Source organism: Streptomyces sp. NPDC086023 (assembly GCF_044540325.1).
GTDB lineage: Bacteria > Actinomycetota > Actinomycetes > Streptomycetales > Streptomycetaceae > Streptomyces.
Window position 1 is genome coordinate 1 of record NZ_JBITRX010000026.1, and the last position, 54,528, is coordinate 54,528.

The 54,528-nt window shown below is 73.0% G+C and carries 56 protein-coding genes; 33 read left to right on the forward strand and 23 right to left on the reverse strand.

From position 1 onward, the window contains the following. Nucleotides 1–485 precede the first annotated feature (485 nt). The gene (locus ACIF6F_RS33195) at nt 486–1,637 is read left to right on the forward strand and encodes a Kelch repeat-containing protein (protein ID WP_399955738.1); all 1,152 of its coding nucleotides are present in this window, start codon (nt 486–488) and stop codon (nt 1,635–1,637) included. A gap of 79 nt (nt 1,638–1,716) precedes the next feature. On the opposite strand, the gene ACIF6F_RS33200 is transcribed toward ACIF6F_RS33195, so the two are convergent. The 3 genes from ACIF6F_RS33200 to ACIF6F_RS33210 form a co-directional block, all read right to left on the reverse strand. Further along, nucleotides 1,717–3,366, reverse strand: a complete 1,650-nt coding sequence (locus ACIF6F_RS33200; protein WP_399955740.1) for a transporter — start codon at nt 3,364–3,366, stop codon at nt 1,717–1,719. After that, entirely contained in the window at nt 3,363–4,181 is an 819-nt protein-coding gene (locus ACIF6F_RS33205; protein WP_399955743.1) for an ABC transporter ATP-binding protein, read from the reverse strand. The genes ACIF6F_RS33200 and ACIF6F_RS33205 overlap by 4 nt, the downstream gene beginning before the upstream one ends. Nucleotides 4,182–4,304: 123 nt before the next feature. Beyond that, nucleotides 4,305–4,970 (reverse strand): bifunctional DNA primase/polymerase, encoded by a 666-nt coding sequence (locus ACIF6F_RS33210; protein ID WP_399955746.1) that lies wholly within the window; start codon nt 4,968–4,970, stop codon nt 4,305–4,307. 283 nt (nt 4,971–5,253) lie between these two features. On the opposite strand from ACIF6F_RS33210, the gene ACIF6F_RS33215 reads away from it, so the two are divergent. Then, entirely contained in the window at nt 5,254–6,636 is a 1,383-nt protein-coding gene (locus tag ACIF6F_RS33215) for a transcriptional regulator (protein ID WP_399955750.1), read from the forward strand. Between the two features lie 126 nt (nt 6,637–6,762). Further along, nucleotides 6,763–8,493, forward strand: coding sequence for a hypothetical protein (locus ACIF6F_RS33220; RefSeq protein ID WP_399955753.1), 1,731 nt, complete (start codon nt 6,763–6,765; stop codon nt 8,491–8,493). Between the two features lie 98 nt (nt 8,494–8,591). Here ACIF6F_RS33220 and ACIF6F_RS33225 read toward each other — a convergent pair whose 3' ends face one another. Continuing rightward, complete coding sequence (locus ACIF6F_RS33225) at nt 8,592–9,923, reverse strand: ABC transporter substrate-binding protein (RefSeq protein ID WP_399955756.1); 1,332 nt, start codon at nt 9,921–9,923, stop codon at nt 8,592–8,594. A gap of 179 nt (nt 9,924–10,102) precedes the next feature. On the opposite strand from ACIF6F_RS33225, the gene ACIF6F_RS33230 reads away from it, so the two are divergent. Next, entirely contained in the window at nt 10,103–10,549 is a 447-nt protein-coding gene (locus ACIF6F_RS33230; protein ID WP_399955759.1) for a hypothetical protein, read from the forward strand. A gap of 72 nt (nt 10,550–10,621) precedes the next feature. Then, entirely contained in the window at nt 10,622–11,506 is an 885-nt protein-coding gene (purU, locus tag ACIF6F_RS33235) for a formyltetrahydrofolate deformylase (RefSeq protein WP_399955762.1), read from the forward strand. Between the two features lie 15 nt (nt 11,507–11,521). Here purU and ACIF6F_RS33240 read toward each other — a convergent pair whose 3' ends face one another. Further along, the gene (locus tag ACIF6F_RS33240; RefSeq protein WP_399955766.1) at nt 11,522–12,004 is read right to left on the reverse strand and encodes a carboxymuconolactone decarboxylase family protein; all 483 of its coding nucleotides are present in this window, start codon (nt 12,002–12,004) and stop codon (nt 11,522–11,524) included. Nucleotides 12,005–12,050: 46 nt separating this feature from the next. On the opposite strand from ACIF6F_RS33240, the gene ACIF6F_RS33245 reads away from it, so the two are divergent. Further along, nucleotides 12,051–13,466 carry a PLP-dependent aminotransferase family protein gene (locus tag ACIF6F_RS33245; RefSeq protein ID WP_399955769.1) on the forward strand — a complete coding sequence of 472 codons (1,416 nt, stop codon included), beginning with the start codon at nt 12,051–12,053 and terminating at the stop codon, nt 13,464–13,466. 338 nt (nt 13,467–13,804) lie between these two features. Here the strand turns inward: ACIF6F_RS33245 and ACIF6F_RS33250 are convergent, their stop codons facing one another. Together ACIF6F_RS33250 and ACIF6F_RS33255 are read right to left on the reverse strand one after the other, a co-directional pair. Then, nucleotides 13,805–15,169 carry a maleylpyruvate isomerase N-terminal domain-containing protein gene (locus ACIF6F_RS33250; RefSeq protein ID WP_399955773.1) on the reverse strand — a complete coding sequence of 455 codons (1,365 nt, stop codon included), beginning with the start codon at nt 15,167–15,169 and terminating at the stop codon, nt 13,805–13,807. Beyond that, nucleotides 15,166–15,750: a sigma-70 family RNA polymerase sigma factor gene (locus ACIF6F_RS33255; RefSeq protein WP_399955776.1), complete on the reverse strand. Its 585-nt coding sequence runs from the start codon at nt 15,748–15,750 to the stop codon at nt 15,166–15,168. The genes ACIF6F_RS33250 and ACIF6F_RS33255 overlap by 4 nt, the downstream gene beginning before the upstream one ends. A 255-nt stretch (nt 15,751–16,005) precedes the next feature. Between ACIF6F_RS33255 and ACIF6F_RS33260 the strand changes: the two genes are divergently transcribed. Continuing rightward, nucleotides 16,006–16,524, forward strand: coding sequence for an EF-hand domain-containing protein (locus ACIF6F_RS33260; protein WP_399955779.1), 519 nt, complete (start codon nt 16,006–16,008; stop codon nt 16,522–16,524). Between the two features lie 149 nt (nt 16,525–16,673). Here ACIF6F_RS33260 and ACIF6F_RS33265 read toward each other — a convergent pair whose 3' ends face one another. Continuing rightward, a complete protein-coding gene (locus tag ACIF6F_RS33265) occupies nt 16,674–18,218 on the reverse strand; it encodes a class I adenylate-forming enzyme family protein (protein WP_399955782.1) in 1,545 nt (514 codons plus the stop codon). A 139-nt stretch (nt 18,219–18,357) separates the two neighbouring features. Here ACIF6F_RS33265 and ACIF6F_RS33270 point away from each other — a divergent pair, with 139 nt between their 5' ends. The 4 genes from ACIF6F_RS33270 (at nt 18,358) to ACIF6F_RS33285 (ending at nt 22,391) form a co-directional block, all read left to right on the forward strand. Continuing rightward, a complete protein-coding gene (locus tag ACIF6F_RS33270) occupies nt 18,358–19,566 on the forward strand; it encodes an amidohydrolase family protein (protein WP_399955785.1) in 1,209 nt (402 codons plus the stop codon). Next, entirely contained in the window at nt 19,566–20,735 is a 1,170-nt protein-coding gene (locus tag ACIF6F_RS33275) for an acyl-CoA dehydrogenase family protein (protein WP_399955789.1), read from the forward strand. The genes ACIF6F_RS33270 and ACIF6F_RS33275 overlap by 1 nt, the downstream gene beginning before the upstream one ends. Nucleotides 20,736–20,741: 6 nt before the next feature. Beyond that, nucleotides 20,742–21,632 (forward strand): acyl-CoA dehydrogenase family protein, encoded by an 891-nt coding sequence (locus ACIF6F_RS33280; protein WP_399955792.1) that lies wholly within the window; start codon nt 20,742–20,744, stop codon nt 21,630–21,632. Nucleotides 21,633–21,962: 330 nt separating this feature from the next. Continuing rightward, the gene (locus ACIF6F_RS33285) at nt 21,963–22,391 is read left to right on the forward strand and encodes an ATP-binding protein (protein WP_399955796.1); all 429 of its coding nucleotides are present in this window, start codon (nt 21,963–21,965) and stop codon (nt 22,389–22,391) included. Between the two features lie 234 nt (nt 22,392–22,625). Here the strand turns inward: ACIF6F_RS33285 and ACIF6F_RS33290 are convergent, their stop codons facing one another. From ACIF6F_RS33290 to ACIF6F_RS33305, 4 genes are all read right to left on the reverse strand, one after another. Next, on the reverse strand, nt 22,626–23,129 hold the full coding sequence (locus ACIF6F_RS33290) for a YcxB family protein (protein ID WP_399955799.1): 504 nt from the start codon (nt 23,127–23,129) through the stop codon (nt 22,626–22,628). Between the two features lie 19 nt (nt 23,130–23,148). Beyond that, nucleotides 23,149–23,568 carry a hypothetical protein gene (locus ACIF6F_RS33295; protein WP_399955802.1) on the reverse strand — a complete coding sequence of 140 codons (420 nt, stop codon included), beginning with the start codon at nt 23,566–23,568 and terminating at the stop codon, nt 23,149–23,151. 187 nt (nt 23,569–23,755) lie between these two features. Then, nucleotides 23,756–24,328, reverse strand: a complete 573-nt coding sequence (locus ACIF6F_RS33300) for an HD family hydrolase (RefSeq protein ID WP_399955805.1) — start codon at nt 24,326–24,328, stop codon at nt 23,756–23,758. A gap of 18 nt (nt 24,329–24,346) precedes the next feature. Further along, on the reverse strand, nt 24,347–25,342 hold the full coding sequence (locus ACIF6F_RS33305) for an XRE family transcriptional regulator (protein ID WP_399955807.1): 996 nt from the start codon (nt 25,340–25,342) through the stop codon (nt 24,347–24,349). Nucleotides 25,343–25,651: 309 nt separating this feature from the next. On the opposite strand from ACIF6F_RS33305, the gene ACIF6F_RS33310 reads away from it, so the two are divergent. The 3 genes from ACIF6F_RS33310 to ACIF6F_RS33320 all read left to right on the forward strand — a co-directional run bounded on the left by ACIF6F_RS33310 (nt 25,652) and on the right by ACIF6F_RS33320 (nt 27,474). Further along, nucleotides 25,652–25,813 (forward strand): hypothetical protein, encoded by a 162-nt coding sequence (locus ACIF6F_RS33310; protein WP_399955810.1) that lies wholly within the window; start codon nt 25,652–25,654, stop codon nt 25,811–25,813. A 120-nt stretch (nt 25,814–25,933) separates the two neighbouring features. Further along, nucleotides 25,934–26,860, forward strand: a complete 927-nt coding sequence (locus ACIF6F_RS33315; RefSeq protein WP_399955813.1) for a hypothetical protein — start codon at nt 25,934–25,936, stop codon at nt 26,858–26,860. A gap of 41 nt (nt 26,861–26,901) precedes the next feature. Next, nucleotides 26,902–27,474, forward strand: a complete 573-nt coding sequence (locus tag ACIF6F_RS33320) for a tetratricopeptide repeat protein (protein WP_399955816.1) — start codon at nt 26,902–26,904, stop codon at nt 27,472–27,474. Between the two features lie 97 nt (nt 27,475–27,571). Here ACIF6F_RS33320 and ACIF6F_RS33325 read toward each other — a convergent pair whose 3' ends face one another. Beyond that, nucleotides 27,572–28,498: a cyclase family protein gene (locus ACIF6F_RS33325; protein ID WP_399955818.1), complete on the reverse strand. Its 927-nt coding sequence runs from the start codon at nt 28,496–28,498 to the stop codon at nt 27,572–27,574. A gap of 107 nt (nt 28,499–28,605) precedes the next feature. Here ACIF6F_RS33325 and ACIF6F_RS33330 point away from each other — a divergent pair, with 107 nt between their 5' ends. From ACIF6F_RS33330 to ACIF6F_RS33340, 3 genes are read left to right on the forward strand one after another with little or no spacing between them, the layout of a single operon-like run. Next, complete coding sequence (locus ACIF6F_RS33330) at nt 28,606–29,517, forward strand: SDR family oxidoreductase (RefSeq protein ID WP_399955821.1); 912 nt, start codon at nt 28,606–28,608, stop codon at nt 29,515–29,517. Nucleotides 29,518–29,529: 12 nt separating this feature from the next. Continuing rightward, nucleotides 29,530–30,780, forward strand: coding sequence for an acyl-CoA dehydrogenase family protein (locus ACIF6F_RS33335; protein ID WP_399955824.1), 1,251 nt, complete (start codon nt 29,530–29,532; stop codon nt 30,778–30,780). Next, nucleotides 30,777–31,844, forward strand: a complete 1,068-nt coding sequence (locus ACIF6F_RS33340; RefSeq protein WP_399955827.1) for a Zn-dependent alcohol dehydrogenase — start codon at nt 30,777–30,779, stop codon at nt 31,842–31,844. Before ACIF6F_RS33335 ends, ACIF6F_RS33340 begins: the two co-directional genes overlap by 4 nt. Nucleotides 31,845–31,896: 52 nt before the next feature. Here ACIF6F_RS33340 and ACIF6F_RS33345 read toward each other — a convergent pair whose 3' ends face one another. Continuing rightward, nucleotides 31,897–32,502: a flavin reductase family protein gene (locus ACIF6F_RS33345; protein WP_399955997.1), complete on the reverse strand. Its 606-nt coding sequence runs from the start codon at nt 32,500–32,502 to the stop codon at nt 31,897–31,899. A 208-nt stretch (nt 32,503–32,710) separates the two neighbouring features. Between ACIF6F_RS33345 and ACIF6F_RS33350 the strand changes: the two genes are divergently transcribed. Genes ACIF6F_RS33350 through ACIF6F_RS33360 form a run of 3 tightly spaced genes read left to right on the forward strand, consistent with a single transcriptional unit; the run spans nt 32,711 to nt 34,466 of the window. Next, a complete protein-coding gene (locus ACIF6F_RS33350) occupies nt 32,711–33,565 on the forward strand; it encodes a hypothetical protein (RefSeq protein ID WP_399955830.1) in 855 nt (284 codons plus the stop codon). Beyond that, nucleotides 33,562–34,017 (forward strand): hypothetical protein, encoded by a 456-nt coding sequence (locus ACIF6F_RS33355; protein WP_399955833.1) that lies wholly within the window; start codon nt 33,562–33,564, stop codon nt 34,015–34,017. Before ACIF6F_RS33350 ends, ACIF6F_RS33355 begins: the two co-directional genes overlap by 4 nt. Then, nucleotides 34,014–34,466: a hypothetical protein gene (locus ACIF6F_RS33360; protein ID WP_399955836.1), complete on the forward strand. Its 453-nt coding sequence runs from the start codon at nt 34,014–34,016 to the stop codon at nt 34,464–34,466. Before ACIF6F_RS33355 ends, ACIF6F_RS33360 begins: the two co-directional genes overlap by 4 nt. 143 nt (nt 34,467–34,609) lie before the next feature. Here the strand turns inward: ACIF6F_RS33360 and ACIF6F_RS33365 are convergent, their stop codons facing one another. From ACIF6F_RS33365 to ACIF6F_RS33380, 4 genes are all read right to left on the reverse strand, one after another. Continuing rightward, a complete protein-coding gene (locus tag ACIF6F_RS33365; protein ID WP_399955839.1) occupies nt 34,610–35,413 on the reverse strand; it encodes an enoyl-CoA hydratase/isomerase family protein in 804 nt (267 codons plus the stop codon). Nucleotides 35,414–35,463: 50 nt separating this feature from the next. Then, nucleotides 35,464–37,698 carry an acetate--CoA ligase family protein gene (locus tag ACIF6F_RS33370; protein WP_399955841.1) on the reverse strand — a complete coding sequence of 745 codons (2,235 nt, stop codon included), beginning with the start codon at nt 37,696–37,698 and terminating at the stop codon, nt 35,464–35,466. 209 nt (nt 37,699–37,907) lie between these two features. Then, a complete protein-coding gene (locus tag ACIF6F_RS33375) occupies nt 37,908–39,365 on the reverse strand; it encodes a hypothetical protein (RefSeq protein ID WP_399955844.1) in 1,458 nt (485 codons plus the stop codon). A 54-nt stretch (nt 39,366–39,419) separates the two neighbouring features. Further along, nucleotides 39,420–40,613, reverse strand: a complete 1,194-nt coding sequence (locus ACIF6F_RS33380) for a flavin-containing monooxygenase (RefSeq protein WP_399955847.1) — start codon at nt 40,611–40,613, stop codon at nt 39,420–39,422. A 186-nt stretch (nt 40,614–40,799) separates the two neighbouring features. Here ACIF6F_RS33380 and ACIF6F_RS33385 point away from each other — a divergent pair, with 186 nt between their 5' ends. Together ACIF6F_RS33385 and ACIF6F_RS33390 are read left to right on the forward strand one after the other, a co-directional pair. Next, nucleotides 40,800–41,252: a DoxX family protein gene (locus tag ACIF6F_RS33385; RefSeq protein ID WP_399955850.1), complete on the forward strand. Its 453-nt coding sequence runs from the start codon at nt 40,800–40,802 to the stop codon at nt 41,250–41,252. Further along, nucleotides 41,249–41,674, forward strand: a complete 426-nt coding sequence (locus ACIF6F_RS33390) for a Zn-ribbon domain-containing OB-fold protein (RefSeq protein ID WP_399955852.1) — start codon at nt 41,249–41,251, stop codon at nt 41,672–41,674. The genes ACIF6F_RS33385 and ACIF6F_RS33390 overlap by 4 nt, the downstream gene beginning before the upstream one ends. A gap of 23 nt (nt 41,675–41,697) precedes the next feature. Here ACIF6F_RS33390 and ACIF6F_RS33395 read toward each other — a convergent pair whose 3' ends face one another. Then, nucleotides 41,698–42,378: a pyridoxal 5'-phosphate synthase gene (locus ACIF6F_RS33395; protein WP_399955855.1), complete on the reverse strand. Its 681-nt coding sequence runs from the start codon at nt 42,376–42,378 to the stop codon at nt 41,698–41,700. 66 nt (nt 42,379–42,444) lie between these two features. Between ACIF6F_RS33395 and ACIF6F_RS33400 the strand changes: the two genes are divergently transcribed. The 7 genes from ACIF6F_RS33400 (at nt 42,445) to ACIF6F_RS33430 (ending at nt 47,953) form a co-directional block, all read left to right on the forward strand. Then, a complete protein-coding gene (locus ACIF6F_RS33400) occupies nt 42,445–42,891 on the forward strand; it encodes a GNAT family N-acetyltransferase (RefSeq protein ID WP_399955858.1) in 447 nt (148 codons plus the stop codon). Between the two features lie 254 nt (nt 42,892–43,145). Further along, nucleotides 43,146–44,816 carry a SulP family inorganic anion transporter gene (locus ACIF6F_RS33405; protein ID WP_399956000.1) on the forward strand — a complete coding sequence of 557 codons (1,671 nt, stop codon included), beginning with the start codon at nt 43,146–43,148 and terminating at the stop codon, nt 44,814–44,816. A 70-nt stretch (nt 44,817–44,886) separates the two neighbouring features. Next, complete coding sequence (locus tag ACIF6F_RS33410) at nt 44,887–45,315, forward strand: anti-sigma factor antagonist (RefSeq protein WP_399955861.1); 429 nt, start codon at nt 44,887–44,889, stop codon at nt 45,313–45,315. A 113-nt stretch (nt 45,316–45,428) separates the two neighbouring features. Continuing rightward, nucleotides 45,429–45,779, forward strand: a complete 351-nt coding sequence (locus tag ACIF6F_RS33415; RefSeq protein ID WP_399955865.1) for an ArsR/SmtB family transcription factor — start codon at nt 45,429–45,431, stop codon at nt 45,777–45,779. A gap of 362 nt (nt 45,780–46,141) precedes the next feature. After that, nucleotides 46,142–47,053: a MarR family transcriptional regulator gene (locus ACIF6F_RS33420; protein ID WP_399955868.1), complete on the forward strand. Its 912-nt coding sequence runs from the start codon at nt 46,142–46,144 to the stop codon at nt 47,051–47,053. Beyond that, nucleotides 47,050–47,445 (forward strand): roadblock/LC7 domain-containing protein, encoded by a 396-nt coding sequence (locus tag ACIF6F_RS33425; protein WP_399955871.1) that lies wholly within the window; start codon nt 47,050–47,052, stop codon nt 47,443–47,445. The genes ACIF6F_RS33420 and ACIF6F_RS33425 overlap by 4 nt, the downstream gene beginning before the upstream one ends. Nucleotides 47,446–47,515: 70 nt before the next feature. Next, nucleotides 47,516–47,953 carry a hypothetical protein gene (locus ACIF6F_RS33430; protein ID WP_399955874.1) on the forward strand — a complete coding sequence of 146 codons (438 nt, stop codon included), beginning with the start codon at nt 47,516–47,518 and terminating at the stop codon, nt 47,951–47,953. A 338-nt stretch (nt 47,954–48,291) separates the two neighbouring features. On the opposite strand, the gene ACIF6F_RS33435 is transcribed toward ACIF6F_RS33430, so the two are convergent. The 3 genes from ACIF6F_RS33435 to ACIF6F_RS33445 all read right to left on the reverse strand — a co-directional run bounded on the left by ACIF6F_RS33435 (nt 48,292) and on the right by ACIF6F_RS33445 (nt 49,375). Next, on the reverse strand, nt 48,292–48,717 hold the full coding sequence (locus tag ACIF6F_RS33435) for a DUF6879 family protein (RefSeq protein WP_399955878.1): 426 nt from the start codon (nt 48,715–48,717) through the stop codon (nt 48,292–48,294). After that, nucleotides 48,680–49,129: a hypothetical protein gene (locus ACIF6F_RS33440; RefSeq protein ID WP_399955881.1), complete on the reverse strand. Its 450-nt coding sequence runs from the start codon at nt 49,127–49,129 to the stop codon at nt 48,680–48,682. The genes ACIF6F_RS33435 and ACIF6F_RS33440 overlap by 38 nt, the downstream gene beginning before the upstream one ends. Nucleotides 49,130–49,201: 72 nt before the next feature. Further along, nucleotides 49,202–49,375 carry a hypothetical protein gene (locus tag ACIF6F_RS33445; RefSeq protein ID WP_399955884.1) on the reverse strand — a complete coding sequence of 58 codons (174 nt, stop codon included), beginning with the start codon at nt 49,373–49,375 and terminating at the stop codon, nt 49,202–49,204. A gap of 245 nt (nt 49,376–49,620) precedes the next feature. Here ACIF6F_RS33445 and ACIF6F_RS33450 point away from each other — a divergent pair, with 245 nt between their 5' ends. Together ACIF6F_RS33450 and ACIF6F_RS33455 are read left to right on the forward strand one after the other, a co-directional pair. Next, on the forward strand, nt 49,621–50,499 hold the full coding sequence (locus tag ACIF6F_RS33450; protein ID WP_399955887.1) for a helix-turn-helix domain-containing protein: 879 nt from the start codon (nt 49,621–49,623) through the stop codon (nt 50,497–50,499). Next, nucleotides 50,496–50,693: a DUF397 domain-containing protein gene (locus ACIF6F_RS33455; protein ID WP_399955890.1), complete on the forward strand. Its 198-nt coding sequence runs from the start codon at nt 50,496–50,498 to the stop codon at nt 50,691–50,693. Before ACIF6F_RS33450 ends, ACIF6F_RS33455 begins: the two co-directional genes overlap by 4 nt. A gap of 569 nt (nt 50,694–51,262) precedes the next feature. Here ACIF6F_RS33455 and ACIF6F_RS33460 read toward each other — a convergent pair. Next, the gene (locus tag ACIF6F_RS33460) at nt 51,263–52,498 is read right to left on the reverse strand and encodes a thiolase C-terminal domain-containing protein (RefSeq protein WP_399955895.1); all 1,236 of its coding nucleotides are present in this window, start codon (nt 52,496–52,498) and stop codon (nt 51,263–51,265) included. Nucleotides 52,499–52,619: 121 nt separating this feature from the next. Between ACIF6F_RS33460 and ACIF6F_RS33465 the strand changes: the two genes are divergently transcribed. Together ACIF6F_RS33465 and ACIF6F_RS33470 are read left to right on the forward strand one after the other, a co-directional pair. Continuing rightward, on the forward strand, nt 52,620–53,924 hold the full coding sequence (locus tag ACIF6F_RS33465) for an acyl-CoA dehydrogenase family protein (protein WP_399955898.1): 1,305 nt from the start codon (nt 52,620–52,622) through the stop codon (nt 53,922–53,924). Beyond that, nucleotides 53,924–54,397, forward strand: coding sequence for a nitroreductase family deazaflavin-dependent oxidoreductase (locus ACIF6F_RS33470; protein WP_399955901.1), 474 nt, complete (start codon nt 53,924–53,926; stop codon nt 54,395–54,397). The genes ACIF6F_RS33465 and ACIF6F_RS33470 overlap by 1 nt, the downstream gene beginning before the upstream one ends. The last annotated feature ends 131 nt before the right edge of the window (nt 54,398–54,528 follow it).

Consider the following 54,528-nt stretch of genomic DNA (forward strand, 5'->3'; position numbering starts at 1 on the left):
CCACCCCAGGCCCGGGCCTGCCTCCGGACCAGCCTGCCACGACGCGTCAAGCACCTTCCCCACACACCACACGACCCACCAGGGCAGCCAAGGGGCGGGGAACGGGAGTGGGGTGGAGGTGAGGCCGCCATGGGGTTTGCGGGGCGGCTGTGGTGCGCGGCTGTGGTGTGTGATCGTGGTGGCTTGCGGGCGTGGCTCACGGGGGTCTGCGAGCGTGGCTCGCGCAGCTTGCGGGCGTGGCTCACGGGGCCTGCGGGCTGTGGTGGCCTGCGGGGACGGCTCGTGCGGTCCGTGGGGCGCGGCCGTGGTGGTCGGCGGGGCCGCGCTCGTGCCGACGGCGCCGCCGGGGCGGACGGCTGCTCCGTCTGCCGCGGTGCGTCGGGGCCGACGGGAGGAGACCGGCGGGTAGGCGGGCGGTTCTGCGGTGCGGCGTGGGACATCCCCGGGTGTCCGACCCCGACCAAGGAGGAGCCCCCGTGCCACCCATGCGCACACCACCCCCTGCCCCGGCCCGGAAGAAGTGGCGGAAGCGGCTCGCGGTAGCCGCCGCCCTGGCCGCCGCCGCAGTCCTGGCCGGCATGCTGCCGGCTGCCGCCAGCAACGGGACGATCTGGACGACGCTGCCGAACATGCCGACGGCGCGGAATTCTCCGGCGTCGGCTGCCGCGCCCTGCCCGCCGGGCCAGACGGGCACCTGCGTCTACACCGTGGGTGGCTACGACGGCACCTCGGACGTCGGCATCGTGGAGTCGTACAACCGCCTCACCAACGCGTGGTCCACGCTTCCGCCGCTGCCCTCCCGCCGCTCGGGCGTGGCTGCGGCCGCAGCTCCCTGTCCATCGGGTCAGACGGGTACCTGCATCTATGCGGTCGGCGGAGCTGTCCGCATCGGCCCGGACTACCAGTACCTGCGGGTCGTGGAGTCCTACAACCCGGTGACCAACGCCTGGAGCACGGTCGCTCCGCTGACGACGAACCGAGGCAGCCCCGGGGTGGCGACGGCCCCGTGCCCGGTCGGCCAGACCGGCACCTGCGTGTACGCGATCGGCGGCTACGGCCCCGGCGGATTGGCCAGTGCGGAGTCGTACAACCCCGCCAACAACTCCTGGAGCACGATTCGTCCGATGAACGTGCCCAGGCATTCTCTCGGCGCCGCGGCCGCGGCCTGTCCGCCAGGGCAGACGGGCACGTGCATCTACGCGGTGGGCGGGATGGTCGGGTTCACCAATGCCATCACCGGTGCAGTGGAGTCGTACAACCCGGCCACGAACGCCTGGAGCCCGGTGGCATCGATTCCCACGGCCCGGGCCAGTTCGGGTGTGACGGCCACGGCCTGCCCGCCCGGCCAGAGCGGAACGTGTGTCTACGTCGTGGGAGGCGGTACCCCGGAGATCGTGGGCAACGTGGACTCGTACAACCCCGCCACCAATGCCTGGACGGCATTGCCCTCGCTGCCCCGGCCCCGGCACCGGCTCGCCGCTGCCGCCACGACGTGTCCGCCAGGCATGATCGGCAGCTGCGTCTACGCATCCGGCGGTTCTCTCACCTCCAGCGACGCCACCGCCACGTTCGAAGCCCTCGATCCCCCGGACGCCGTGCGGGCCGCCGAGCCCGCGGAGCAGCCCCAGGAGGACTGAAAGACCCGTCGCCGGAGCCACGCGCAGCGGCGCGGCTCCGGCGACGGGGCGGGTAACGGCAACGACGAGCGCACCGGCGTCAGCCCTTGCTGACCGCCGCGAGGATCTCCGGAAGGCGCTCGGCCGTCCACGGGGCCGCCGTGCGGATGCCGGCCCAGACGAGGAGGCCGCCGTACAGCGCGCCGGCGGGCAGCAGCAGCCACAGCAGCCCGTGCTGGCCGGTGACGTGCAGGACGACGGTCGCCACGATCAGCGGGGCGCACAGCAGCGCCGACACCAGCATCCCGAGGAACACGCTCATCCAGGCGAGGCCGCCCTGGCCCGGCGCCGCGTTCTTGAAGGCGCCGTCCTGCGGGATCGAGTACGGGAACCGGGACGAGGACACGGCACCCGTGGCCAGCATCGCGCCCAGCAGCGCGAAGGCCAGCCCGAGTGCTTCGGGCAGCGACTGCCAGTCACCCAGCAGCGCGGCCGTGACCACGGCCACCAGGGTGGTGAACGGCAGGGTCACCAGCAACAGCGCGAGCGCGCGGGCGCGCAGTTCCTCGTACGCCTGACGGGGCGTCGCGATGGTCTGCGCGACCATCCAGAAGGCCGAGGTGTCCTGGCCGAACTGGTTGTACATCTGCACGCCCAGCATCCAGGCGCCGAAGCAGGCGAAGTAGATCGATCCGGTGCCCTGGAGGGCGTTGAACACCGGCACGATCAGGCCGATCGCCAGCGCCGTCACCCAGGCCGCCTTGGTCTTCGGGTCGCGCATCACGTACCGCAGGGTGCGCTGCATGACGGCGCCCGTGCGGCCGCCGGGCAGCAGACCCCAGGCCCCGCCGCCGGACTCCTTGGCGCGGGTCGGCTCCGCCGCCGCGACCGTGGATCCGTCGGGCGTGACCATCAGCTTCGTCAGCGAGCGCTGCCAGGCCCACACCAGCGCACCCAGCGCCGCGAGGGCCAGCAGCAGCTGCACGGCCGCCGCCCCGTACGCGCCTTCGCTCGCGGACTCGACCGCGCCCAGCGCCGAACCGGGCGGCACCCAGCGCAGCACGGCCGCCGCGGGCTCCAGGGTGTCGAGGCCGCCCTGCTGGAACAGCCGCTGGCTGCCGAAGTTCACCACCTGCGCGCCCACCGCGATCAGCAGACCGCTCAGCAGCGCCAGGTCACGCCCCTTGCGGCTGGTCAGCAGCCGGACGTTCGCCGTGGCCACGGCGCGCGACAGCGCCACGCACCCCAGCAGCACCACCGGCACCGCCAGCACACCGGCCACGACCCCCGCCGCACCCCGCGCCAGCGCGATCACCGAACCCACGGCGAGGCAGAGGGTGAAGAACGGGCCGATCCCGACCAGCGAGGACACCAGCAGCGCCCCGACCAGCGGCCGCGGCCGCAGCGGCAGCATCACCAGGCGCGAGGGGTCCAGCGTCTCGTCGCCGGCCGAGAAGAACAGCGGCATGACCGCCCAGGCCAGCGCCAGCACGGCGCCCAGCAGCACGACCACTGTCCCGGCAGCGTCGGGGAACCCGCGCAGCAGCACCAGGAGCAGCACCGTCAGGGCGGCGAAGAACAGCGTGAACGCCAGCGAGACGACGTACGCGGCCCTCCGCTTGGAGCTCTGCCGCAGCCCGTTGCGCAGCAGCGACAGCTTCAGCCGTACGAAGACCGGGGCCAGCGCCCCGACGGAACCGGCCGGACCCGCAGTTGTGTGAGCCGCAGTCGCGGGATCCGCGGCGCTCACCGGCCCGCCCCGCCGCCGAGCCAGTCCAGGGACTCGCCCGCGTCGCGTCCGCCGGCCCCCACCAGCTCCAGGAAGGCGTTCTGCAGCGAGGACGCCTCGCCCCGCACCTCCGCCAGCGTGCCCGAGGCGCGGATCCGGCCGGCGGCCATCACGGCGACCCAGTCGCACAGCGACTCCACCAGCTCCATCACGTGGCTGGAGAACACCACGGTGGCCCCGGACGCGGTGTAACGTTCCAGCACCCCGCGGATGGTCTGTGCCGACACCGGGTCGACGCCCTCGAACGGCTCGTCCAGGAAGAGCACTTCGGGGTTGTGCAGCAGCGCCGCGGCCAGCCCGATCTTCTTCCGCATGCCGGTCGAGTAGTCCACCACCAGCTTGTGCTGGGAGCCGGCCAGGTCCAGCACGTCCAGCAGCTGGGTGGCCCGCTTGTCGACCTCGTCGCCCGGCAGCCCCCGCATCCGGCCCATGTAGCCCAGCAGTTCGCGTCCGGAGAGCCGCTCGAACAGCCGCAGCCCCTCCGGCAGGACCCCGATCCGGGACTTCACCTGGACCGGGTCGGCCCACACGTCGTACCCGGCCACCTCCACCGTGCCCTGGTCGGGCCGGAGGAGTCCGGTCACCATCGACAGGGTGGTGGTCTTCCCCGCACCGTTCGGCCCCACGAGGCCGATGAACTTCCCTGCCGGGAGCTCCAGATCGATCCCCGAGACGGCCACCTGCTCGCCGAACCGCTTCCACAGCCCCGTTATCCGCACGGCCGCGGGCGGCGCGGATCGCGCCCCCGCCCCGTCCGTGAACGTCTGGTCAGGCACTTGCGCCCTGCCTTTCGTACTGTTCCCCGTTGGTCGGAATCACCTTACGAGGCCAGCACACCGGCCCTGAAGATCTCGGAACCGGCGCCGGGGCCGCACCCGCGGCGGGGCTCCCGCCCGGGCTCAGCCCAGCCGCGCCCGGGCCGCCGCCGCCTCGCGACCGCACGCGTAGGCAAGGGGGTTGATCAGTTCCTCCGCGTCCGGCAGCCAGCGGTTCGCGGGAGTGGGCCGTCGCGCCCACTGCACCGCGCCCCGCCCGCCGAACCGGGTGGGCGGCGCCGCCACGTAGTCGCCCTCGCCCCGCGCGAGGAGGTCGATCGTGGACGGCGACCAGCCGAGCTTCCGCACCAGCTCGGGCACCTTGGCCGAGGCCCCCGGCAGCACGAAGAACAGCATCCGGCGGTCCGGCGTGAGCGCGACGGGACCCAGCGTCAGCTCCATCCGCTCCATCCGGGCCAGCGCCAGGAACCCGGCGGTCTCCGGCACGTCGATCGCGTCGAAGGTCCGGCCGGTGGGCAGCAGGATCGCCGCCTTGGGCTGCTTCTGCCACATCCGGCGCACCTGCACCGCACTGCCCGTGGCGGACGCCGCCCACCCCTGCATCACCGGGTGTGCCCCGGGGGCCACGCACTCCGAGTTCCCGCAGGAGCACAGCTCCCGGCCCTCCTCGGCCTCCAGCCAGGTGCCGGGGAACACGTCCCAGTGCCGCTCTTCCGCGTACCGCACGGCATGGTCCAGCAGCTGCTCGCCACGCTGCTTGGGGATGGGTGCGGTCTCCGTGACTCCCATGGTCTCTTCCACGCCCTTCACAACTACAGCCGTCACCTGGGGTTACGGGCGTAAACCAGCCAGGGGGCGGAGCATCGATCCTGCACGCGGGGCGCACCGGTGCACGGGCGGGGGCGCGCAGGGGACGAGGGAGCGGGTCCGGGGTAGCGAGTGACGTGAAAGCGCGACAATCCCAGGCGAGTGAGCGCAAGAGCACCACGTTCCGGGCAAGTTCCGCATTCTCCGCCGATCCGCCGGGCAGTGATCGTACGCACGACCACTCGCGGCCACAGGGGGTTTCTTCATGGCAGCCAGGCCTCTCGTCGCCCGCCAGCCGAACGAACGGCTCCAGGCGCTCATCCAGGAAGCCGGGTGCTCCAACGCCGGACTGGCCCGCCGGGTCAACATGACCGGTGCGGAACACGGACTGGATCTCCGGTACGACAAGACTTCCGTCGCCCGCTGGCTGCGCGGCCAGCAGCCCCGCGGCCGCGCCCCGGGCATCATCGCCGAAGCCCTCGGCCGCAAGCTCGGCCGGACCGTCACCATCGACGAGATCGGCATGGCCAACGGCAAGAACCTCGCCTCCGGCGTCGGCCTGCAGTTCTCCCCTACCGTCGTCGGCGCGATCGAGCAGGTCTGCGAGCTGTGGCGCAGCGACGTGGGCCGCCGCGACTTCCTCTCCGGTTCCACCGTCGCCGCCTCCGCCCTGGTCGAGCCCAGCCGCGACTGGCTGATCACCGGCGCCGACGCCCAGGTGGCGCGTACCGCGGGCGCCCGCGTCGGCGCCTCGGACGTCGAGGCCGTACGCGCCACCACCGAGGCCCTGACCGAGCTGGACCACCGGTTCGGCAGCGGGCACGTCCGCCCGGTCGTCGTGCACTACCTCAACAGCGTGGTCTCCGGGCTGCTCGGCGGCTCCTACCGCGAGCCGGTGGGCCGCTCCCTCTTCGCGGCCGTGGCCCGCCTCACCGAGCTCGCCGGGTACATGGCCGTCGACACCGGACAGCCCGGCCTGGCCCAGCGGTACTACATCCAGGCGCTCCGGCTGGCGCAGGCCGCGGGCGACCGCGCGTACGGCGGTTACGTGCTCGCCGCGTCCATGAGCCACCTGGCCGCCGAGCTGGGCAACCCCAGGGAGATCGCCCAGCTGGCGCGGGCCGCGCAGGAGGGCGCCCGCAGCCAGGTCACGCCGCGGGTGCAGGCGATGTTCTTCGCCGCCGAGGCGCGCGGGCACGCGCTGATGGGGGACGTCCGGGCCACCCAGCTGCTGGCCGGGCGGGCGGTGTCGGCGCTGGAGCGGGCCGAGCCCGAATCCGGGGACGACCCGGTGTGGATCAGGCACTTCGACCAGGCCTACCTCGCCGACGAGCTGGCCCACTGCCACCGCGACCTCGGGCAGGCCGAGGCCGCCGGCCGGCGGGCGGAGGAGGCACTGCGGGCCCTGCCCGAGAACAAGGCCCGCAGACGCGCCATCGGGCTGCTGCTGCTGGCCGCCTCGCAGGTGCAGGCGCGTGAGGTGGAGCAGGCCTGCCACACCGGCACGCAGGCCGTGGAACTGCTGGGCACCCTGCGCAGCAACCGCGGCGCCGAGTACCTCGACGACTTCCGGCAGCGTCTGGAGCCGTACCGGGAGGAGGCGGCCGTACGGGAGTTCACGGCCCGTCTGGAACTCCAGGCGGCATGACGCCTCCTCAGTTCACGGTGCGTTCCCCCGCGTGTCCGCTTGCTGTCGATCATGGGCGCGTGGCAGCGCGGGAGGGCGACCCGGTAGCGTAAACCGACGATTCCGTAGGCAGCAGAAGGAGTCCCGGTGACGCAGAGCGGACAGGGGGGCGAGCCGCAGTACCCCTCGGCGCGCCCCGCCCACGAGGGCATCGTGCTGCCCGCCGACGGCTCCGCCCCGATCATCCCCGGCGTCCCCGCAGGACCTCCCCAGGAGCCCTGGGCGGCCGAGACCGCGCCCGTGGGCGGCAGCCCGTGGGACGACCAGTGGGGTCCGGCGCAGGGCCCCGGCGTGCCGCCGCTGCCCGCCGCCCAGCCGGTGGGCGGCGTTCCGCAGCAGCCGCACCAGCCGGCCTGGGGGCACCGCCCAGCGGTAGCTGGGGGAGGGTACCCGCAGCCGTACCCGGAGCAGCCCGAGACGTACGGGCAGCAGCCGTCGTACGGCGCCGGCCACCCCGGGCAGGACGCGTACGGGCAGTACGCCGCGCCCCAGGACCCGCACGGGCAGCCGGGCTACGACGCGCAGCCGCAGGCCGCGCAGCCGGGCTACGACCACCACGTGGTGCAGCCGGGCTACGACCAGCAGGCCGCCCAGTCCGGCTACGACCGGCAGTACACCGCCCCCGGCGACCCCTTCGGCGCCCCGGCGCCCCGGCACGCGGCCGCGGACGCGGACGCCGAGGCCACGGCCCTGATCCCGCCCTACGACCCGGGCGCGGCGACCCAGTACATACCGCCCGTCCCCGGCGGCGCGGACGCGGCGGCGACCCAGTACATCCCGCCGGTCCCGACCGACCCGGACGCGGCGGCCACCCAGTACATCCCGCCGGTCCCGACCGACCCGGACGCGGCGGCCACCCAGTACATCCCGCCGGTCCCGGCCACCCCCACGGGACTGGACGAGGCGGCCACGCAGTACATCCCGCCCGTCCCCGGCGGCCCCGCCGGGCCCCCCTCCGAGTTCGACGGCCTCTTCCGCACCCAGGGCGGCGCCCCCGCGGGCGCCCCCGGCGGCTACGGCTACCCGGCCGACGCCCCCGGCTCCACCCAGCAGATGCCGCGCATCGAGGAGCCGGTCGCCCCGCCGCGCCCGCACCCCGGCCAGCAGCCCCCGCACCAGCAGCCCCCGCACCGCCAGGGGCCCCCGCCGGCCCCGTACCGGTACGAGGAGGAGCCCGAGCCGCGCCGCGCGCCGGTCGGGCTGATAGCGGCCGGTGTGCTCGGCCTCGCGGTGGTGGGCCTGGGCGTGGGCGCGCTGATGGCCGGCGACGGGACCAAGGGCAACAACAACCCGGCGACCGTCTCCTCCGACGCGACCAGGCCGGGCGCCACCAAGGACGCCGGCGAGAAGCCGGTCGATCCGGCGCGCGCCCAGGCCGTGCAGCTGGACAAGCTGCTCGCCGACAGCGGCGGCAGCCGGGACACCGTCATCGGCGCGGTCGACGACATCAAGGGCTGCGACAACCTGGAGCAGGCCGCCGACGACCTGCGGGACGCGGCTCGCGAGCGCGAGGAGCTGATCACGCGTCTGGAGGAGCTGAAGATCGACCAGCTCCCGGACCACGAGCGGCTCGCGTCGGCGCTGACCAAGGCCTGGAAGTACTCGGCCTCGGCCGACAAGCACTACGCGGAATGGGCCGAGCAGGTCGACGGCAGCAAGAAGTACTGCAAGAACGGCAAGGCCAGGAGCACCAGCCACACCAGCGCGGGCAACCGGGCCAGCGGCAACGCCAGCAAGTACAAGGAGCAGGCCGCCGGGCTCTGGAACACCATCGCGGTCAAGTACGAGCTCACCAAGCGGGACAAGACCCAGCTCTGAGGGCGGGCGCCGCGCACGGCGCCGGCGGCCCGCACGCGGCGGAAAGGGGGCGGGGCCGGGACACACGTCCCGGCCCCGCCCCCCTTCCACGCCGGTGGTCAGCCGGTGGCGCGCGACGCCTCCAGCGTGTGGGTCATGTCCATGGAGCCCTCGCCCTGGCCGACCAGCCGGCCCTCGCGGACCTCCTGGAAGGTCACCCGGCCGTTGACGAGCCGGGGGAAGCCCCCGACCGCGCGCAGGTCCTTGAAGCGCCAGCTCAGGTCGGGCGTCAGCCCGCCGGTCTTGACGCCCCCGCTGCGGTTGAGGGCCTTGGCGACCTTGCGTCCGGTGATCTCGGAGTCCCCGAGGCCCTTGATGATCTCGGTGAGGACGGTGTACGCGATCCAGGTGGTCTGCACCCCGGTGTCGGCCGGGTCGATCCGGTCGTCGCCGAAGGCGTGCCGGGCGATCACCCTGCGCATGGGGGCCCAGAGCGGGTCCGTCGCGACCGGGTACCAGCCGGTGACGTACGCGCCCTCGAACGGGCCCTCCTTGCCGCCGGTGCGGTCCACCAGGGACTGGCTGACGCTGCCCAGCACCGAGGAGATCCGCACCCGCTGGTCGTCGCTCTCCACGCGGCGGAACGAGTCGAAGAAGGTCTCGGTGCGCTCGCCGAGCACGGCCGTGACGCAGCCCTTGGCGGCCTTGTCCTTCGCGGCAGAGGTGCCGATGCGGCCCGGCAGCGAGGCGCCCGCCCCGGCCTTGTCCAGGGCCTCGCGGGCCTTGGCGCTGTAGTCGGTGGCGTCCTCGGCGGCCCGCACGTCGGCCGCCGCGTGCTGGTCGCCCGACTTCAGGCCGGCGTTGAGGAGGATGGGCATGGTGTCGCCGGGCAGGGTGTCGGGGCGGACCAGCGCGACCTTGTCGCAGGTGCGGGCGAGCTGGCGGCCGGCGCCCGCGAGCAGCACCGGCTGGCCGCCGTTGACGGGGTACGAGAGCACGCTCTGGAACTCCTCGGCGGAGACCCCGTAGCCGCCGATGAACGGGATGCCGGCCGTCTCCAGCGGTGCCATGAAGGCGAGGCCGTGCTGGCTGTAGGAGCCGACGACCGCGACGGCGCCGGCCTGGACCGCCCTGCGGGCGCACGCGGCGGCGCCCTGGGCGGTGTTGTGCTCGTTGCAGGTGAGGACCTTGAGGTCGCGGCCGTTGATGCCGCCGTTGGCGTTGACCCAGCGTTCGTACGCCTTGGCCATGGCGGGCATGCCGGGCATGTTGGTGGCCTTGGTGCCGTCGGGCGCCCACGTCATCACGGTGAGGGGCTCCCCGGATCCCCCCGCGTTCCCGGGGAGCGCCCCGCATGCCGTGATGAGGGACGCGCAGACCGCCGTACACAGTGCGGTGATCGCCGCTGATGTGGTGGAACGGAATGCAGTGGTGCGTCGCCGACCGGTCATGTCCATGCACGATTCCGCCTCATGGGTAACGACGGAGTGATGTCCACTCAACGTTCGGTGACGTCCGGGTGAACTCCGGGGGCGTCAAGATCGGCCCAAGCGGGAACGTACGATCGACAACCGTGACATTCGTCCAAGGTTCGAAGAACTCTTCCCGTTGCGGCGGTCGCTCATCCACCATGGGCGGCATGCCCCTCAACGACATGCCCTGGTGGCGCTGGCGCTGCAACGTGCGCTCGGCGCTCCACATGCTTTCCGACCCCGCCTTCCAGGAGGAGTGCTGGCTGGGGGGCCAGGAGGGCTACGGAGACGTGACCGACGCCGTGTACCGGCTGGTGGAGGACACCTGGCTCGACAACTGGTCCGCCGAGAAGTACGTCGGCACGATCTTCCGGGACAGCCAGGAGGCCGCGCTCGTCGACGTCGCCGTCCTGCGCGTGCTGCGGATCCTGCACCAGGTCGGCCCCGACGCCCCCGTCTCCGCCTACCTGGAGCACCACGGCTGGCCCGAGGCCGTCCGTGCGGCCCGCGAGGCCCACGTACGCCTGGCGACGGCCGACGGCGAGGACCCGGACACCGCCCCGCGCTCGCTGGAAGTGCTGCGGATCATGACGAGGGCCGCATAGCGCTCCCCGCGGCCCTGGGCGTATAGGGCCGCGGTAGGTTCCCGGCCTGCGCGTATGGGAGTCTTGGGCGTCATGAGCGACCCGAAGAGCGCCTCCGCGGCGGCGAGGCCCGAGCAGTACGTCCTGACCGTGTCCTGCCCTGACAAGCAGGGCATCGTGCACGCGGTGTCGAGTTACCTCTTCATGACCGGCTGCAACATCGAGGACAGCCAGCAGTTCGGCGACCACGAGACCGGCCTGTTCTTCATGCGGGTGCACTTCTCCGCCGAGTCCCCGGTGACGCTGGAGAAGCTCCGCGCGAGCTTCGCCGCCATCGGCGACTCCTTCCGGATGGAGTGGCAGATCCACCGCGCCGACGAGCGCATGCGGATCGTCCTCATGGTCTCCAAGTTCGGCCACTGCCTGAACGACCTGCTGTTCCGGTCCAGGATCGGCGCGCTCCCGGTCGAGATCGCGGCCGTGGTCTCCAACCACACCGACTTCGCCGAGCTGGTCGCCTCGTACGGCATCCCCTTCCACCACATCCCGGTGACCAGGGACAACAAGGCCGAGGCGGAGGCCCGGCTGCTGGAGCTGGTCCGCTCGGAGAACGTCGAGCTCGTCGTGCTCGCCCGCTACATGCAGGTCCTCTCCGACGACCTCTGCAAGGAACTCAGCGGCCGGATCATCAACATCCACCACTCCTTCCTGCCGAGCTTCAAGGGCGCCAAGCCCTACCACCAGGCGCACGCGCGCGGCGTGAAGCTGATCGGCGCCACCGCGCACTACGTGACGGCCGACCTCGACGAGGGCCCGATCATCGAGCAGGAGGTCGAGCGCGTCGGCCACGAGGTCACGCCCGACCAGCTCGTGGCGATCGGGCGCGACGTGGAGTGCCAGGCGCTGGCGCGCGCCGTGAAGTGGCACAGCGAGCACCGGGTGCTGCTGAACGGCAGCCGCACGGTGGTCTTCGCGTAGCGCCGCTCCTGCCTCCTACTTCTTCCGCTCGTCCGTGCCGGCGATCTTGCCGGTGGCGATCGAGAAGCGGTTCCAGGTGTTGATCGCGCAGATCGCGGCCACCACCTGGGCCGTCTTCTCCTCGCCGAGCACGTCCGCCGCGTCGCGGTAGACCGCGTCCGGGACGCCCCGCTCGGCGATCAGGGTGACCGCCTCGGTCAGCGCGAGCGCCGCGCGTTCCTCCGCCGAGAAGAAGTGCGCCGCGTCGCGCCAGACGGCGACCATGTGCAGCCGCTCCTCGCTCTCGCCCGCCTTCCGGGCGTCCGAGGTGTGCATGTGCAGGCAGTACGCGCAGTTGTTGAGCTGCGAGGCGCGGATCTGGATCAGCTCCACGAGGGAGGGCTCCAGGCCCTGGCGGGCCGCCGCGTCGAGGCCGATCTGCGCGCGGTAGACCTTCGGGGCGACCTCGGCGATGTTGATGCGGCCGGGGGTCTGGGTGAGCTCGTTCGTCGTCGTCATGTGATCAATCTATGGGCCGCATCGACCCGTTGTAGGGTGCACTTCCATGGCGGAATCCTGGGTCAATTCGGCGGAGCGGACCGGCAGCGACCTGCACCTGGAGCTGGCACCCGCCGGCCGCCGCCGGGCCGCGCTGGCCGATGCGCTGCGCGCGGCCGTACGAGAGGGCCGGCTGCCGCCCGGCACGCGGCTGCCGCCGTACCGGTCGCTGGCCGCCGACCTCGGGGTGGCCCGGAACACCGTCGCCGACGCGTACGCCGAGCTGGTCGCGGAAGGCTGGCTGACCGCGCGCCAGGGCTCGGGCACGCGGGTCGCGGAGCGGGTCGCGCCGCGGGCGGCCGTCCGCCGGCCGAAGCCGGTGCCGGCCCCGGCGGAGCCCTCGTACAACCTCCTCCAGGGGCAGCCCGACGCGGGCTCCTTCCCCCGTACGGGCTGGCTGGCGGCCGCCCGCCGGGCGCTGGCCGCCGCCCCCGACGAGGCCTTCGGCCCGGGTGACCCGCGGGGCCGGGTGGAACTGCGGACGGCCCTCGCCGAGTACCTCGCGCGGGCCCGGGGGGTGCGGACGGACCCCGAACGGATCGTGGTGTGCGCCGGCTTCGCGCACGGGCTGCGGCTGCTGTACGAGGGGGGCGTGCTGCGCGGTCCGCTGGCGGTGGAGGAGTACGGGCTGCCGTACCACCGGGGGCTGCTGGAGCGGGCACGGGTCCGGCTGCTGCCGCTGCCGGTCGACGGGCGCGGCGCGGACACCGGCGCCCTGGCGGGGCTGCCGGGGGCGCGGGAGGTGCTGCTGACGCCGGCCCACCAGTTCCCGACGGGTGTGCCGCTGCACCACGACCGGCGGCGCACTGCCACGGACTGGGCGCGGGCGCGGGGCGGGCTGGTGCTGGAGGACGACTACGACGGCGAGTTCCGGTACGACCGTCAGCCGGTGGGCGCGCTCCAGGGCCTGGACCCGGAGCGGGTGGTCTACATCGGCTCGGTCAGCAAGTCCCTCTCACCGGCGCTGCGGCTGGGCTGGATGGTGCTGCCGGACGGGGTGCTGGACGGGGTGCTGGAGGTGAAGGGGCAGCGGGAGGCGTGGGTGAGCGTGCCGGACCAGCTGACACTGGCCGAGTTCATCACGTCGGGCGGGTACGACCGCCACCTGCGGAAGATGCGGCAGCGGTACCGGCGGCGGCGTGACCAGCTGACCTCGGTGCTGGCCGAGCAGGCCCCGCACATCACGGTGAGCGGGGTGGCCGCCGGGCTGCACGCGGTGCTGCGGCTGCCGGCGGGTACGGAACGGGCGGTCGTACAGGCCGCCGCGCGCCAGGGCCTGGCGGTGGACAGCCTCTCGGCCCACCGCCACCCCCAGGCCTCCGGCCCGGCCCCGGACGGCCTGGTCATCGGCTACGCCACCCCGCCGGACAGCGCGTACACGGCGGCCCTGGCCACCCTCTGCTGCATCCTCCCACCGCCGTAGCGGCGTCCGCCGGTACGGGCCCGGGGCCGCCGCCGTGCCGGGCGCCCCCGCACCGCCGCCCGCCCTCGTCGCCGCGCGAGGCGCACCGGCCACGGGCACCGGAACCCCCAGAGAGGTCCGGAACGGAGCCCGGGGGCCCGGGGCGCAGCCCCGGTGAACGGGAGAAGGGCGGGGTGGGGCCTGCCCCGCAGGGCAACGGCCCGCACCCCGGAACGGACCTGGCGTCCCCGGGCCGACGGGCCCCCGGGCCGACGGGCCCCGAGGCCGGCGGGCCCCCGGGCCGTCGGGCCCCGAGGCCGGCGGGCCTGCCGGGGGAGGCGCCCCAGGACCGCCGGAGGCTAGAGGCGGCTCAGCGACGCCGTCGCGAAGAGGACGTCCCTGATGGCCTCGCGGTCGCCGTGCTGGCCCAGCGCCGCCTCCTCCGGGGAGATGTGGCCCGCGGCCAGCCGGCAGAACTCGTCCCCGTCCAGCGCGATGCTGGCCACCGTGTGCTCCTCCGAGGTGGCCGCCGCGGGCGAGTCCAGGGCGATGTCCCACGTACCGCCGCCCAGCCCCTCGATCTCCAGGTGGAGCGTGCGGCCGGGCGCCCCCGCGGCCACCAGCCGGCGGGCCGGGGCCGCCAGGCCCTCCCGGCGCCGCTTCGCCAGCGCCACCGGCAGCAGCCGGGCCGCCAGGTCCAGCATCTGGTGCAGGTGGGCGCCGGACGGCGGCTCGTACGGGTAGTCCACCGCGTCCGCGATGTCCCCCGCGTGCACCCAGCACTCGAAGGCCCGCTCCAGGAACGCGTCGCCCAGCGGCAGCGCGAAACCCCCGTAGGAGACGCCGAGTTCGGCCACGCCGCGCCCCGCGAAGGACACCGTGCGGACCAGGGTGTGCCCCTGCTCGCGCCACGGTTCGCGGACCCGCCGCGTCGAGGGACGGGCGGCGGACTCCCAGTACCGCTCCGTCCGTTCCGCCGGATCCTTCGGCGCGTCCGCGCCCAGCGGGTCGTCCAGCCCGAGCGCGGTCGCCACCAGGCCGTCGACCGTCAGCAGGTGCCCGATGACGCCCGCCACCGTCGTCTTCCGGCTCTGCCTGCGTTCCTCCTCGAACCATTTCAGCCGCACCGGCGCGTGCCACTCCGCGTCCCCGATGTCCCGCAGGAGCGCGTCCAGCCGCGCGGTCTCCGCGTCGTACGGCGCGGCCCACGCCGGTACGGGGATCCGCGCCGGCCGCCGCCCGAGGCAGCCCTCCAGCACCCGCGACCGCAGCAGCGGGTCGAGGTCCAGGGACTCCTCGGGGTGCAGCAGTGCGACCGCGTCCCGCAGCCGCAGCGCCTCCTCGGCGCAGGGCGCGCACTCGGTGAGGTGGGCCTCCACGGCCTGGGTCTCCTCGGCGGAGCAGGCCGCCAGGGCCCACGCGCCCAGCAGGGACTTCAGTACACCGTGCGAAGGCGGCGGCGGGGGAGCGAGGGACGGGTCCAGGTCGTCGGCCGCCCCGCGCGGTCCCGGTATCCGCGGACCGCCCGCCCCCGGGCGGGGGCCGTGGGGGACGGGCCCCAGCGGGCCGCCGGGGCCGCCGGAAGCCGGGCCGCCGGGGCCGCCGGAACCCGGGCCGCCGGGTGCGCCCGCGCCGCCGGGACCCGCGCCCGCGCCGCCGGGACCCGCGCCCGCGCCGCCGTACAGGGATTCGTCGTCGCCGCTCCAGCGGCTGTGCGCGTTCACAGCGTGCGTCCGTATCCGGACGGCGGTGCCGAGCCGTCCCGTGGCAGGGAGTTGGCGGTCGAGAGGAGTTGCAGGCCGAGCCTGAGTCTGCGCCGGGCCTCGTCCTCGGTCACCCCGAGGTCCGCGGCCGCCTGGCGGTAGTCGCGCCGCTGGAAGTACGCGAGCTCCAACGCCTTCCGCAGGGGCGCCGGCATGGACGTGACGATGTAGTCGGCCCGGGCGGCGGCCGAGGCCAGCCGGAGCTTCTGCTCCAGTTCCTCGCGCGAGCCCCCGCCGCCCTCCGCGAGCGAGGCCGTCTCGGCCTGCCGCAGCCGGGCCACCGCCTGCCCCTGGGTGATGCGCGCGACCCAGGACCGCATGGAGCCCTGCTTGGGGTCGTACGCGTCGGGGTTCTCCCAGATGTAGCCGAAGACCTCGCGGGTGATCCGGTCGGCGGCCTTCTCGTCCCCCAGCACGCGGTGGGCCAGGCTGTGCACGAGGGACGCGAAGCGGTCGTACAGTTCACCCAGCGCCGCCGCCTCGCCGCGGGCCAGCCGCTGTTGCATCCTGCGGTCCCAGCGCGGTGGTGCGTCCTTCGCCATGGCGGCCCCCAGCCCTGTGTCGACCTCTCGAATGTAATGGCCACGCGCCGCCGTGCGCCCGCTTTGGACGAACTCCCCCCGTACGGAAACCGCCCGTGCTAGCGAGGGGCTCCGCGCGCCCCGGTGCGCTCCCCGTGCGCGGGCCCGGTGCGGCCACCCGCTCGACCGCTTTCCTTAACGCGCAGGCCACGCAGGCCTTACGCTCCGTCCTGACTGAAACACACCCACCGCATCAGTGAAGGCGGAACGCCGAATATGGACAGCGCAGAGTACGAGCGCAAGATCGCCGCCCGATTCGCCACCTTCGACCAGGACGGCAACGGATATATCGACCGGGAGGACTTCAGCACCGCCGCGAAGGCCGTCCTGGCCGAATTCGGCACTGCCGCCCGCTCGGACCGGGGGCAGGCCGTGTTCATCGGCGCGGAGGCCTTCTGGCAGGGCATGGCCGGCATCGCCGACGTCGACGGAGACCAGCGCGTCACCCGCGAGGAGTTCGTGACCGGGGCCGCCAAGCGGCTGCGGGACAGTCCCCAGCGGTTCGCCGAGATCGCCCGCCCGTTCCTGCACGCTGTGCTCGCCGTGGCCGACCCGGAGGGTGGCGGCGTCACTCCCGAGGCGGTGGCGCGCGTGCTGCGGGTGCTGGGTACGGAGGCCGGGGCGGCCGCTCTGGTCGCGGCGGCCCTGGACACCGACGGCGACGGCCGGATCGGCGAAGACGAGATCCTGACCGCCTTCGCCGGCTACTGCGGCGTCGAACTCCCGGACGCCTAGCCGTTTGCGGGGGTCCGCGCGGGGGTCCTCGTGCGGACCCCCCCACAGGTCCGGTACGGGCCGCCGCAGGTCCGGTACGGACCCCCACAGGTCCCGCACGGGCCGCGGCAGGTCCCGTACGGCCCCGCACGGATCCCGTACCGGCCGCCCTACGCGAAGCGCTCGCGCAGCTTGTACTTGAGGATCTTGCGGAGGGCGTCGTTGCGGGGGAGGGCGTCGACGATTTCGAGCTGCTCGGGCAGTTTGTGGGTGGCCAGGCCCTCGGCGCGGAGGTGCGCCGTGAGGGCCTCCAGCGTGAGGGGGGCGGCGTCCGCGGGCTGTTCCACGACGGCGCAGACCCGCTCGCCCCGGTCGGGGTCGGGGAGGCCGACGACGGCGACGTCGCCGACGCCGGGCAGCCGGTGCAGCAGGTCCTCGATCTCCTTGGCGGAGATGTTCTCGCCCTTGCGGATGATCACGTCCTTGCTGCGGCCGGTGAGGACCAGGTGTCCCGTTCCGGTGAGGCGGCCGAGGTCCCCGGTCACCAGGAAGCCGTCGGCGTCGAAGACCTCCGCGTTCTGCGCCGGGTCGAGGTAGCCCCGGCACACGGCCTCGCCGCGCAGCCGGACCTCGCCCTCCGTGCCGGCGGGCAGCGGTTTGCCCTCGGGGTCGGTGATCCGTATCTCCATGCCGGCCGGCGGGCGGCCCTCGGTGTGGGCGAGGTTCTCGGGGGTGTCGTCGAGGGCGCCCATGGTGATCATGGGGACCTCGGTCATGCCGTAGCCGTGGGTGAGCTGGCAGCCCAGTTCGCGGACCACCGCGTGGTAGATCTCGGGCGGCTTGGGCGCGCCGCCGCCGGCGAGCAGGCGCAGGGTGGGGATGAGCCTCTCGCCCGGGGCCTTGCGCTGTTCGGCGAGGAACATCGAGTAGAAGGCCGTGGAGCCGCCGGCCACGGTCACCCCGTGCCTGCGGTAGCCCTGCAGGGCGTCCGGCATCGCGAACTTCTCGAAGAGGACCGCCGGGAAGCCGTACAGCAGCAGCATCACCAGGTAGTCGGGCCCGCCGATGTGGGCGTACGGGAAGGCGATCGAGCCGACGTCGGTGGGCTTGAGGCGGAGGGCGTGGGCCAGGCAGGAGCCGCCGGCGATCAGGGAGCGGTCGGTGTGCAGGACGCCCTTGGGGTCCGAGGTGGTGCCGGAGGTCCAGTAGATCCAGCGGACTTCGGTGCCGGAGGCCGGTGGCTCGGGGAGGCCGGGGTGCGCGGCCGGGTCGGCCTCGGGGAGGTTGTCGTACGCCTCGAAGACTCCGGTGGCGCCGAGCCGCTCGGCCATCGCGGTGTGGTCGAAGCCGCGCCAGGTGCCGGGTACGGCGAAGAACGCGGCGCCCGACTCGCGCAGCGCGAAGCCGACCTCGCGGTCGCGGTAGAAGGGGATGACGGGCGACTGGACGGCGCCGAGCCGGGTCAGGGCCACCGACAGCAGCACGGTCTCGATGCGGGTGGGGAGCTGCCAGGCGACGACGGTGCCGGGCCGGACGCCCTTGGCGTACATCCCGGCGGCGACGCGTTCGGCGCGCTCGCGCAGGGCGCCGAAGGTGAGGGTGCGGCCGGTCTCGGCCTCGATGAGCACGGGTGCGTCGGGGGTGAGCGCGGCCCGGCGGGTGACGAGCTCCCAGAGGGTGGGTGCCTGGGCCAGTTCGTGTGCGGTGTCGGTCATGCCCTGACCTCCGTCGGGATGCGTAGCTGACGTTTCGTCAGATCGACGGGAAGCGTAGGGCGCTGCCGCTTGTCGGTCCAGGGGTGGCGGAGCTAGCTTGTTTCTGACGGTGCATCAGAAACCCGGTGAGGGGAACCCCATGGAACTGCCCCGGATCATCAGCGTGGACGACCACGTGATCGAGCCCGCGCACCTCTTCGACACCTGGCTGCCGGCCAGGTACCGGGACCGCGGCCCCCAGCCCCTCACCGCCGGCATCGGCGAGCTCGTCTACACCGGTGGCAAGTACGTGATCTCCATGGACCCGGACGGCCCGCCGACCGACTGGTGGATCTACGAGGACCTCAAGTTCCCGTACAAGCGGAACATCGCCGCCGTCGGCTTCGACCGCGACGAGATGACCCTGGAGGGCATCACCCGAGAGGAGATGCGCCGCGGCTGCTGGGACCCCAAGGCGCGGCTGGCCGACATGGACCTCAACCACGTCGAGGCGTCCCTCTGCTTCCCGACCTTCCCCCGCTTCTGCGGCCAGACCTTCGCCGAGGCGCACGACAAGGAGGTCGCCCTGGCCTGCGTGCGCGCGTACAACGACTGGATGGTCGAGGAGTGGTGCGGCGACAGCGGCGGCCGCCTCATCCCCCTCTGCATCATCCCCCTCTGGGACATCGACCTCGCCGTCGCCGAGATCCGCCGCAACGCCGCCCGCGGGGTCCGCGCCGTCACCTTCTCGGAGATCCCCACCCACCTCGGGCTGCCCTCCATCCACTCCGGCCACTGGGACCCCTTCTTCGCCGCCTGCCAGGAGACCGGCACGGTGGTCAACATGCACATCGGGTCCAGCTCCCAGATGCCCGCCGCCTCGCCCGACGCCCCGCCCGCCGTCCAGGCCTCGCTCAGCTTCAACAACGCGATGGCCTCGATGATGGACTTCCTCTTCAGCGGCGTCCTCGTGAAGTTCCCGCAGCTCAAGCTCGCCTACAGCGAGGGCCAGATGGGCTGGATCCCGTACGCCCTGGAGCGCGCCGACGACGTGTGGCAGGAGCACCGCGCCTGGGGCGGGGTCCGCGACCTGATCCCCGAGCCGCCCTCCACGTACTACTACCGGCAGATCTTCTGCTGCTTCTTCCGCGACAAGCACGGCATCGCCTCGCTCGACGTCGTCGGCCGCGACAACGCCACCTTCGAGACCGACTACCCGCACGTGGACTCGACCTTCCCGCACACCAAGGAGGTCGCCCTCGACCACGTGAAGGGCCTGGACGAGGAGACGGTCTACAAGCTGATGCGGGGCAACGCCATCCGCATGCTCGGGCTGGACCTCGACCGCGACCGCCGCAGGGCGGCCTAGTGGACCTCACGTACACCGAGGAGGAGCGGGAGTTCCGGGCCCGCCTGCGCGAATGGCTCGGCAAGACGCTGCCCGAGCTGCCCCCCGCCCCCTCGCCCGACGACTGGCCGGGCCGCCGCGCGTACGACCTCGGCTGGCAGCGCCGGCTGTACGACGCCGGGTACGCCGGCCTGCACTGGCCCCTCGACGCGGGCGGCCGGGGCGCCACCCCCACCCAGCACCTGATCTTCCTGGAGGAGACCGAGCGCGCCGGGGCGCCCTACGTCGGCGCCAACTTCGTCGGACTGCTGCACGCCGGGCCCACCATCGCCGCCGAGGGCACCGCGGAGCAGCGGGCCCGCTGGCTGCCGCCCGTGCTGCGCGGCGACGAGGTGTGGTGCCAGGGCTTCAGCGAGCCGGACGCGGGCTCCGACCTGGCCGCGCTGCGGACCAGGGCCGTCCGGGACGGGGACGAGTACGTGGTCACCGGCTCCAAGATCTGGACCTCGCACGCCGAAGTGGCCGACTGGTGCGAGCTGCTGGTGCGCACCGACCCGGCCGCGCCCAGGCACCGCGGGATCAGCTGGCTCGCGATGCCGATGGACGCCCCGGGGGTGTCGGTGCGGCCGCTGCGGACCCTCGCGGGGTCCACCGAGTTCGCCGAGATGTTCCTCGACGAGGTGCGGGTGCCGGTGGCGAACCGGGTGGGCGCCGAGAACGACGGCTGGCGCGTGACGATGGTGACCCTGTCCTTCGAGCGGGGCACCGCCTTCGTCGGGGAGGTGGTGGCCTGCCGCCGGACGCTGGCCGAGCTGGCCCGGGTGGCCCGGGACAACGGCCGCTGGGACGACCCGGTGCTGCGGCGGAAACTGGGACGGCTGTACGGGGAGTTCGGCGCCCTGTGGCGGCTGACCCAGTGGAACGTGAGCGAGGCCGAGGGGGCGGGCGGGGTGCCCGGCGTCGGCGGCTCGGTCTTCAAGCTGCGGTACTCGCAGGCGCGGCAGGAGCTGTACGACACGGCGGCCGAGGTGCTGGGGGCCGGGTCTCTCGTGCTGGGCGGCGACGGGGCGGGCGCCGCATGGGTGCCGGCCCGGCTGTCCTCCCTCTCGTACACCATCGCCGCCGGGACCTCGCAGATCCAGAAGAACATCGTCGCCGAGCGCATCCTCGGCCTCCCGAAGGGCCGGTGAGCCTCGTTGCGGTTCCAGTTGACCGAAGACCAGCGGGACCTGCGGGCGGGGGTGCGGGAGCTGCTGCGCGGCCGGTTCGGGCGGGACGCGCTGCGGGCCGCGGTGGACTCCGGCGAGCCGGTGGACCGGGCGCTGTGGCGGGAGCTGGGAGAGGCCGGTTTCTTCGCGCTGCGCGTGCCCGAGGAGGCCGGCGGGGTCGGGCTCGGCCTGCCGGAGGCCGTGCTCGTCTTCGAGGAGGCCGGGCGGGTGCTGCTGCCCGGGCCGCTGGTCGCCACGGAGCTGGCGGCGGGCTCGGTGCCGGCCGCGGCGGAGGGGGCCGCCGTGGTGACCGCTCCGGACCTGGCCGGGGGGCTGGTGGCGTACCTGGCGGAGGCGGACGTGCTGCTGGGGGCCGCGACCGGGGGCGAGGAGCCCGTACGGTCCGTGGACCCGCTGACGCCGCTGCACCGCGTGCCGGGCGCGCGGCCGCCGGAGGCGTGGCGGGCCGAGGGCGCGCTGCTGACGGCCGCGTTGCAGGTCGGCAGCGCACTCGCGACCTGTGAGGCGGCCGTGCGGTACGCCGGTGAGCGCGAGCAGTTCGGGCAGCCGGTCGGCGCCTTCCAGGCGGTCAAGCACCTGTGTGCGGAGATGCTGGTACGGGCCGAGGTGGCGCGTACCGCGGTGTACGCGGCGGCCGTGACCGGGGACGCCGGCGAGGTGGCGGCGGCGAAGCTGCTGGCCGACGAGGCGGCCGTACGCAACGCCCGGGACTGCCTCCAGGTGCACGGCGGCATGGGGTTCACGTGGGAGGCGGACGTGCACCTTCACCTGAAGCGGGCGTGGGTGCGGGCCGAGCAGTGGATGACCGCGGCGGAGGCGGAGGAGGCGCTGGCGGAGGAGTTGCTGGCCGCGCTGTGAGCGGTCCCGTGAAGGGGCGTCGGTGGTGACGGGTGGGACGGCGCGGGACGCATGTCCGATTACAGAGAGTTGATATCGGTTTGTGTCCTTCGCCCGACTCGTTACGCGGCGGAGTCGGGGGTGCCCTCCGGTACGCTCCCACAAATGCGAGCGGTTGAGCGGCGAGGGCGTCGCACAGTATGCACCACGCTTACTCCTTCGCGCTGGAATATGCCCGAAGCGCTTGTTGTGGTGACTGTATGTCAACCATGCTGCTCCGCAAGGGGGTCACGTTCGGTGATCCCGTTCTCTCGCGAGGCGAAGTGTCCGCCGGTTCGGATGGTGTGAGCGGTGCAGGTGCTTCAGGTTCAGCTGGAAGTCGGTGCGGATCCCGCCGAAGTGGGCCGCGCCCGCAGATGGGCGCGGTCCCGGCTGGCGGGGTGCGGCATAGGAGTGGACGAACCCCTCGCCGAGACGCTGATCCTGTTGATCTCCGAACTCGTGACCAACGCCGTGGTGCACACCGGCTGCCCCGCGGTGCTGCGGATGCTCTTCGGTGAGCCGGGGGTGCGGGTGGAGGTCGCCGACGTGAGCGCCCACCCGCCGGCCCGCCGTCATGCCGCCGGCGAGGACACCAACGGGCGGGGTCTGGAGCTGGTCGACGGCCTCGCGGACCGCTGGGGCTGGCAGCCGGAGGGCGCCGGGAAGCGCATCTGGTGCGAGGTCGACCGCGACGCCAAGACCGACGATCAGGCGGACGTCCCTCTAACGAGGTGTTGACGGGCCGTCATGCGTTGATCACCCTGGAGGGGAGCGATTCGTCGCGAGGGGACGCCGAGGTATATGCCCTTGGCGAGTGCGGGTCGTGGGGTGGCGGCCCGCCGTGCCGCGCTCGGGGCGAGCACGAAAGCTCGCCGCCACCCGCAGGTCGTCCGCGCCGGGGAGGTCCCGTGCGGGACCTCCCCGGCGGCGTGTGTGGGTGTGCGTGCGTGTGCGTGCGTGTGCCGGCCGGTGTCAGCCGCGGTCGCCGGCGCGCGCGTGGGCGAAGGCGCCGAACAGGTCGCTTTCACCAGGGCCGGTGAACAGCCGCTTGGGCAGCACCAGCAGACAGGTCCGGCGGTCCGTCCGCCCCACCAGCACGTGGGTGGCGGGGGTGTCGTGGTACCAGCGGACCTCGTCCCACGTCATGCGCGTCGTCTCGCCGCCGCGGGACACCGTGATGCCGGAACCGTCCACGGCGGTGTGCTTCTCCGCGGCGGCCCGGCGGGCGTGTTGGAGCCGTACGAGCAGCCGAGGCAGGACCACCGCGAAGAAGGCCGCGTAGGCGGCCGCGACCACGAGCGGCACGGGGTGAACCGTGACGCCCTCCGCGTCGAGGGTGATCCCCGCCGCGGCGAGCCAGACGGTCCCGAGTGCGGCGGCCACCCGTGTCCACCGGAACGTGCCCGCGGCCTTGATGCCTTCGGCGAACTCGGCCCGGGTCACGGTGCCGGTGACGCTGAAGGACGTCTCGTGCATGTCCGTCACCGCGGCTGCGTCAGGTGACCGGCTGGCCGACGATGTGGTCCAGCAGCTGGTCGAGTTCCTCGCGCCAGATGCGGTGGACGTTCATGCGGGCCGGGGTGGCCTGGCCGGGGAGCTGGAAGCGGAACCAGCTCCAGAGGGTGTTCCGGTTGACGTCACTGACCAGCCAGGTGGCCTCGGTGCGCGGTATCGCGAAGGCGAGCTCCTTCGGCCGGTTGCTCAGCATGCTCGCCTTGTGGACCAGCACGGCCTGCTCGGTGACGGTGATGAAGTAGTACGTGAGGAACGCCTGCCCGATCACGCCGAGCATGCTCATCAGCCACACGCTGGGGCCCGCGACGGCCTGGATGGTGACGAGCGGCTTGTCGGCGGGGTTGGCCTCGGTGATGGCAGCGGCGACCTGCTGCTGGATGGTGGCCTTCTTGACGGCCATGTACGTCTCCTGAGCGATCTGAACGCCCCCCGGATGCCCGGGGGCACCGCACGCTATCCACCCCCGGCCGAACGACGGCACCCCACGGAGATCACGAATTGGCCACTGGCCTGATCTTTACGATCCCCTGTCCGACCTCGCCCGACCTCGACCCGTCGGCCCGCGGGGCTTTGGTCGTTCCTGGTGGTCAGCGGAGGAACGTCTGCCGCCACTCCAGCGGCGACATCGTCAGTGCGGCCTCGGCCAGTTCGCGGGCGGACGCCGTCTTGAGGCTGGTCAAGGAGGTGTCGATCCAGTCCTGTACGAGGGTGTTGCCCTGTGCACGGTACTCCACCGCCTGCACCAGGCATTCCAGCTTGTCGGCGTCCTTGGCCACGATCGCCTCGGGGCTGTCGTTGGCCTCGTACTCATCGACCACGCGCTGCACGCCGGCGCGGACGGCAGGGTGGGCACGAGCCACCTGGTCCGCGGTAACGGTCTGGTTGGGAACGGCCTCGATATAGCGGCGGCCGATATGCGGGATGTCCCCGATTCGGGTCTCCTGCGTGTCGTGGAAGAGGGACATCAGGGCGACCTTCGCGGGGTCCACGCCCTCCATCATGGCAAGTACGGCACCGATGATGCCGACCCGGAACGAGTGGTCGGCGATCGACTCGGGGTTGTTGTTACCGGTGAACCACCAGCCGGTCCGCTTGGCCTGCTTCATGACGCCCATCTCGAAGAGGAACGCCGCGGTGCCCGTCGCCGTCTCGTCTGCCATGGGGTGCCCTCCGGTCGGTCAGGTTCGATCACGAAGAACGTAGTGCACGCTTGTGAGTTCGCGCCGGGATCTCTCGGAGATGCCGCCACCGTCCAGCAGCTGCTCAGCGCGCTCGCCCAGGTCCCGTACCAGCCGGCCGGACGCCTGCGACAGCCACGGGTGCGCCGTCAGCAGAGCCCACATTGTGTGCACGTACAGGTCGACGTACCCGGGGGAGTGGTGCAGACCGTACGTCAACCCCCGTAGGAGTGTGACGGGATCCCAGCCGGTGAGCTGCCGGTCTCGCATGAACATGTCGTCGGACTGGGGCAACGGGGCTCCGCCCAGCCAGTAGGCCCAGTAGTTCAGGTTCGCAGCCTCGCCCGCGTCGTCGTCCACCATCGCCCGCTCGATGAAGTCGAGCAGCGGCACCGGATCCCCGAGCCGCGCAAGGGCAGTGGCTGTCGAACGTGCCTCGGCCCACTGCGGTGTCCATCCCCGTCGGGCCGGCAGACCGCGCCGGGCGTGCAGGGCCTGTGCCGTCCAGGCCGCTGCCTCCGAACTGTTGTCGTACGAGGTCAGGTACAGGGCCTGGCGGTGCAGCAGCACCCCCTGCACGTCGTTTCGCGGTGCCGCCTCCGCCGTCGCCCGCAGCCGCTCGAAGAACGCCGACCGATCCGGGGCGGGAAGCAGCGGAGAATCTGCTGCCGGCCCTCTGCGGCGCGGGGACGGGATACCGGAGAGGGAGGGTGGACGAGTCCCGGTGAGCGCCCAGGCGAGCATGTGGGCGGTGCTCCGGGTGTGCACCCACTCCGCGAGCGGATGGGGTGCGTCCGTACTGGTGAGGGTGGCGCAGATGATCCTGTCCGCATCCATCGCCGCGTCCAGCAGGGTGACGACCGCCGCGTCTGCTCCCAGTGCGGCCAGCCGCCGCCGCAGACCGAGCAGGTCCACCGCGCGCATGTTCGCCACCGGCCGCCTACCCGACTCCCAGCCCTGCACCGTGGCCAGGTCCACTCGCAAGGATTCAGCCATACCCGCCTGCGTCAGCGGCACCGACTCCCGAGCCGTGCGCAGCACAAAACCCGTGATCGTGCCGGTGATCGGTCTCGTGGCCATTGCGCGCTCCCCGGTCCGGCACTGCCGTAACCCGTACCCGCAGTCAGTCCTACCGCACGCAGAGCGACCGTACGTTCATCTCGCGGGATCGACCAGCCTCCTCGCACGGGGGCGAATCTGACTCCGCATCCCCGGCAGCGGGACGCAGCAGTACACCTCCTACCGCAGAGGCGGGCAGACGCACCACCACCTGCACCATCCGCGTACACCTAAAGGAGCACCATCATGAGCACCCACACCCACACCATCCAGGTCGGCAACCTCACCCGGCGGCTGGACCACTCCGTCCCGGACGGCATCGTCCTGGCCGCTCCGGTCATTTCGCTGACGCGCCGCCTGGACCACATGGTCCCGGACGACGCCGCTCCGACGGGCACCGAGGGCTGACCGTGATCCTGCACTGACGCCGGCTGACTGACGGCGTGGCGGGGCGTCTCGGATGCTCATCACCGAGGCGCCCCGCCTCATTCTCTGCCACTGGAACAACTCGACCGAGGAGACCTCACCGTGCAGACCACCATCGCCGCCCGCGTAGAGACGGGCTCGTTTTTCGACCTCGGCCGCGACGACCCGGCGCTGACCCGGCTTCGCGAGGACGGAGCCCAGCAGGCGCTGCCGTTCGCCCTGATGGAGCGTCTCGTCAAGTCCGGCATCCCGTACGCCGAACACGCCCGCGCCTTGCCCAGCGACCGCCTGGACGTGGCCGGCGCCGCGTTCGACTGGTTCGACGGCATCCTTCACGAGCAGATCGCAAAGGAGATCAACCTGGGGACGTACGAGATCCTCGAACACACCGTCGTGCGCCGCGCCTCCCTGATCAGCGCCTTGGAGCGGCTCGCTTCGGTCCACCCCGAAGGCTTCGCCCGAGTACACGAGTTCGTTCGAGGCCTGCTGTGGGTGGGCCTCCAGCCCGGCACCGGGGGCTCCTCACTGACGAGCTCCAGTGACCCGGCTCTCCCCTACGTCGTCATGTTCTCGGACAAGGCACTGCTGCACATCCCGCCGAACACGGTCAGCACGGAACCGTCCCCCCGCTTCCTGGCGGAGAACATCCTGCATGAGGGCGTCCACCAGGCGGTCAGCTTCCACGTCCTCACACACCAGGTCTTCGCGGACGGGCACTCCTCCCAGACCTCGCCCAAGGTCGAGATCGCGTGGCGTGCCGTACAAGGGGTGGAACGGAACCAGTTCTGGGAGGTGGACCGGGTCTTCCACGCGACGTACGTCTACAACCAGGTACTGCGGTTCCGCCTCCGAGAACTCGCCCGCGACGACCTGACCGCCAACGAGCGGACGTGTTTCCAGGCCGCCTACGACGACGGCATGCCGGCGGTCCGCTACCTCATGGACCAGCTCGACCACCTCGGCCGGTACTTCACCGCCCACGGCCATGCCCTGCTCGCCGACCTGCGCCACCAAACCGACGCACTGTAGTACCGTCCCGCCCGATCAGGACCCGACCCAGGGAGAGGTCAGTGCTCCAGCACCTCATCACGCACGGCGAGGATCTGCGCATGACCCCCGTCAACCGCGCGCAGTTGACCACCGCCGTCGCGGAACTCCGCGAGGAACTCCAGGCGCTCCCCGAAGGCACGACTGCAGACCGGGCGCGGGTCCTGGCCCGATGGGCGGGGATCGGCCTGGTGAGTCTCGGCGACTACGACGACGCCCAGGCGCTCCTGCGGCAGGCGCTCGACGCTGCCGCCGCCACCGGCAACACCCGGGCCGTCATCGCCACCGAGCTGAACATGGGAGACGCGTACCGCTACGCCGGGGACACGGAGACTGCTGGCATTTTCTACCGCAGAGCCCTGGACGCCGCCCGGATCGAACACCCTGACCTCGTGGACTTCGCCCTACAGCATCTCGGCAAGCACCTCATGGAGCGCGGCGACCTCGAACCGGCGCGCGCTCATCTGATCGAAGCGCACCGGCTGCGGCTCGCCAAGGGCGACGCGGGACTCGTCGAGTCCACCCAAGCCGTCCTCGACCGTATCGACACCATCGCCCGCGACGTACGCGCCGCCCCCGCCTTCCCCGCCGGCTGACCGGCCACGCACAGCCCGCCGACCGGCAGGCCCTTGGGGCTTGAGGCTGGTGGCCTGCTTCCTCGGGGCGGGCCGGGCCGGGCGTTGCCCGGCCCGGCTAGAGGATCGCCACCGGGGCCACCGGCGTGCCCGTGCCGCCGACGAAGGGTTCCGGCATCGCGCTGAGCAGGAACGTGTACTGCTGTTGGTCGGCGCAGGCCCCCGACAGGGTCTCCAGGTTCCAGTTCTGGCCCTGGTGCATGCCCATCTCCACCAGGTCGAGCGCGTGCACGGGCAGCCACAGGTTCTCGAACTCCGGCGGGAAGATCTCGAAGGTCAGGGTGTCGTTGGCGACCGCGGCCACGTCCCGCGCGTGGAACCACTCCGGGGTGCGGACTGACAGGCCGGGCGACGGGAAGCCGTAGCCGTGCTTGTCACCCGCCAGGTAGACCTGGATCTGGCCGGTGCGGACCAGCACGATGTCCCCGGCCCGGACCGTGACGCGACCGAACTCCTCGGCCTCCGCCAGGTCTTCCGGGGTCACCGCGTGGTTCCCCGGCAGCCGGTCCAGGCCCTTGGCGCGGGCCACGTCCAGCAGCACGCCGCGCGAGACGATCGGGCCGGCCTTCTCGATGCCGCTGTACTGCGCGCGGGTGTGCGGGGTGATGGTGTCCGCGGGCCGGCCGTTGTAGATCTTCCCCGAGTGCGAGACGTGCGTGAGGGCGTCCCAGTGGGTGGCCGCCTGAAGGCCCATGGTCACCGCGTCGTCGCTGCAGGCCACCGTGCCGGGCCCGAAGATCTCCTGGTTGATCTGGACCATCGTGTGCAGCGGGTTGATCCGGCCCGGGATCATGCCGGCCTGTACGCCGTCCTCCTTGAGCGGCAGCGCCAGCGGGACGCGGCGCCCGCTCGTGATGCCGGCCGCGGCGGCCCGTACGACCTCGTCGGTGATCAGGTTCAGCGTGCCGATCTCGTCGTCGGCGCCCCAGCGGCCCCAGTTGTTGACGCGCTTGGCGATGTCGTGGAACTCGGCGGGCAGGCTCATCGGTTGGTCAGCTCCTCGATTCCGGGCACGGACTGGGGCTTGTGCGGGTCCGTCCGACTGCCCATAGAATCTAACGGTCCGTCAGAAACCGCGGGAAGGGTCGGGACGTGGGGAACTTCTTGGCAGGCAAGGTCATCGCCGTCACGGGCGCGGGCCGGGGCATCGGCAGGGCCGTGGCACTCGCCGCGGCGGCCGAGGGCGCCAGGGTCGTCGTCAACGACTACGGCGTGTCCATCGAGGGCGGCGAGCCCACCAGCGAGATCGCCGAGGAGGTGGTCAAGGAGATCACCGCGGCCGGCGGCGAGGCCGTCGCGGTCGCCGACGACATCTCCACCATGGCCGGCGGCCAGCGCATCGTCGACACCGCGCTCGCCGAGTACGGGCGCATCGACGGCGTCGTGTGCGTCGCCGGCATCCTGCGCGAGCGGATGCTCTTCAACATGTCCGAGGAGGAGTGGGACCCGGTCGTCGCCACCCACCTCAAGGGCACCTTCACGGTCTTCCGCGCCGCCTCCGCCGTGATGCGCCGGCAGGGCTCCGGCACCCTGATCGGCTTCACCAGCGGCAACCACCAGGGCTCCGTCGCCCAGGCCAACTACTCGGCGGCCAAGGGCGGGATCATCTCCCTGGTCCGCTCCGCCGCCCTCGGGCTGCACAAGTACGGGGTCACCGCCAACGCCGTCGCGCCGGTCGCCCGTACCCGGATGTCCGCCAACGTCCCGATGGAGCTGAAGGAGATCGGCGAGCCCGAGGACGTGGCGGCGCTCGTCACGTACCTGCTCAGCGACCGGGCCAGGGCCGAGAACATCACCGGGCAGGTCTACACGATCGCCGGACCCAAGATCGCCGTCTGGGCGCAGCCGCGCGAACTGCGCGCCGGGTACGCCGAGGGGACCTGGACCCCCGAGAAGATCGCCGACTTCCTGCCGGGGACCGTCGGCACCGACCCGATGCCCATGCTCGCCCAGCTGGAGGCGATGGCCAGGGCGGCGGCCGCCAAGGACCGCCCCAACGCCTAGAGGGGGCGGCTCGTGGACTTCGGCTTCGGCCCGGCGGACGAGGAGTTCCGCACCCGGGCCCGGGAGTGGCTCGACGCGCACCTGGTCGGCCCGTACACCGCCGCCGTGGGCCTGGGCGGCCCCGGCAGCGAGCACGAGGGCGTCGCCGAGCGCCGCGCCTGGGAGCGCGAGCTGGGCCGCGGCGGCTGGATCGGCCTCGGCTGGGAGTCGGGGGAGCCGGGGGAGTCGGGGGGGCAGGGTGAGCGGGCGGAGCCGGGGGAGCGCGGGGAGTACGGGCAGCAGCGGGCCTCCCTCACCCAGCAGGTGGTGTGGGCCGAGGAGTACGCCCGCGTCCGCGCCCCCGGCCGCGTCGGCCACATCGGCGAGAACCTCCTCGCCCCCACCCTGATCGCGTACGGCACCCGGGAGCAGCGCGACCGCTTCCTGCCCGCCATCGCCCGCGGCGACGAGCTGTGGTGCCAGGGCTACAGCGAGCCCGGGGCCGGCTCCGACCTGGCGGCCCTGCGCACCGCGGCGGTGCGGGACGGAGCCGGCTGGCGGGTCACCGGCCAGAAGATCTGGACCTCGCTGGCCCAGGACGCCGACTGGTGCTTCGTCCTGGCCCGCACCGAGCCCGGCTCCAGGCGCCACCACGGGCTGTCGTTCCTGCTGGTGCCGATGGACCAGCCGGGCCGCGTCGAGGTGCGGCCGATCCGCCAGATGTCCGGCACCAGCGAGTTCAACGAGGTCTTCTTCGACGGGGCCGCGGCCACCGAGGTGGTGGGCGGCGAGGGCAACGGCTGGCAGGTGGCCATGGGCCTCCTCGCGCTGGAGCGGGGCGTCTCCACGCTCGTCCAGCAGATCGGCTTCGCCGCCGAGCTCGACCGCGTGCTGGCCGCCTTCCTCGCCGGGTCCGGCGCGGACGACCCGGTGCTGCGGGACCGGCTGGTCCGGCAGTGGGCCGAGCTGAGGACCATGCGGTGGAACGCGCTGCGGACCCTCGGCGGCCAGGGCGACGAGGGCGCCCCCAGCGTGGCGAAGCTGCTGTGGGGCGGCTGGCACCAGCGGCTGGGTGAGCTGGCCGTGGCGGTACGGGGCGCCGCCGGCGCCGTCGGCCCGTACGACTGGTCGGCGGAGCGCCCGTACCAACTCGACGAGGAGCAGCGGCTGTTCCTCTTCACCCGCGCCGACACGATCTACGGCGGCTCGGACGAGATCCAGCGCAACATCATCGCCGAGCGTGTGCTCGGCCTGCCCAGGGAGCCCAAGGAGGCGGCGCGGTGAGAGGTGTGGTGTTCGACGGCAAGCAGGTCCGGGTGGTCGACGACCTGGAGGTGCGCGACCCGGGGCCGGGCGATGTGCTGGTCGCGGTGAAGGCGGCCGGGCTGTGCCACAGCGACCTGTCGGTGATCGACGGGACCATCCCCTTCCCGCCGCCGGTGGTGCTCGGGCACGAGGGCGCGGGAGTGGTGGAGGCGGTGGGGGCGGGAGTGACGCACGTGGCGCCCGGTGACCACGTCTCGCTGTCCACCCTCGCCAACTGCGGGGCCTGCGCGGAGTGCGACCGGGGGCGGCCCACGATGTGCCGGAAGGCGATCGGGATGCCGGGGCAGCCGTTCTCGCGGGGCGGGCAGCCGCTGTTCCAGTTCGCCTCCAACTCGGCCTTCGCGGAGCGGACCGTCGTCAAGGCGGTGCAGGCCGTGAAGATCCCCGAGGACGTGCCGCTGACCTCGGCGGCGCTCATCGGCTGCGGCGTGCTGACGGGCGTCGGAGCGGTCCTCAACCGCGCGCGGGTGGACCGTGGCGAGTCGGTGGTGGTCATCGGCACCGGCGGCATCGGGCTGAACGTCATCCAGGGCGCCCGGATCGCGGGGGCCAGCACGATCGTGGCGGTGGACGCCAACCCGGCGAAGGAGGCGGTCGCCCGGCAGTTCGGCGCCACGCACTTCGTCGACGCCTCGGCGGTCAAGGACACCGTGGAGGCGGTCAAGGGCGTCCTGCCGACCGGCGCCGACCACGCCTTCGAGTGCGTGGGCAACGTGAAGCTGATCCGGCAGGCCGTGGACCTGCTGGACCGGCACGGCCAGGCGGTCCTGCTCGGGGTGCCGGGCTTCGCGGACGAGGCCTCGTTCCAGGTCTCCTCGCTGTACCTGGACAAGTCGATCCTGGGCTGCCGGTACGGGTCCTCGCGCCCGCAGCGGGACATCGCGCTGTACGCGAAGCTCTACCGGGAGGGCCGGCTGCTGCTGGACGAGCTGGTGACCCGTACGTACCCGGTCGAGGACTTCGCCCTCGCCGCGGAGGACGCGCACGCGGGGCGCGTGGCGCGGGGGGTGCTGACCTTCTGACGCGGGTCCTGCGTGCCGCGGCCCGAGCGGCCGGCCCGCCGGGGCCGGCCGCTCAGGCCGTGAAGCGGCCGAACCGGCCCTGGTGGAAGAGGAGCGGGTCGCCCTCGCCCGGGGCGCCGAGGGCCTCGACGCGGCCCACGACGATCAGGTGGTCGCCGCCGGTGTGCACGGCGTGGATCCGGCAGTCGATCCAGGCCGGTACGTCAGCCAGTTGCGGCGACCCGGTCACCGGCGCGGGGGTGTGGGTGACGCCGGCGAACTTGTCGGCCCCGCTGACGGCGAAGGAGCGGCACAGTTCGCCCTGCCGGGCGCCCAGGATGTTCACGCAGAACACCCCGGCGCGGGCGATGCGGGGCCAGGTGGTCGACGTACGGGCCACCATGAACGTGACCAGCGGGGGGTCCAGGGAGAGCGAGGCGAAGGACTGGCAGGCGAAGCCGGCCGGGCCCTCCTCGCCCTCGGCGGCGGGGGCGGTGATGACCGTGACGCCGCTCGCGAAGTGCCCGAGCACGGCCCGGAACTCGCCCGCCCCGACGGGCGCCCGCTCGTCGTCGGCCACTGCGCGCAGCTCGGGGCGGGGGTGCGGGTCCACGGCCGTGGGGGTGCCGGTGCTCCTGAGGTAGCGGATGACGGTGGCCGCCATCCCTGCGTGTCCCATCATGGACCGATTGAACCTGACGCCTCGTCAGATTGGAACCCCGGTGGAGCGTCGGCGGAGTCCGGGCGGGTCTTGAACGCGTTCAGGGATTCGCTTGAACGCGTTCAATGGCGAGGTGTACGCTCCTCGCGGGACTTGAACGTGTTCAAGGAGCGTCCTGGATGGTGCTCCGGCCGGAGGGGCGGGGTGGGCTGTGGAGCGGCGGGCGTTGTGGGACGGGCGGGCGCTGACGGCGGCGTCGCTCGTCGCGACGGTGCAGGCGGCGCTGGTCTGGCACACCTGGGCCTTCGACGCGGTGACGGTCTCCGACGAGTACGACCGTGACCCCGGCTACCTCGCGGACATGATGGTCCTGGTCATGACGCTGGTGGCCGGCCCGCTCGTGGCGCTGACCGCGGGCCTGGTCCTGGGCGCGTGCGGGGCGCTGCCCGCCGCGTGGCTGGGCCGGCTGCTGTCGGCCCGGATCGGCGGACCCCGGGTGGTCTGGACGGTGGTGGTGGTTGCCGGGCTGGCGGCCGCGGCGGCCGTGTCCCTCAGGGGGCTCGGCGCCTCGTTCCCGGTCCTCTGGGGCTGGGCCGCGGGGATGCTCGCGGTGCCGGTCCTGGCGGCGGAACTCTTCGCGGACGCCCGGCGCCTGCGCGGGCCGGCCGTGGTGGGGGCGATGCTGCTGGTGCTGCCTTTTCAGGGCTGGGCCGCGTCCCTCACCTTCGAGGACTACCGGTCGCCGGAGCTGTCCCCGAAGGACTACGCGGGACTGTGGACCGGCGAGGACGGGTCGGCCCTCCTGCTGGAACACGAGGGGCGCGCCGATTTCACCTCGCTCCCGTACGCCGACGGCCTCGCCGAGGCCGCCTGTACGGGCGAGGGCACGTGGACGTACCGGGAGTCGGGCGAACTGAGGCGGGCGGGCGTCGACCTCTCCGCCCCCGGCTGCCCGGAGATGCCGGTGAACGGCTGGGAGGTCGCCGGCACTGCCGCACAGCCCGAACTGTTCCTGCTGGTCGGGGACCCGGACGACGGGGACGTCCGGGTACTGCGCAAGAACCCGGCGGTCGCGCGATGAGCGGGGAGGGGGCCCTGTTCGGGTGCCGGGCCCTGCGGATCGCCTCGACGGTCGCGGCCGCGCAGTTCACCGTGCTGGGCCTCGGGTACGCCGTGTGGTCCTGGGTCCGGTACGGGCTGCCCGAGTACGGGGCGGACCTGGCCTGCCCGTTCCTGTTCGTGCCGGTGGCCGCGGCGGTCGCCGGCACGCTCCAGGCGGTCTTCCTCACCGGCCCCGCGGTGCTGGCCGGGCAGTACCTGGCCGGGCGGCTGCCGGGCCCCGGCGCCCTGTGGCGGCTGCTGCCGCTGCCGCTGGTCGCGGGGGCCGTGGCGGGGCTGCTCTGCCGCGACCAGGGCCCGTACCTGCCGGACTTCGGCGTGGTGTGGGCGTGCGTGATGGCGCTGGGCCTGCTGCCGGTGCTGGCGGCGGGAGCTCTCGGAATCCGTGCTGCAGAGAAGGGGGTACGCCGATGATGTTCGGAGGCGGTGAGGGACTGCAGGCGCTGGTCCTGCTGCCGGCCCTGCTGTGGTTCATGGGCGGGCCCTTCATCATGCTCGCGATGGGGGTGTGGTGCGCCCGCCGGCCCGGCCGGAAGCCGCGGCTGTGGTCGGTACTGCTGCCGGCGGCACCGGTGGGCGGGCTGCTGGTCCTGTTCCTGTTGCGCCTCCAGGACCCGGGCTCGCGGTGGTGGGACGACTTCAGCGGCTACCTGCTCTGGTACGTCGGGGTGATCACGGCACTGCCGTGGCTGCTCGGTTGGGGCGTCACGCGCATCGTCCGCGCGGTTCGCGCCCCGCGCGCCCGGCGCCTGGCCGAACTGGCCGTGCTGGAGGAGGAGGAACGGGCCGAGGCGGGGGAGGCTGCCGCCGGCCCCGGGGGAGGGACGGCAGAGGCGGGGCCCGCCGAGAAGGCGGCCGAGTAGGCCGGGCCGTTGCCGCGCCGGCAGGGAGCCGGACGGCCGGGCGCAGGCCCTGCCAAGGGTTCTGTGGGCGGTGGTGTGTGGGCGCCTCGGGGGTACGTGGTGTACCGCGCCGGGGAGGGGGCCGCACCCGGCAGCCAGCGGACCTACAGCCCCCGGTACTTCGGTGTGCGGCGTTCCACGAAGCTGGCCACGCCCTCGTTCGCGTCCGCGGTGGACATGTTCAGCTCCTGGGCCACCGCCTCGGCCGCCAGGGCCGTTGACCGGTCCGTGTCCAGGGAGGCGTTGACCAGCTGCTTCGTCAGGGACAGGGCGCGGGTCGGGCCCTGGGCCAGCCGCTCGGCCCAGTCTCGGGCCAGGGGCTCCAGCTCGGCGTCCGGGACCACCCGGTTCACCAGCCCCAGCCGCAGCGCCTCGGCCGCCGGCACCGAGTCGCCGAAGAACATGAGCTCCTTGGCCCGCTGCGGGCCGACCAGGCGGGGCAGCAGGTACGCGCCCGCCCCGTCCGGCACCAGCCCCCGCCGTACGAACACCTCGATGAACCGCGCCGACTCGGCCGCCAGCACCAGGTCGCAGGCGAGGGCCAGGTGTGCGCCGATGCCCGCGGCCGTGCCGTTCACCGCCGCGATCACCGGCTTCTCGCAGTCCAGCACGGCCGTGATGAACCTCTGCGCACCCTGCCGGATCATCCGGGCGACGTCCCCCACGACCCGCTCCCCGGCGGCAGGCGAGCCGCGCAGGTCCGCACCGGCGCAGAAGCCCTTCCCGGTGGCGGTGACCACCACGGCCCGGACGGCCGGGTCCGCCGAGGCCTCGGCCAGCAGGGCCATGATGCGTTCCCGCTGGTCCCAGGTGACCGCGTTCATCGCGGCCGGCCGGTTCAGCGTGATCCACGAGACGCCGTTCTCCAGCCGGTGGAGCACGTCCGGCACCCCATCCACCCCGCCCATATCCACCCCGCCCCCCGCCTCCCCGCCCCCTGCCTCCCCACCCACCGCACTCACCGGCACACCGCCAGCGCGTCCAGCGCCACCGCGCCCTGCCCGCGGGGCAGCACCATCAGCGGGTTGATGTCCAGCTCGGACAGTTCGTCCCCCAGCTCCAGCGCCATCCGCTGCACCCGCAGGACCACCTCCACCAGCGCGTCCACGTCCGCCGGCGGTGCGCCCCGCACCCCCTCCAGCAGCGCGTGCCCGCGCAGTTCGCGCAGCATCGCCCGCGCCTGGTCCTCCCCGAAGGGCGGCACCCGTACCGCCGCGTCGTGCAGCACCTCCACCAGCACGCCGCCGAGCCCCACCGTCACGGTCGGCCCGAAGAGCTGGTCCTGTGTGACGCCGACGACCATCTCCACGCCCCGCTCCACCATCTGGCACACGAGGATGCCGTCGAGCGGGATCTCCTCGTACCGCGCGATGTCCGTCAGCTCCCGGTACGCGTCCCGGATCTGGCTCGCCGAGGTGAGCCCCACCTTCACCAGGCCCAGCTCCGTCTTGTGCGCGAGCTGCGGGCCGGACGCCTTCATCACCACCGGGTAGCCCACCAGCCCGGCCGCGCGCACCGCCGCCGCCGCGCTCGTCACCAGCTGCTCGCGGGGCACCCGTATCCCGTACGCCCTGAGCAGCTGCTTCGCCGCGTGCTCGCTCAGCTGCTGGCCCGGCCGCATCAGCGCCTGCGCCTTGCGGTACGAGGGCGAGGGCGTGCGCGGCGCGTCCTCGAAGGGCGAGCGGTAGCCGCTGGTGAACCGGTGATGGTCCAGGTAGGCGCGGACCGCCGTGATGCAGTTGCCGAAGGTGCGGAAGGTCGCCACCCGCGACGAGCCCAGCAGGGTGGTCCGGTACGCCTCCTCCGTGCCCACCGGCGAGCCCCACACCACGCAGACCAGCTTCTCCGTCTGCGCGGCGGCGTCCACCAGGTCCTGCGCCAGCCGGTCGCTCATGGGCGGGAACGGCCCGGTGATCGGGCAGATCAGCACGCCGACGGACGGGTCCGCCAGGATCGCGTCGATGATCTTCCGGCCGCGCCAGTCGCCCACCGGGTGGCCGCCGTTGTCGACCGGGTTCGCGACGTTCAGGTATTCCGGGATCCACTGGTGCAGCTCGTCCTGCCTGGCCTTGGAGAGGGTGGGCAGGCGCAGGCCCGCCTCCGTCGCCAGGTCGGAGAAGTGCGCGCCCGTTCCGCCGGAGATGGAGTAGACGACGACCCCGTCGGCCTTCGGCTTCCTGGCCCGCGCCAACAGGGCCGCGGTGTCCTGGAGTTCGTCCAGGCCGTCCACCCGGATCACGCCGAACTGCCGCATCGCCGCGTCCACCACCGTGTCCGCGCCCGTCAGCTTGCCGGTGTGGGAGGCGGCCGTCCGCGCGCCGGTCTCCGTGCGGCCCACCTTGACCGCGACCACCGGCACGCCGTTGCGGGCGGCCCGGTCGGCGGCGAGCAGGAAGGCGCGGCCGTCCTTGAGGCCCTCGACGTAGCAGGCGATCGCCCCGACCTCCGGGCGCTCGGCGAAGTACGAGATGAAGTCCGAGGTCTCCAGGTCCGCCTCGTTGCCCGTCGGCGCCCAGTGGGAGAGCCGGATGCCCAGCTCCTGGAGGGTGTAGACGGGGCGGCCCTGGTGGCCGGACTGGGTGATCAGGGCGATGGCCGGGCCTTCGAGGTCCTCGCGGAACTCCTCGAAGGCGTTGAGGTTGGTGTTCGGGCCCAGCAGGCGCAGGCCCGAGCGCCGGACCGCCGCCGCGAGCCGCGCCTGCGCCGCCGCGCCCTCGTCCCCGGTCTCCGCGAAGCCCGAGGCGAACGCGACGGCGAACTTCACCTTCGCCTCGGCGAGTTCCTCGATCACCGGCAGCGGGTCGCCGACCAGCAGCACGGCCAGGTCCACCTGCTCGGGCAGGTCGGCCACGGACGCGTGGCAGGGGAGGCCGAACACCGTCTCCCGCGTGGGGTGTACGGGGTGCAGCCGCGCCCCGACGCGACCGGCCCAGGCGATGAGCTGGCGGGTGATGCCGGTGTTGGGTCTGCCCTCGGCGTCGGAAGCACCGATGACGGCCACGGACTCGGGCCGGAAGAACCGGTCGAGGTCGGGCACGTCGGCGTGCAGGGGGCGCCCGCTCACATCCAGGTCCGGTACCCCCTCGGAGGGGGATCCGGCCGTGGAGTGGACGGCCCTGCGGGGGTGCTCCCCGCAGGCCTCGACACGGGCGCGGAAGTCGGTGGTGAGGGTGCCGTGAGTAGATCCAAGCATCGTTCCGCCCGCTCCTGCTCGATGACTCTCCAGGACTGACGCCATAACTGACGCTTAGTCAGATTACTGAACTGACGGGCAGTCAGGAACAGGTTGCAGTGGCCGGATTTCCCGACCCTGGCCGAAGAGGCGCGCACGGGACCCCGTGGGAGGGGTGGGACGGGTGTGCGTGACGGGCGCGGGTACGTCGTACCCGCGCCCGCCCCGCGTCACGCCCCGCGGACGGCGCCCAGCGGCAGCTTGGCCGAGACCGCGCCCGGAATCGGCTCGTCACCGGCGGTGGTGCCGGTGAACTTCAGCCGCCAGTACCCGGCGCCCCGGCCCGGCACGGTGTGGGTGAAGGCCTTGCCGTACGGGGTGCCGAAGCTGCTGACGGTGGTCCAGCCGGTCCTGCCGTTCGCCGAGAACTGCACCTTGACCTTCGCCGAGGCAGGCGGCAGCGCCGGGCCCTCGTACAGCGCGAGCTTGCCGGAGACGGTCACCTTGCCGTCGGAGCGCTGCCGGGCGCGGTAGTCCTCGAAGGCCGTCCGCGCGGTCGCGGTCACCTCGATCCGCTTCGCCACCGGGTCCGGGTACACCCACGGGTTGGCCGGGAGCGCCGGGTCGAAGCCGACCATCCACGTCCCGTCCTCCAGTACCTTCCGGCTCAGCGAGAACCGGCCCTTGGCGTCGGTCTTCACCACCTGGAGCCGCTGCTGCGGCGCGCACCCGGCAGTGGGGCAGTAACCGGTGCTGACCAGCACGGAGATCCCCGGCACGGTCACCAGCTCGGGCTCGTCGGCGCCCTTCCAGGCCTTCCGCAGGACCGTTCCGGCGACCTTGGCCGTCGAGCCGTGGCGCGCGGTCAGCTCGGTCGGCGAGTCGAGGCGGATCTCCGGGTAGCGGTTGCTCGACCAGACCTTGCCCGAGGCGCTGACCGTCTGCTCCGCGGGCACGCTGCGGTACGAGACCGTGAACTCGGTGGTGGTCTCGGTGCCCGCGAAGGCGTGCGGCAGCACGAAGCGCCCGTCGGCACCGGTCTTCACCGGCTCCGCCGGCAGGGCGTCCCCGGTGAAGTCCACCTTCACCGCGGTCCCGGCCAGCGGCACCTCCTGGCCGTCGCGCGGGTCCGTGGCGGTCAGCCGCCCCTTCACGGCGGTGCGCAGGGAGTCCAGGGACACCGAGCCGCCGACCGGGCCGACCTCGGAGAGCCAGGGCCTGACCTGGTACGTGAGCCGCCCCAGGTCCTTCCTGAGCACCGGTGCGCCGTGGGCGTCCTTGTACTCCAGGTCCAGGGCGTAGTTGCCGAGCTCCGCGAGCTTCAGGGCCGCCGACTGCAGCGGCAGCACCTTTCCGGCAACCGGCTTCCCGCCGTACGGGAACTCCGTCACCGTCGCGAGCCGGGTGTCGCTGCCCGGTACGCGCACGTGCACCGTGAGACCGGCCGGGCGCGGCGCGCCGCCGAGGTCCACGGTCACCGCGTTCCAGCCGAGGCTGGTGCCGAGCACGACCCGTGCGTACGGGTCCTCCGCGGCCGCCCCGAAGGCCGCGCCGGCGGCTCCGGGCACGGGCGCCGCCAGGGCGGCCGGCGCGGCGAGCGCCGTGGTGGCCAGTACGACGGCCGCGGTGCCGAGGCCGGTGGCCGCGGCGCGGGTCAGGCGCGCGGGCAGGCCGAAGCTGAACGTCATGTTCCCCCCATGTTCGATCTTGCAGGGGAGCTTAGGGGTACGGATCCGGCGGGGTTACCGGCGGGTCGCGGAAGCGCCCGCTCCACCCCGGGTGCGGGCCAGCGCCTTCGCGATCCGCTCCGCGTCGAGCGCCATCTCGCGGAACATGCCGCTGATCGGGTTCGTGTAGCCGGTGAAGTACAGGCCCGGCGCCCCCGCGGGAGTCCGGGCGCCGTGCACCACCGGACGCCCCCGCTCGTCCAGCACCCCGAGGTGCCCGACCAGCCCTTCCAGCGCCCGGCCGTACCCGGTGGCCGCCACCACCACGTCCGGCGTCACCCGGCTGCCGTCCGCCAGCACCACCTCGGCGCCCTCGAACGACTCCACGGCCGCCACGGGCTCCACCCGCCGCTCCCGCACCGCGTCGATCAGCCCCACGTCCTGCACGGGGATCGCCCCCTCGCGGACCCGGGTGTAGAGCCCGGTCTCCGGGCGCGGGAGCCCGTACTCCGACAGGTCGGGCACCGACAGCTTCCCGACCGCCGCGCCCAGCCGGTCGACCAGCCGCACCGGCAGCCGGCGGCACAGGATCCCGGTGCGCTGGGCCGGCCAGCCCAGGGTGGAGCGGCGCACGATGTGCGGGGCGGTGCGCACCGCCAGCCGCACCCGCCCTGCCCCGCCCGCGGCGAGGTCGACGGCTATCTCGGCGCCGGTGTTGCCGACGCCGACCACGAGTACGTCGAGCCCTTCGTACGGGCCCGGGTTCCGGTACTCGCTCGCGTGCAGCAGCTTGCCGGTGAACGTGTCCGCGCCCGGCCAGTCCGGCAGCCGGGGGGTGTGGTTGAAGCCGGTGGCGACGACCACCGCGGAGGCGGCGAGCTCGCGTCCGCCGGTGGCGTGCAGCACCCAGCCCGCACCGTCCCCGGCGCGCTCGACGCGGGTCACCTCGACGCCGGTGACGAGCTCCAGCTCGTGGTGCTCGGCGTACTTCTCCAGGTACCGGACCACGTTGTCGCGGGCCACCCACCGGCCGAACCTGCGGGGCATCGCCAGCCCCGGGAGGGCGGAGAGCCGCCGGGTGGTGTGCAGCCGCAGCCGGTCGTAGTGGCGGCGCCAGGAGGCGCCGACGGCGTCGGACTTCTCGACGACCACGGCCCGTACGCCCCGGGCGCGCAGCGCCGCGGCGGCGGCGAGCCCGCCGGGCCCGGCGCCGATGACGTACACGGGGCGGGGTTCGGTGTGGTTCTCGAGGGGGGTGGTGTCCAGCATGAGCTGTGAGCGTATCGGCACACAGCGTTGATGGGTCTCGGTCAAGGCGGGATCGGGTTGCGAATCGATCACGGCAGGGGAGTCGGGGTCGGCGGCCGGCGCCGGGGTCTTGTGCGGAGGGGGCCCGATCCGCTGAACTGACGTGTCGTCAGATCTGTGTGTGTGGGTGAGGGAGGTGGACGGGCGATGCGGACCATCCTGCTCGGCGGGGCCGAGTGGGTCGCCGTGCTCCGGATAGGCCTCGGCCTGTGGTGGCTGGAGAGCTGGCGGCACAAGGACAGGAAGGGCTGGTTCGAGCGCGGCACCGGCATCGCGTGGGCGGCGGACGTCGCGGACAAGCACCGCTGGCCGTTCGTGAAGACCGGCTTCGCGAAGGTCGTACAGCCCCGCCCGCGGCTGATGGCCTACGTCGTCGTCTACGCCGAACTCGCCCTGGGCCTGGGGCTGGTGGCCGGCTTCCTCACGCCGGTCGCCCTGATCGGCGGCCTGCTGCTCAACCTGCTCTACCTGGTGCTGATGATCCACGACTGGGCCGAGCAGGGGCAGAACGCCATGATGGCGCTGATCTCCCTCGTCGCGCTGTTCACCATGAGCTGGCAGACCTGGTCGCTCGACCACGCGATGGGATTCTTCCTGTGACCGCCGCCGCGCCCTCGCCCCGCTTCGACCTGCCCGACGTGGACGCCTTCACCCGGCCCTGGTGGGAGGCCGCCGCGCAGGGGCGGCTGCTGCTGCGTCGGTGCGGGAGCTGCGGGCGGGCGCACCACTACCCGCGGGAGTTCTGCCCGCACTGCTGGAGCGAGACGGTGGACTGGGAGCCCGCGAGCGGCCGCGCCACGCTCTACACCTGGTCCGTCGTGTACCGCAACGACCTGCCGCCCTTCGGATCCCGGGTCCCGTACGTCGCCGCCGTGGCCGACCTCGCGGAGGGCCCCCGGATGATGACCGAGGTGATCGGCTGCGCGGCGGACGGCCTGCGCGTCGGCATGCCGCTGGAGCTGGCCTTCCGGGCGGAGACGGACGAGATCCACGTCCCGGTCTTCCGCCCGGCGCGCGCCTGAGCGGGGTCCCGGGCCCCGGGACCTCAGGGCCAGAGCAGTTCGCGCACCCAGCCGCCGTCGTGTTCCCCGCCGCCCTCGCGGCGGTAGCGGAGCCGGACGTGGCGGCGCTGGGCGTCGCCCTGGAAGAACTCCACCTCGCGCAGCTCCAGTACGTACAGCGTCCAGCCGGGGGCGGGCGCGTCGGGCTCGGCGCCGGCCCGCTCCCAGGCGGCCGACGAGGCGGCGTACAGCTCGTCCGGGGACCCCAGCACCTCGCTCTGCCGCCCGGTGAGCGCGGCGGCGAGCGCCCCGCGCGACCGTACGGCGAGACTCGCGCGGGCCTCCTCGGCGCCGCCGGTCACCACCCGGCCCCGCACCCGCACCTGCCGCCCCACCGCCGGCCAGTAGAAGCCGAGCGCGGCCTCGGGGCGGCCGGCCAGCTGGCGCCCCTTGGCGCTGCCCGAGTGCGAGGCGAAGTGCCAGCCGCGCTCGTCGGCGTCGTGCAGCATCAGCGTCCGCACGTCCGGCCGCCCCTCGCCGTCGGCCGTCGCGAGGGACATGGTGTGCGGCTCGGTCTGACCTGCCGTGACGGCGTGGGCGAACCACTCGTGGAACAGCCCCAGCGGCTCCGCGGGTGCCCGGTCGACGTCGAAGGCGGGCAGCTCGGTGTCCCAGACGCGCAGGGAGTGCAGCGCCTTGCGGAATTCCTCGGCGGTGGTCGTCATGGTGCCATCCTCCCAGCACGCAAACGCGATTGACGGGCACGGGCCCGGCCGGGTTGGCTGCGCGCCATGGACCAGCTGCGGATCGTGCGGCCGGTGGGCGACGAGATGCTCGACCACTGGCGGCACGTGCACAACACGATCATCCCGACCCACCTGCTGTCCCTGGCGGACGTGCGGGAACGGGCCGGACGCCACCACCTGGACGTGGCGTACCTGGGCGACGTACCGGTGGGCAACACGACGGTCCGCCCGCCGGACGAGAACCCCGACGCGGCCGTGGTCATCGCCCGCGTCCTCCCGGAACACCGCGGCCACGGCCACGGCCGAACCCTCTACGAGCACGCCCTGACGACGGCCCGGGCCATGGGCGTCACCCAGGTCGAGACGGTGGTCCTGGAGACGAACGCGTCCGGCCTGGCCTTCGCCCTGGCCCGGGGCTTCGAGGAGTTCGACCGCTACGTCCTGGACGGCGACGAGCTCGCGTACGTGGAACTGCGCCGCAGCCTGCCGTAGCCCGTAGCCCGTAGCCGCCGGCGGCTTGGGGTGGGTCCTACGGCTCCACGAATTGCAAATATATGCAATTCAATAGATGCTGTAGGTGTTGTGCCCGTAGGTAGCCGCGGGCACAACGCCTGACGTCTTGGAGCCGAAGGGATCCCTGTGCCGGAACTGCGTGGGACGGGGGCGCGGCCGTCGTGAACGCCCTGCTGGAGCGGGCCGCGCGCCGGCTGGGAGCGGTGCTGCCGCGGCGTGCCGACTTCGCCGTGATGGGCCGCGATCCGCGCCGGGACCTGCTGGCGGGGCTGACGGTCGCGATCGTCGCGCTGCCCCTGGCGCTGGGCTTCGGGGTCTCCTCGGGGCTGGGTGCGCAGGCGGGCCTCGCCACCGCGGTGGTCGCGGGCGCCCTGGCGGCCCTGCTGGGCGGGTCGAACCTCCAGGTGTCGGGGCCGACCGGTGCGATGACGGTGGTGCTGGTGCCGATCGTCGCGCAGTACGGGCCCGGCGGCGTCCTCACGGTCGGCCTGATGGCCGGTGTGCTGCTGGTCGTGCTGGCGCTGCTGCGGGCCGGCCGCTACATGCGGTACGTGCCCGCGCCGGTGGTGGAGGGCTTCACCCTCGGTATCGCGTGCGTCATCGGCCTCCAGCAGGTCCCGAACGCGCTGGGTGTGGACAAGCCCGAGGGCGAGAAGGTGCTGCTGGTGGCCTGGCGGGCCGTGCAGGAGTTCGCGGCGCAGCCCGACTGGGCCGCGGTCGGGCTCTCCCTCGGTGTCGCCGCGGTGATGCTGCTGGGTGCACGCCTGCGCCCGACGGTTCCGTTCTCGATCGTCGCGGTCATCGCCGCGACCGTGGTGGTGCAGGTCTTCGACGTGCCGGGAGTGGCGCCGATCGGCGACCTGCCGTCCGGCCTGCCCGCTCCCTCGCTGTCGTTCCTCGACGTCTCCGCGGTCGGGTCGCTGCTGGCCCCGGCGGTGGCCGTGGCCGCGCTGGCGGCGCTGGAATCGCTGCTGTCGGCCACGGTGGCGGACGGGATGACGGTCGGGCAGCAGCACGATCCGGACCGGGAGCTGTTCGGCCAGGGAGTGGCCAACCTGGCGGCGCCGTTGTTCGGCGGCGTCCCGGCGACCGCGGCGATCGCCCGTACCGCGGTGAACGTCCGCACGGGTGCGTCCTCGCGGCTGGCCGCGCTCACGCACGCCGCGGTGCTCGCGGTGATCGTCTTCGCCGCCGCCCCGCTGGTGTCGCGGATCCCGCTGGCCGCGCTGGCCGGCGTACTGCTGGCGACCGCCGTGCGGATGGTCGAGGTCGGCTCCCTGCGGGCCATGGCGAAGGCCACCCGGTCCGACGCCGTGGTGCTCGTCCTGACCGCGGTGGCCACGCTCGTGCTGGACCTCGTGTACGCCGTGATCATCGGCCTCGCCGTCGCGGGTGCGCTGGCCCTGCGCGCGGTGGCGGCCCAGGCACGTATGGACCAGGTCGACCTCCGGCCCGACCTGCCCGGGGAGCACAGCGACGAGGAGCACGCCCTGCTGGCCGAGCACATCGTCGCCTACCGCATCGACGGCCCGCTCTTCTTCGCGGGCGCCCACCGCTTCCTGCTGGAGCTGTCGGAGGTCGCGGACGTACGGGTGGTGATCCTCCGGATGTCGCGGGTCACGACGATGGACGCGACCGGCGCCCTGGTCCTCAAGGACGCCGTGCAAAAGCTCAACCGACGGGGGATCGAGGTGCTGGCCTCGGGCATCCGCCCAGGTCAGCGCCAAGTGCTGGAGTCCGTCGGCGCGCTGGCCCTGCTCCAGAGCGAGGGGCGCGAGTACGCCACGACCCCCGAAGCGATCGCCGGCGCGCGCAAGCACCTGGAGCAGGCCGGGCTGCTGCCCCGCCCGCACCGCCCGTCTCACCTGCCCCACCCGCACCGGAGCCGGAAGGGGCCGCGATGACCGGCGCGCTCCGGCCCCGGCCCGTAGCCGTGCCCCTGCCCCTGCCCCTGTGAAAGCCGAGGAAGCGACCATGACGATCGAGTGGCAGTACACCGCCCACGAACACCTGGGCGTCCTCTCCCTGGCCGGATACCTCGGCGCGGAGGCGGCCGACCGGTTCACCGGCGCGGTCGGCTGGGCCCGGGCCCGCGGTGAAGGCCCGGTGATCCTGGACCTGACCCGGCTGCTCGGCTGGTCCGCGGGCGGACAGCTCGCCGTCGCCCAGGCCGCCCGCCTGCTCGCCGAGAACGGCCGCAGCCTGGAACTGGCCGCGATTCCGGCCGACGGCTCCCTGGTCCCGGACGCCACCTGCCCGCCCGTCCCGGTCCACGCCGACCTGCCCGGGGCCCTGGCCGCCCACCTGCCGAGCACGCATCCGGAGCAGGGATCCGAGGCGCCGGAGGGATCCGAACCCCCGGCCCCGGAGGCGCCCCCAGTTGCAGGAATCTGCAATTGTTGAGATCACAGCATGTCGGCTGGGATCCCCCTCGCCGGGACCCACGAGGAATTCGGGTGGATGAGGTGCCGCGCACACGCAGGAACACGGCCGAAGGCGGGGGTGGGAGCACGCAGGTGAGCACCCCCCTGTACCAGCTCAAGGCCGAGTTCTTCAGAACCCTCGGCCACCCCGCCCGCATCCGCGTGCTCGAACTCCTCAGCGAGCGCGAGCACGCCGTGGCCGAACTGCTGCCCGAGGTGGGCATCGAAGCCGCCTCGCTGTCCCAGCAGCTCGCGGTGCTCCGCAAGGCCAACCTGGTCGCCACCCGCCGCGAGGGGTCGAACGTCTACTACCGGCTCAACAGCCCGGACGTCGCCGAGCTCCTGCGCGTCGCCCGCGGCATCCTCTCCGGTGTCCTCGAAGGTCAGGCCGAGATCCTGGCCGACCTGCGCGCCGGCCGCCCCGGGCCGTCGGCGCGCCCCTGAGAGGGCGCCACCGACGCCGGCGGGCGCCTCCTGAACGGCGGCCGTCTCCCGTAGCGCGGGTTCACCCGGCGCTTCTGACAACGGGAGGCGGCCGCCTCCCCTTTGTTCCCCAGTCGCCCCGCTCCCCGCGGGAGCCCCGATCGCCCGAGCGAACAATCCTTGCCGTTAGGCAAGGACATCCGTCGGGATCAGAGAGCAAATGCTCGGCTCATGACATAAGCCGATCACTACTGAATATTCGTATTGAACGATCAGTCCGCGTGGCTACGGTGCGGTCAGCGAGTTGGCATATGCGGGCAGCGGCTGATTGCAGGGGCATGTCAGAAATCGACGAACCGGCGCCACGTCGGAATCCATCGAGGGTGACGGGACTCGACCTGGCCAGGGCGCTCACCGAGGCGTCACGGGACCGGCTCTCCGGAGAGCTGTTGGTGTCCGGAGAGCCCGGCGGCTCCTTCCACCTCCGCTGCGGCGTACTCCTGGAGGTGGCCTCACCGGGCGCCCCGGGCGTCGAGACCCTGCTGCTGCGCTCGGGCCGGGTGAGCGAGGCCGAGTGGGCGTCGGTCACCCGCGCGTCGGCAGCGGACGGCCGCCTCGGATCCGCGCTGATAGCCCAGGACCTGGTCGGCAGCGCCGAATTACAGCTGATGTGCGCGATGGCCGCCCTGGACGGAGCGCTGGCCGTCGGGATGGGCCGCATCAACGGCTTCACCCTCGACCGCGACGCGGACACCTGCCGCCTTGCCGCCCCCGCGGGCATCGAACCGGAATGGCTGGTGGAGGAGGCGGGCCGGCGGATACGCGTCCTCAGCGCCCTGGGCCAGTGCCCCTCCCCGTTCCGCACCCGCATCACCCGCACCCCCGCCGGCTCGGCCCGCCTCGCGGGCCCGGCCACCGGCGAGCGCCGGGAGATCCTGCTCCGCGCCAACGGCCGTCGCAGCGTCCGGGACATCGCCTTCCTGCTCGGCCGGAGCCTGTACGCCGTCACCGTCGAGGTCTCCCGCCTGCTGGGCGAAGGCCTCCTCGAAACGGTGACCCCGGCCGACCCGCCGACGGCACCCCCGCCGACGGCACCCCCGCCCCCAGGCCGCCCCGCCCACGCCCGGCTCCCCCAACGCCGCCCGGGCGCGAGCGGCATCGGCGACGTACTGCCGCTGCGCCCCGTGACCGAGCGCTGGGAGCCCCCGCCGGCGTTCCTCGCCAGGTACCGGGCGCTCGGCGGCAGCCGCTGGGCCCACGAACAGGCAACACACAGCGCGACAGGAGAAACGTGACCACCAGGAATGCCCAACTCGCCACCGAGATGCGGGAACTGCGGGACCGCGTCGTGGGCGTCACCGACGTCGTGGTGGCGTCCGTCGACGGTCTGCTGATCACGGCGGAGACCGACGACACCGCGGACGCGGAGAGCCTGGCCGCACTCACCGCGGCGGCCGTCAGCCTCGCCCACCGCGCCGGCGCCATGACCGGCAAGGGGCTGCTGCACCACTCCGTATCGCGCTTCACCGACGGCTACCTCGTCGCCCACCCCGTCGGCGACATGGCCCTGATCGGCGTACTGGGCGACCCGGGCCTGGACATCCGCCGCCTCCAGAGCGAAACACAGGCCACCCTCCCACGCCTGACGACGCTCCTCACGACCCCGGACGCCCCGAAGGGCCCGTAACCGCGGGCGCGCCCCCACCCCCACCAACCCAACCCATCTCACTCACCCCACTCACTCACCAAGGAGCACGATGAGCACCCCTACACCCCCCGGGGGCCAGAGCATGTCCGAGCAGGTCGTGACTCTGGTCAAGAGGCTGCGTGAAGAGGTTCCCGACTGCGTGGCCTCGGGTGTCATCGACATGTCGACCGGCATGCTGCTGTCCGTCGAGACCGTCGACTCCCACCCGGCGGAAGTCCTCGACATGCTGGCGGCCGCGACGCTCGAACTCTTCCAGGGCCGCACCGTGGTGATGATCGAGGGCATCTTCAAGGAGCGCCGCGGCATCGTCAGCGACCGCCACTACTTCCAGGAGATCCTGGTCAACAGCGACAACCTGGCCCACCTCTTCCTCCGCATCGACAGCACCGACGAAGTGGTCGCGGTCGTCGTCTGCCGCAAAACGGTCAACGTGGGCATGCTCTTCGCCCAGGCCCGCCGGGTCCTGAGGGAACACGGCCAGCTCTGAGCACGGACCGGAGTCGGTGGGGTGGCCGGAGGGCGGCAGCACTTGGGCCGGTGTCGGGGAGGTGGAGGTACCTGGGGTTGTCCGCCGACCGAGGGTTTCCGGGCCGGGGCACCCTGTCAAGGGCGCTCCGCTGCGCTCCGCGTCGCTGCGCGATGACCCTCCGGGTCACCCTTGACAGGGCACCCCGGCCCGGAAGGCAAAGACCTCGGCGGACAACCCCAGGAAAGACGCCCTGGCCACTCCTCACGCCTTCCGGTGCCGGGTGTGCGAAGCCGTGCCGGGGTCCGGCTCCGCCCCACGGGGCGGACGCGACAGCGTCCGTAGGCCCCCAGCCCGTCTCAGCGACTTCCGGGCCGTCCGTGCCCCTTCATAAGCCTCACAAACCGCCCACGATCGCTACACGCTCCTGTTGGTTCGCGGACGATGGGGGTCCACCCCGTCCAGAACTCCGAATCGGGGTTGAGGTCGGTCTCACCTGTCCGATGGAAGCGCTCGAACGCCTCCGTCTCGTCTCCCACGCTGTAGACGTCGCGCATCTCCAGGTGGACGGCCGTCCGCTCGGCGCCTCGCAACAGCTCAGCGAAGTCCGGCACGCCCTGCGCCATCACGTCGTGCTCCTGTACCCACTCGGTGCCGGCGACCTCAGTTGTTCGTAGCACCATGGTGATCTCCAGTGTCGAGCCGGTTGCGGACCTCGCACGACGTTTTCGTTCGTCCTCAAGAACATCAAGGGGGCACGTCAGTCGCGAGGTTGCCCCGAACACGATCGCACCGGGCGGCGCGGTGGAAGTCCGTCACGGTCCGGCGGAAGCCGGTGTGCCCCACGTGCCGGGCGTGCGCGAGGCACCAGCCCGTCAGCCCGTCCAGCTCATCGAGCGGGCCGGAGCTGTCGAGGCAGGTCGTGCACTCCATCTCGGCGATGGGCCCGCTCCCCGAGTTCTCGGGTGACAACAGCCAGTCGGACGGACTGTCGATCACCGTGGCCCCCCGCCGCACCGCCACGACCTCGGCCGCGTGCACCCGCCACGGCGCGCCCTGCGTGAAGGTCAGAACAACCGCAGGCCCGCCCATGGGAAACAGCTCGTCCCGGGCAGCCCGTACCCGCCGCCACCGACCCCGCACCCTCACCAGGTCGCCGGCCCGCACGAGCACGGCGACCACCCACCGCTCACCCATGCATCCCCGCTCCGCGACTCGGCGCCGAGACCTCGGCCACCGCCCAGTGATCCGCGAGCGACACGGCCAGGCTCACCGGGATACCTCCCGGCCGTGGATGATGCGCGGACCGAGGTCGATCCCGAACGTCGCGAGCACCAGCACCCGCCGTCGCTGCCGCCGCAGGCAGCCGGCCCGATGGCGCCCGGTGGGCGGAAGGAACAGACGCAGCAACGGCGCCAGAAGCGGGACGATAAGGTGCAGCATGTTGACGCTCCTTCGAAGCGTTGGCCACGCCCCCGGACCGTTCCAGCGGTCGCGGGGGTCTTCGATCCCCCAAGATCACGCACCGCGATTCCGCGTGCGCAAGGCGTGACGTACTCACGCTGGAGGTGGCCAGGCATCTGCCGCAAGTCACTCGACCGCAAATTTGCGAGCTCCGCCCGCGTGCTCGTACTGGCCTCGCCTGAGCCCAAGGCGGCAGGCTGAGGCGGACGTTGAGAGGAGCCGTTATGCCCGCAGGTGGGAGGCCGACTGTTCGCAGCCGAAGGCTGGGGGCGGCGCTGAAGCGCCACCGCGAAGCGGCGGGACTCGACCAAGGCGTGGCGGCCGCAGCCATCCTGAAGTCGATCACCAAGATCAGCCGCCTGGAAAGTGGGCAAGTGTCGGCCTCGGCTCTTGAGGTACGCACCCTGCTGAACTGCTACGGAGTCCAGGACCCGGGCGAGCGCGACCGGCTGGAAACCTGGGCCAGGACCAGCAACGAACGCGGCTGGTGGCTCGACTACCAGGAAACCGTGCGCCCGGACTACGCGGACCACATCACCCTCGAAAGCGATTCGACCTACATCCGCTCCTGGGAGCCCGCCCTGATTCCGGGCCTCCTGCAGACGCCAGAGTACGCCGAGTCCGTCATCACCTCAGGCCCGACGTTCATCGTTGCCGATCGAGTGGCCCAGCTCGTAAAAGTGCGCCAGGAACGGCAGAGGCGAATCGAGGAGGGTGGCGCCAACTTCACCGCCATCATCTGGGAGCCGGCCGTCACGTCGCTTGCGCACGATCCCGTTGTCGGCCCCGGTCAGTTGATGAGACTCCTCGACGTCGGGCAGCGGCAGAACGTGACAGTGCAGATCTTGCCCGCCCCCGCCAGCAAGGCCGCCGGGATGTCGGGTGCCTTCGTTGCCTTCTCGTTCGGAGTCGAGCCGAGCGTGGACGCCGTCACCGTCCGAAACGTGGCCAACACCTCGGTCGTCGAAGCGCCCAACGATCTCGCCCTCTATGTGAACGTATTTGATCAACTACGCTCGGCTGCCATGTCTCCGGAGGAGAGCGCGGAGCGTCTCCGAGACCTTCTGAGCAACACACAGCATCCCAGGGGAGAGCCGGCATGACACGCGAGATCACCAGCGAGTTCCGGAAGTCGTCCTACTCCGACCAGCAGGGTGACTGCCTGGAGGCGGCGCACACCGCCGACGCCGGCCGTGCCGTCCGTGACAGCAAGGATCCCGCCAGTGCCACGCTGCTCTTCGGCGCCACAGCATGGTCGGTCTTCGTCGATGACCTGAAGGCTGATCGACCCCGTTGAGCCAAGACTTCTCCCTGCCCCCGACGGCCCGGCGGCCGCCGAGATAGAGGAGCGCGTAGCGATCGTTGGCGGCTTATGAAGGGGCACAGACGGCCCGGAAGTCGCTAATCCGCTGGTGGGCCTACGGACGGGGACGCGTCCGCCCCGTGGGGCGGGGGCCCGCCCAGCTCCCGGGCCCGGGTGCCGACTCCGGGCTCCCGCCCGTCCGCCGGGTGGCGGAGGCGCCGGGGATGTCCCCATCGCCACCGCTCGCCTGTCGGTCTCCCCCCTGACCGTCCCTCCTGGAGCCTCCCGCCACTCGTAGTCCGCCCGGGGCGGGGTGGGGTGTCAAGGGTGGAACGAAGTGGAATCGCCGCAGGCGACGCGGAGCGCAGCGGAGCGCCCTTGACGGCCCGCCCCGCCCCGGAAACACCCTCAAGTGGCGGGTGGCTCCAGGACCCATCCCGAGAGAGGCCCGCTGCGGATACCCCCGGGCTTCTCCTGTCCTGGGTGCACGAAAGTGTGCCCTCCGGCCCGCCGAAGTGCCGGGCGCTGTCCGAGGTGCCCGCACCCGCACCCGCCCTGCCCCCCTACCCCCTCCCCAGCAGCACCGTCCCCGACGAGCAGAACCACCCCCCGGTGCCCGAGGCGACCGCCACCTCCGGCAGGCGGCCGCCGGGCTTGCGGACCTGGCCTTCGCCCGCCTCGCCCCGCAGCTGGCGGACCGCCTCCACGATCAGGAACAGGCCCCGCATCCCCGGATGGCAGGCCGACAGGCCGCCGCCGTCGGTGTTGACCGGCAGTTCGCCGTCCCGGAGCAGCCGGCCCTTCTCCACGAAGGCGCCGCCCTCGCCCTTCGCGCAGAAGCCCAGGTCCTCCAGCGTCACCAGCGTCATGTACGTGAAGGCGTCGTAGATCTGCGCGACGTCGACGTCCGCGGGGCGCAGCCCCGCCCGTTCGAAGGCCAGCCGCCCCGAGACGGCGGCCGGCGAGACCGTGAAGTCCTCCCACTCCGACATCGTGGTGTGGGAGACGGACGTGCCCGTGCCCAGGATCCACACCGGGTCCTTCGCGGTGTCCGGTACGTAGTCCTCGGCCGCCAGCAGTACCGCGCAGCCGCCGTCGGAGCGGATGCAGCAGTGCAGCTTCGTGAACGGGTCCGCGATCATGTCGCCGCCCAGCACCTCGTCCACGGTGATCGGGGTGCGGAACATCGCGTCCGGGTTGGTCGCGGCGTTGGCCCGCGCCTGGACGGCCACCGAGGCGAGCTGTTCCAGCGTCGTGCCGTACTCGTGCATGTGCCGGCGCGCGGCCATCGCGTACTTGGCGACCAGGGTGTGCCCGTAGGGGACCTCGAACTGCAAGGGGCCGCGTGCCCCGAAGGAGAGGTTCGACGTCCGGCGGCGGGCCTTGATGTCGGCGCGGGCCGTGGAGCCGTAGACCAGCAGGACCGCGTTGGCCTGCCCGGCCGCGATGGCGTCCGCCGCGTGGGCCGCCATGACCTCCCAGGTGGAGCCGCCGACGGAGGTGGAGTCCACCCAGGTCGGCCGAAGGCCCAGGTACTCGGCGACCTCGACCGGCGCCAGGGTGCCCAGCCCGGCCGAGGCGAAGCCGTCGATGACCGAGCGGTCGAGCCCGGAGTCGGCCAGGGCGCGGCGGGCCGCCTGCGCGTGCAGGGCGTACGGGGTGGCCTCGTCGACCCGGCCGCAGTCGGAGAGCGCGACGCCGACGACGGCGACCCTGCGGCGTCGGCCGGGTGCCTGCGGCCCTGAGAGCGGAGTGGGCGACGGGGCGAGCGACGGGGCGGGTGGTGGTGTGGGCGACATGTATCTGACGGTACATCAGATGCTGACTCCCGCGGCAGGAGTCCGACCGCCCCGCACTCTGTGCATCCGCGTCCGCCCGCCCTAATATGACGCACCGTCAGATACGGGGAGGAGCCCGCCGATGGATGCCGCCTTCACCGCGGAACAGGACGAGATCCGCCGGACCTTGAGGGAGCTGCTGGGCAAGCGCAGCGGACCCGACGAGGTCAAGGCCGCCGTACGCACCCCAGCCGGATACGACCGCGAGCTGTGGCAGCAGCTCGCCCGGCAGCTCGGCCTGCCGGGTCTCGCCCTCCCCGAGGACCGGGGCGGCGTCGGCTGCACCCTCGCCGACCTCGCCCTCGCCTGCGAGGAGACCGGCCGCGCGCTGACCCCCTCGCCGCTGCTGGCCACCTCCGTGCTCGCCGCCCCCCTGATCGCGGCCCTCGGTACCCCCGCCCAGCAGGCGGAGCTGCTGCCCCGCATCGCGGGCGGGGAGCTGACCGCCACCCTCGTGGTGCCGGGCGCCGCACTCTCCACAGCCCTCGCCCTGACCTGCGACAACACCCCCGACGGCTGGGCCGGCGGCGGCCGCGCCGGCGGTGTCCAGGCGCGGGTGGACATGGAGGCCGGCGGCTGGCTGCTCTACGGCGAGGCCGCCCAGGTGCTCGACGGGCACAGTGCGGAGCTGCTGGTCGTGGCCGCGCACACGGGCGGCTTCGCCCGCAGCCGGGCGCAGCTGTTCCTGGTACGGGCGGACGCGCCTGGCCTGGTGCGGGCCAGGCAGACCGTGCTGGACGAGACCCGCCCGCAGGGCCGCGTACAACTCCGCGACGCCCCTGCCGAGTTGCTGGGCTCGGACGATCAGGCGGAGATCTGCGCCGCGCTCGCCGCGGCAGGGCTCGGCGCCGCGGCCGTGCTGGCCGCGGAGGCGGCCGGCGCCGCCGCGCAGGCACTGGCCAGGACCGTCGAGTACGTGCAGGCGCGCGAGCAGTTCGGCCGGCCCGTCGGCTCCTTCCAGGCGGTCAAACACCGGCTCGCCGACGTGTACGTACAGCTCCAGGCCGCCCGCTCGGCCGCGTACTTCGCCGCCTGGGACCCGGGGCAGGGCGGCCTGGCCCTCGCCCAGGCGATCGAGGCGCTGCGCACCGCGGCCGCGGAGGCCGTCCAGCTGCACGGCGGCATCGGCTTCACCTGGGAGCACGACGCGCACCTGTATTTCAAGCGGGCCGCGGCCGACGAGCTGCTCTTCGGCCCCGTCCACCGGCTGCGCGGGTACGCCGCACAGCGCGCCGGCCTGTTCACCCCTGCCGGAACCACCACGGGAGCCGCCCCCGGCACTCCCTCCGGCACCGCCCCCGGAACCCCCTCTAACACCGCCCCCGGAACCCCCACCGGCACCACCCCCGGAACCCCCGCCACGACAGAAGAGAGGGTGGCCGTCTGATGCCTCCCGGTGTCCGCCTGATGCAGAAGGTCTCCTCGACCCGTACGTTCGCGAAGATCGCCCCGCACTTCATCCCCGCCATGGACCGCGCCGTCCACCGGCTCACCCGCGGCAAGGTGATGCTCAGCGCCCAGATGCTGCCCGGGGTGATCCTCACCGCCAAGGGCGCCAAGTCCGGGCAGCCGCGCACCACGCCGCTCGCGTGCATGCCGGAGGAGGCGGCCGGCACCTGGATCCTGATCGGCTCGAACTTCGGCCGTCCGGGGCATCCCGCCTGGACCGCCAACCTCCTCAAGCACCCTGACGCGGAGGTGAGTTGGCGCGGTCAGGACATCGCGGTGCGCGCCCGGCTGCTGGCGGGCGAGGAGCGGGCGGAGGCGTGGCAGGCGGTGCTGAGGTTCTGGCCGCCGTACGCGACGTACCAGGCCAGGATCGAGCGGGAGATCCGGCTCTTCCGCCTGGAACGGCGCTGACCGGAGCGGCACGCGCCGCGGCCTCCGCGCACCCCGCCCGAGGGCGGCGTCGCAGCCGGCACCCGCACGCGATGCGGCGCCCGCCGCACCCCGCGCCGGCAGCCCGGGCCGCGCCACCAGCGCGCCCCGTA

Excerpts from the sequence above, each read along its gene's own strand:
- ACIF6F_RS33195 (WP_399955738.1), top strand. The coding sequence starts at position 486 with ATGCGCACACCACCCCCTGCCCCGGCCCGGAAGAAGTGGCGGAAGCGG.
- ACIF6F_RS33210 (WP_399955746.1), bottom strand. The coding sequence starts at position 4,970 with ATGGGAGTCACGGAGACCGCACCCATCCCCAAGCAGCGTGGCGAGCAG.
- ACIF6F_RS33215 (WP_399955750.1), top strand. The coding sequence starts at position 5,254 with ATGGCAGCCAGGCCTCTCGTCGCCCGCCAGCCGAACGAACGGCTCCAG.
- ACIF6F_RS33225 (WP_399955756.1), bottom strand. The coding sequence starts at position 9,923 with ATGACCGGTCGGCGACGCACCACTGCATTCCGTTCCACCACATCAGCG.
- ACIF6F_RS33230 (WP_399955759.1), top strand. The coding sequence starts at position 10,103 with ATGGGCGGCATGCCCCTCAACGACATGCCCTGGTGGCGCTGGCGCTGC.
- purU (WP_399955762.1), top strand. The coding sequence starts at position 10,622 with ATGAGCGACCCGAAGAGCGCCTCCGCGGCGGCGAGGCCCGAGCAGTAC.
- ACIF6F_RS33240 (WP_399955766.1), bottom strand. The coding sequence starts at position 12,004 with ATGACGACGACGAACGAGCTCACCCAGACCCCCGGCCGCATCAACATC.
- ACIF6F_RS33245 (WP_399955769.1), top strand. The coding sequence starts at position 12,051 with ATGGCGGAATCCTGGGTCAATTCGGCGGAGCGGACCGGCAGCGACCTG.
- ACIF6F_RS33255 (WP_399955776.1), bottom strand. The coding sequence starts at position 15,750 with ATGGCGAAGGACGCACCACCGCGCTGGGACCGCAGGATGCAACAGCGG.
- ACIF6F_RS33260 (WP_399955779.1), top strand. The coding sequence starts at position 16,006 with ATGGACAGCGCAGAGTACGAGCGCAAGATCGCCGCCCGATTCGCCACC.
- ACIF6F_RS33265 (WP_399955782.1), bottom strand. The coding sequence starts at position 18,218 with ATGACCGACACCGCACACGAACTGGCCCAGGCACCCACCCTCTGGGAG.
- ACIF6F_RS33270 (WP_399955785.1), top strand. The coding sequence starts at position 18,358 with ATGGAACTGCCCCGGATCATCAGCGTGGACGACCACGTGATCGAGCCC.
- ACIF6F_RS33290 (WP_399955799.1), bottom strand. The coding sequence starts at position 23,129 with ATGCACGAGACGTCCTTCAGCGTCACCGGCACCGTGACCCGGGCCGAG.
- ACIF6F_RS33295 (WP_399955802.1), bottom strand. The coding sequence starts at position 23,568 with ATGGCCGTCAAGAAGGCCACCATCCAGCAGCAGGTCGCCGCTGCCATC.
- ACIF6F_RS33300 (WP_399955805.1), bottom strand. The coding sequence starts at position 24,328 with ATGGCAGACGAGACGGCGACGGGCACCGCGGCGTTCCTCTTCGAGATG.
- ACIF6F_RS33305 (WP_399955807.1), bottom strand. The coding sequence starts at position 25,342 with ATGGCTGAATCCTTGCGAGTGGACCTGGCCACGGTGCAGGGCTGGGAG.
- ACIF6F_RS33310 (WP_399955810.1), top strand. The coding sequence starts at position 25,652 with ATGAGCACCCACACCCACACCATCCAGGTCGGCAACCTCACCCGGCGG.
- ACIF6F_RS33325 (WP_399955818.1), bottom strand. The coding sequence starts at position 28,498 with ATGAGCCTGCCCGCCGAGTTCCACGACATCGCCAAGCGCGTCAACAAC.
- ACIF6F_RS33345 (WP_399955997.1), bottom strand. The coding sequence starts at position 32,502 with ATGGGACACGCAGGGATGGCGGCCACCGTCATCCGCTACCTCAGGAGC.
- ACIF6F_RS33355 (WP_399955833.1), top strand. The coding sequence starts at position 33,562 with ATGAGCGGGGAGGGGGCCCTGTTCGGGTGCCGGGCCCTGCGGATCGCC.
- ACIF6F_RS33360 (WP_399955836.1), top strand. The coding sequence starts at position 34,014 with ATGATGTTCGGAGGCGGTGAGGGACTGCAGGCGCTGGTCCTGCTGCCG.
- ACIF6F_RS33365 (WP_399955839.1), bottom strand. The coding sequence starts at position 35,413 with ATGGGCGGGGTGGATGGGGTGCCGGACGTGCTCCACCGGCTGGAGAAC.
- ACIF6F_RS33370 (WP_399955841.1), bottom strand. The coding sequence starts at position 37,698 with ATGCTTGGATCTACTCACGGCACCCTCACCACCGACTTCCGCGCCCGT.
- ACIF6F_RS33375 (WP_399955844.1), bottom strand. The coding sequence starts at position 39,365 with ATGACGTTCAGCTTCGGCCTGCCCGCGCGCCTGACCCGCGCCGCGGCC.
- ACIF6F_RS33380 (WP_399955847.1), bottom strand. The coding sequence starts at position 40,613 with ATGCTGGACACCACCCCCCTCGAGAACCACACCGAACCCCGCCCCGTG.
- ACIF6F_RS33385 (WP_399955850.1), top strand. The coding sequence starts at position 40,800 with ATGCGGACCATCCTGCTCGGCGGGGCCGAGTGGGTCGCCGTGCTCCGG.
- ACIF6F_RS33395 (WP_399955855.1), bottom strand. The coding sequence starts at position 42,378 with ATGACGACCACCGCCGAGGAATTCCGCAAGGCGCTGCACTCCCTGCGC.
- ACIF6F_RS33400 (WP_399955858.1), top strand. The coding sequence starts at position 42,445 with ATGGACCAGCTGCGGATCGTGCGGCCGGTGGGCGACGAGATGCTCGAC.
- ACIF6F_RS33405 (WP_399956000.1), top strand. The coding sequence starts at position 43,146 with ATGGGCCGCGATCCGCGCCGGGACCTGCTGGCGGGGCTGACGGTCGCG.
- ACIF6F_RS33410 (WP_399955861.1), top strand. The coding sequence starts at position 44,887 with ATGACGATCGAGTGGCAGTACACCGCCCACGAACACCTGGGCGTCCTC.
- ACIF6F_RS33430 (WP_399955874.1), top strand. The coding sequence starts at position 47,516 with ATGAGCACCCCTACACCCCCCGGGGGCCAGAGCATGTCCGAGCAGGTC.
- ACIF6F_RS33440 (WP_399955881.1), bottom strand. The coding sequence starts at position 49,129 with ATGGGTGAGCGGTGGGTGGTCGCCGTGCTCGTGCGGGCCGGCGACCTG.
- ACIF6F_RS33445 (WP_399955884.1), bottom strand. The coding sequence starts at position 49,375 with ATGCTGCACCTTATCGTCCCGCTTCTGGCGCCGTTGCTGCGTCTGTTC.
- ACIF6F_RS33450 (WP_399955887.1), top strand. The coding sequence starts at position 49,621 with ATGCCCGCAGGTGGGAGGCCGACTGTTCGCAGCCGAAGGCTGGGGGCG.
- ACIF6F_RS33455 (WP_399955890.1), top strand. The coding sequence starts at position 50,496 with ATGACACGCGAGATCACCAGCGAGTTCCGGAAGTCGTCCTACTCCGAC.
- ACIF6F_RS33460 (WP_399955895.1), bottom strand. The coding sequence starts at position 52,498 with ATGTCGCCCACACCACCACCCGCCCCGTCGCTCGCCCCGTCGCCCACT.
- ACIF6F_RS33465 (WP_399955898.1), top strand. The coding sequence starts at position 52,620 with ATGGATGCCGCCTTCACCGCGGAACAGGACGAGATCCGCCGGACCTTG.
- ACIF6F_RS33470 (WP_399955901.1), top strand. The coding sequence starts at position 53,924 with ATGCCTCCCGGTGTCCGCCTGATGCAGAAGGTCTCCTCGACCCGTACG.